Here is a 56315-nt window from a genome sequence, read left to right as displayed (position 1 = left end):
CGGCGCCCTCCGTTTTGGGCAGAGCAAGACCCCGGTGAGTCTTGAAGGCGTCACCACTTCGACCCAGACCACCTTCATCGAGCTGGCCTTGCCCTCGCAGGCGGTCTATGAGAATCGCCGCGTCGGCGCCGATTGGGCAATCCAGCATGCACACTGGCTGGCCAGCCTGGGCTATTACGGGAAAAGCCTTATCGGCAAGAATCGTGGACATACGCTTGCGGCGCGCGTTGCCTGGGTACCGATTCACGAGGCGACGACAGTGCTGCACCTGGGCGTCGCCGCTTCGGAGGAGCATCCCTACGGCCTGGTCAACGCCCTTGGCGTGCAACAACCTGCTACGGCCAGCTTCAAGGCGACTCCAGAGGCGGGGCTTACGGGAGTCAATTTGGTCAGCTCCGGCACGCTCGGCGGCGTCAGCCACATCAATCGCCTGGGGCTGGAAGAAGTGTGGATCGACGGCCCCTGGTCGGTACAGGGCGAATACCTGCGGGCTCAGACCAGCTTCGAGCTACCCAAGCCCCATTATGACCTGGACGGCTATTACCTCTTCGGTAGTTGGGTCCTTACGGGCGAATCACGTCAATACCACGATGGCAACGTCAGCAACGTGATTCCCGCGCGCGCATGGGGCGCGCTGGAGCTGGCCCTGCGCTACAGCGAACTGAACCTCAACGATGGACGGGTGCTGGGCGGCAGGGAGCATGACTGGACGGCGGGGGCGAATTGGTACATCGGCTCGCATCTGCGTTTGCAAGCCAACTACATCCGTGCTTTCAGCAACCGCAGGGGTCTGGTGGTCGATCCACGCATCTTCGAATTGCGTGCCGAGGTTTTCCTGTAGCCCTTCGGGTGAAAACACGGTTTTCGAGCGGGCATATGGATAGGACGACAAGTGCTTTCAGACGTCCAGCCTTCCAAACCTATAGTGCAGCATGGGCGAACCTGCCCGAAGGAGATTGGTAGCTATGAGACGTCTACTGCTGGCTCTGGCAGTGCTGCTGTCACTGAGCGCAGGGAATGTTCCTGCTCAGGACGTTAAATTGCTGAATGTCTCCTACGACCCCACCCGCGAGTATTTCCAGGACGCGGATACGGCCTTCAAGGCGTACTGGGCCCAGCAGTCGGGGCAGGACGTAACGGTCACCACCTCCAACGCGGGCTCTGGCAAGCAGGCGCGCGCCGTGCTCGACGGCTTGCAGGCGGACGTGGTCACCCTGGCCCTGGCCTACGACATAGACGTGCTGGCGGACAAGGGTCTATTGGCGAGGGACTGGCAGGCGCGATTGCCGAACAACAGCTCGCCCTACACTTCCACCGTCGTGTTCCTGGTACGCAAGGGCAATCCGAAGCAGATCCGTGATTGGCCGGATCTCATTCGTGCCGGCGTGCAGGTCATCACACCCAATCCCAAGACCTCCGGCGGCGCGCGCTGGAATTTCCTCGCCGCCTGGGGCTGGGCCTTGCGTCAGCCGGGCGGCAACTCGCACAAGGCGCGCGCCTTCGTTACGGCGCTGTACAAGAACGTGCCGGTGCTCGATACCGGCGCACGCGGCGCCACCAATACTTTCGTTCGGCGTGGCATAGGCGACGTGCTGATCGCGTGGGAGAGCGAGGCGTTGATGGCACTGCAGGAATCGGGCAAGGACAACTACGAGATCATAGTGCCGTCCTCGACGATTGTGGCGGAACCGCCGGTGGCGGTGGTGGACGCGATCGTGGCCAGGCATGGCACAGCGCGAGTTGCGCAGGCCTATCTACAATTTCTGTATAGCCCGCAAGGCCAGGAGATTGCCGCCAGGCATTTCTTCCGCCCCCGCCTGGCTTCCGTCGCCGGTAAGTACGCCGCGCAATTTCCCGCGGTGAAGACCTTCACCATCGGCGAGCAATTTGGCGATTGGCGCAACGTGCAGACGAGCTATTTCGCGGACGGTGGCCTGTTCGACAGCATCCTCGAAGAGGCGCAATGACGGCGATGGCACGGTCTGTATTGCCAGGTTTTCGCCTCAGCACCGGCTATACCCTGCTGGTCTTGGGCAGCTGTGTGCTCCTGCCGCTCGCCGCACTGCTGTGGACTGCATGTGAACTCGGGCCCGAGGGCTGGTGGGCACAGATCGGTACACGCCGTGTGCTGGCATCGTTGAGGTTGAGTTTTGGTGCAGCGCTGCTCGCGGCGACCATCGATGCGGTACTCGGCTTGCTGGTCGCATGGGTGCTGGTCCGCTATCGATTCGCGCTCAGGCGGCAGTTTGACGCGCTGGTCGATCTGCCGTTTGCCCTGCCGACGGCCGTAGCAGGTATTTCCTTGACTGCGCTGTACGCGCCCAACGGCTGGCTAGGCAGCCGCTTGTTGCCGCTCGGCATCGAAGTCGCCTATACGCGTGTGGGCGTGTTGCTGGCGATGGTGTTCGTCGGCTTGCCGTTCGTGGTGCGTACGTTGCAACCGGTATTGGAAAGCATGGAGAGCGACCTGGAGGAAGCCGCCTATACGCTCGGCGCTACTTCCTTCCAGCGATTCTTCCGCGTGCTGCTGCCGCTTTTGCTGCCCACGTTGCTGACGGGCTACGCCTTGGCGCTGGCGCGAGCGATCGGCGAATACGGCTCGGTGATCTTCATTGCAGGCAACCGCCTGTTCCGCACTGAAATCGCGCCGTACCTGATCGTGCAGAAGATCGACTCGCAGTACGACTATCGCGGTGCAGCAGCCCTGGGTGCAGTGATGCTGGCGTCGTCGCTGTTGCTGCTGGTAGCGATGGCGTGGCTGCAGCGCTGGACACGGCGCTGGGCGGTGGTGCGCTGATGGCTGCCGTTGCTGCCGTGGTGTCGATTGGGCAGCCAGCGCGGACGACACATGTTGCACGCGTTGTGCTGGTGCTTGGCGCGCTGGTGGTGCTGGGATGGTTGATGGTGTTGCCATTGTTGGCGATATTCGCGGAAGCCTTGCAGCACGGCTTGGCGTTTTACCTACATGCCATTCGCGAGCCGGATACGCTTGGCGCGGTGCGGCTGACGTTGACGGTGGCAGCGATAGCCGTTCCCTTGAACATGGTGTTCGGCCTGGCCGCGGCCTGGTCGATGGCGTACTTCGAGTTTCGCGGCAAGGCATGGCTCGGCGCGTTGATCGATCTGCCGTTTTCGATCTCGCCGGTGGTCTGCGGCATGATGCTGATCCTGGTCTATGGGAAGAATGGCTGGCTGGGGTCCTGGCTGGAAGCCCATGGCTTGCAGGTGATTTTCGCCTTGCCGGGCCTGGTGTTGGCGACAGTGTTGGTGACACTGCCGTATGTGGCGCGTGAGTTGATTCCCCTGATGCAGGCGCAGGGCTCGGACCAGGAAGAGGCAGCGCTTACGCTCGGCGCCAGTGGATGGCAGATCTTCTTTCGCGTCACCTTGCCACGCGTTCGCTGGGCTTTGCTGCAGGGCGTTCTGCTCTGCAACGCGCGGGCGATGGGCGAATTCGGCGCCGTCTATGTGGTCTCCGGACACCTGCGCGGAATCACCAATACGTTGCCGCTGCAAGTGGATCAGCTAAGCCAGGAGAATTTTTCCGCCGCCTTCGCGGTGGCTTCGCTGCTTGCGCTGCTTACTGTTTTCACGCTCGCCATCAAGCGGCTGGTGAAGTGGCGGCACGGCGGCGAATGGAACGCCAATGATTGAGGATTCCCGCAGCATGGGTATCGAAATTTCCCGCTTGCGTCGCCGGTTCGGCACCTTCCTCGCGCTGGACGATGTCAGCCTGAGCATCGGTGACGGCGAGTTCGTCGCTGTGCTCGGCCCCTCGGGCTCTGGCAAGAGCAGCCTGCTGCGCATCCTGGCGGGCCTGGACCAGCCGGACGCCGGCAGTGTGCTTCGCGACGGGCGCGATTTGCTGGCGCTGGATGCACGACGCCGTGGCGTCGGGCTGGTGTTCCAGCACTATGCGCTGTTTCCGCACATGACGGTGGCCCAGAACGTGGCCTTTGGGTTGCGCGTGCGCCCGTGGCGCGTGCGTCCCAAGGCGCAGGCGATCAAGGCAACGGTCGAGGACCTGTTGCGCCGCGTGGAGCTTGAGGGCTTCGTGGATCGCTATCCGTCGCAGCTGTCGGGCGGCCAGCGCCAGCGCGTGGCCTTGGCGCGCGCCCTGGCGATCGAGCCACGCCTGTTGTTGCTGGACGAACCGTTCGGCGCGCTCGATGCGCAAGTGCGGGTAAATCTGCGCGGGTGGCTGCGCGAATTCCACCGTTCACTCGGCATCACCACACTATTCGTCACCCACGATCAGGACGAAGCCCTGGAAATGGCCGATCGCGTGGTGGTGATGAACCGTGGTCGCATCGAGCAGATCGGCGCGCCGGAGCAGGTCTATCGCCAGCCGGCCACGCCTTTTGTTTCGCGCTTCATTGCGCGCGGCCAGCGCTTGCCGGGTGAGGTGCGCGGCCAGCATCTGCATCTGTTTGGCCATGCGTGGCGCATCGAGAATTTCGCTGCCGCGGATGCCCATGAGGTCGCGGTCCATGTGCGTCCCGAGGATATCGTGCCTGCACCGGTGCCAGGCGATGGCCTAACAGCGCAACTGCTCAATCTCCGTCATGTGGCCGGCAGCGTGCGCGCCAGCTTGCGTGTGGAGAGCTGGGACGAGCCGCTTGAAGCAGAATGGAGCGAGCGCGATTGGGCTCGGTGCGCAAGCGCAGCCGATGATCGGCTCCATGTCCATTTGCAGGCTGTGACCGTCTTCGCGATGGACCGGGACGGCCGCGTGCGATTGCGGTCCATCGTCTATCCTCCCTACGCGAACTCTTCGATAGCGGTAGGCCCCTGGCGCAGGATCGAGGCTTGAGCGCTTATTCCCGACAGAGGCGCCATCTCGTGGGGCAGCACCGAACGGTTCTGCCGCGCAAGGGATAAGGCCCATAATGGCGGCATGGCTGCCATCCCCGTACCCACCGAATCGCCCGCGCTGCGGGCCTTGATCGATGACCGTTATGCCCAGCTCGTGGCTCGTTGCCGCACCGCCGGCGTGCCCCTGCACGACGACGCGGGCGTGGCCGAGCGCATCCGCCGCACCTTGCTGGCCAGCGATTTCGCCTTCGAAACCTGGCGCAGCCAGCCGCAGTTGTTGGCGCCGCAGGGGCTGGAGCGGCTGCGAGCCAGTGCGGACGCATCGGCGCGCATAGATTCGCTGAAGCCGGATGCCGACGAAGCGGTCTGCATGTCCACGTTACGGCGCTTTCGGCACGCCGAGGCCTTGCGCCTGGTGTTCCGGGACGTCAACGGCCTGGACGACCTGCCGGAAACGCTTTCCGCCACCAGCGTTCTGTATGAAGCCTTGCTTGGCGCCGCACTCGACTGGTCGGAGCGTTCGCTGGCCGTGCGTTATGGCCACGCGCGCGGAGAAGATGGGAGCCTGCAGCGTCTGGTGGTGGTCGGCTTCGGCAAGCTGGGCGGGAGCGAGCTGAATTTCTCTTCCGATATCGACCTGGTGCTGGCCTATCCGCAGGGCGGCGAGAGTGACGGTGCACGTGTGCTGGACAACAGCGAGTACTTCGTGCGCCTGGGACGCCAGCTGGTTCGCCTGCTGCATGAGCCCACCAATGATGGCATCTGCGCACGCGTGGACCTGCGTCTGCGTCCGTTCGGCAATTCCGGCCGGCTGGCTTTGCCATTCAGCGCCATGGAGCAGTACTACCAGCGCGAAGGTCGCGACTGGGAGCGCTACGCATGGATCAAGGCACGCGCAGTAGCCGGTGACCGTAATGGGGGCAAGCAATTGCAGGAAATATTGCGGCCGTTTGTGTATCGCAAGTACCTGGATTACACCGCTTTCGCGGGTTTACGCGAGATGAAAGCGTTGATCGATGCCGAAGTGGCGCGCAAGGACCTGGCCGACAACCTCAAACTGGGCCCGGGCGGCATTCGCGAGATCGAATTCATCGTGCAACTGGTACAGCTGATTCGCGGCGGCCGCGAACCGGGTTTGCGGGTGCGTGGCCTGTTACCAGCGCTTACCGCGTGCGAGGCGCGAGGACATATTCCCGCGTCGCGTGCCAAGGCCTTGCGCGAGGCCTATGTGTTCTTACGGCGACTGGAGAATCGCGTACAGATGATGCGCGACGCACAGACGCACGATTTGCCTGAAGACGAGCTGACCCGCGAGCGGCTTGCATTGGGAATGGATTATCCGGCCTGGGAGCCGCTGGGCGAGGAGCTGGCGAGATACCGGGACATTGTCGCCAATGAATTCGAGGCCGTGCTGATGCCTGAAGGCGGCGCCAAAGCCAGCGTGCCGGCTGCGGATGCGATCCTGTGGCAAAGGGCGTGCGATGAGTTGCTGGGCGGCGGTGAGATGGAAGCTTCCGACTTCGCGCCGGGCGCCGAAGCGGCTGAGGCGCTATTGAAGTTGTCGCAGGCCTCGCAGCTGCGCGCCATGTCCGCGCGGGCACGCGAACAGCTGGATCACCTGATGCCGCAATTGCTGGCGGCAGCCCGCGAAACTGCGGCGCCGGTACCGTGCCTGCTGCGTCTGTGTCGCCTGGTGCAGACGGTGGCGCGCCGTCCTTCCTATCTTGCGTTGCTGGAAGAACAACCATCGGCACGCAAGCGCCTGGCACAGCTGTTTGCCGCAAGTGCCTTTCTCGCGGAGCGGGTGATCGCGCAACCCTTGCTGCTGGACGATGTGCTCGATCCGCGCATCGACCAATTGCCGCTCAAGCGCGCCGACATCAGCGCTGAGATCGCCCATGTGCTCACCACGCTGGACGAGCGCGAAGCAGAAGCGGAACTGGAACGCATCAACGAGTTCAAGTCGAGCATCGCGTTTCGCCTGGGATTGGCTTTCAATGATGGGCGCGCGGATGCGGTGGCGACGGCGCGCAGACTGGCTGCATTGGCAGAGTCCGTGGTCAATGCCGTGGCCGCTCTCGCCGAACGCGAAGTGATTGTCGCGCATGGTCGTTTGCCAGGCGTGGGCTCGGGCTTTTCGATCCTTGGCTATGGCAGCCTTGGCGGAGAAGAATTGGGTTTTGCGTCCGACCTCGACCTGGTGTTCGTGTTCGATGGCCAGCGCGCGCAGGCCATGAGCGATGGACCGCGCCCGCTGGAGGGGTCGCGCTGGTATCAGCGCCTCACCCAGCGCGTGATGAACTGGCTGACGGTGCTGACGCGTGCAGGACGCCTGTATGAAGTGGATACGCGCTTGCGACCGGATGGCTCCAAAGGCCTGCTGATCGGCAGCCTGGAAGCCTTTGTCGCCTATCAGGAAAGCCGCGCCTGGACATGGGAGCACCAGGCCTTGCTGCGCGCGCGTCCCGTTGTCGGCGACGCGGCCTTGAACGCGGGGCTGGCTGAAGTGCGGCGTCGCACGCTTGCCGTGGCGCGCGATCGTGCGGCCGTGCTGGCGGAAGTCAGCAACATGCGGCAACGCTGGCGGGCAGAGCGGGATCGTTCGGATGCCGGGCAGATCGACCTGAAACAGGGGCGTGGTGCCTTGCTCGATATCGATTTTGCCCTGCAAGGCCTGGTGCTGGCGCACGCTTCGCAATCACCCCAACTGCTGTCGACCACCGCCAATGCCGGACTGATCGAAGTCTGTCGCGATGCGGGCGTGCTGGATGTTGCGCAGGCGAACTGTTTCACCCGTGCGCACGCGGAGCTGTTGCGCAGGGCTTTGTTCTGTACGCTGGATCTACGCCCGCGCATTGCGCCAAGAGATGTTCAGCTGGACGAGCTATGCGGCGAAGTGAATGTCGTAACGCGTGCGCTCGGATTCGATTTCTAGGCATAACGCCCAAATGCCCGCATAGGCTGGGATGGTCATCCCAGCCCATGAGGCCATGCAACTATGTTTGGCGGGCAAGGATGCGCTTGCGTAACGCTTCGGCGATAAACGCCGTCTCGCGCAACGGTACCTGTCGTGCCGACGCATCCTCATCGATATCGTACAACAAGCCCGCCTGGCGCAAGCTGCCATGAAAGCGCGCCAGCTTCGGCGGCAAGGTTTCCGCAACGAAGGTATGCACGTCGCATCCTACCGCGCAGGCCTCGCTCAACATGTTCACCGAATCCGGCGTCACCACCAGGCGGTCGGCCCAGCCGAGTACGCCGGGATAGGGATTGCTGCCATCGTCGGGACCGGTCCACAGCAGGCCGGGAACGCCACGCAGCGCGTTGCGCAGCAGCTCGGCAACACCCATAGGCGTGCGGCGCGAAGCCAACACCAGCAGGCTGCCGCCCTCGCGCTGTCGACGTGCCAGCAGGTGTTCTACGAGGCGCTGCGCATATTCGACGTCGATGCGAATGCCTGCGCGTGGCCCACCCAGCAGCACGCCCACGCGCGGGCGCGGCAGATAATCCAGCGCCGGGCTGGCTTCGCGACCATCCGCAAGCCAGGCCTCGTCGACCGGATTGAGCGATCCCAGCGGGTTCAATACGGTGGGGCCGACAAGGCCGTCATGCTTGGGCGCTATGACGGTGTCCCAATGCATGAGGTCAATGCGCGGATCGAGAATCTGCGCGGTATGGCAGTAGCCCTCCGTCAGGCGTCGCAATAGCCGCGTCAGCAAAGCCGCGCTGCGTCCGCAGCCGATGGCGAGGGATGGCCATGGCGGAGCAAAGGCCATCCGCTGCGCGGCGGGTAGGGCCAGTCGGCCGCCGAGGGTCAGGCGTGGTGACAGCCATGACCATGGCGCGCGCGGCGAAAGAACAAGGTGCCGCACCGGCATGCCCATTTTTTCGGCCAGCGCCAGGGCCTGGCGCTGGTTGCCGGCGGCCTGGTCGGTAATTACCCAGCATTCCCCCGCTAAGGGGTGAAGCGGTTCGTGGTTGGGAGCGCCGATTGTCGCCGGATCGTGCACAGTACGTTCGCCTCGCTCGCCGCTGGTACGCCCGGGTTGCGCTTAGACTATGGACTTTGTTTTCTGAGCCAAAGGATACCCATGAGCGAGAAGCTTGCCGAGTCGGCACTGGATCAGCTGTTCCGTACCGCCCGTACCTACAATGCGTTCCTGCCCAAGGAAGTGGGCGACGAGCAGTTGCACGCGTTGTACGAGCTGGCGAAGTTCGGCCCGACCAGCGCCAATTCCTCGCCCATGCGCCTGGTGTTCGTCAAGTCCGCGGCGGCGAAGGAAAAGCTCAAGCCGTTTCTCTCCGATGGCAACCGCGCCAAGACCATGGCTGCGCCGGTCACCGCCATCGTGGCGACCGATCACGCCTTCTACGAAAACCTGCCCAAGCTGTTTCCGCACGCCGATGCCCGTAGCTGGTTCGTCGGCAATCAGCCGCTGATCGACACCACGGCCTTCCGCAATGCCACTTTGCAGGGTGCCTACGTGATCGTTGCGGCACGTGCGCTGGGCCTGGACTGCGGCCCGATGTCCGGTTTCGACAATGCCGGCGTGGACCAGGCGTTCTTCGCCGGCACCACCGTGAAGTCGAATTTCCTGATCAACATCGGCTACGGCGACAGTAGCCGTGACCTTTTCCCGCGCAGCCCGCGGCTTGCGTTCGATGAGGCATGCCTCATCGCGTAAGGATTTTTCCTACCGATGGTCGCTGGCTTGTGCTGCAGCGGCGATCGGCGTAGTTGAACGTGAGAGTGCCTTTTTCCACCCACTTTTGATCGATGCAGGAGACTTTTTTCATGCGCAATCTTCGCTATGTATTGCTGGCCGGACTGCTCGGCACGGCGCTCTCGGCCCAGGCCGCCCCGGTCAGCTACAAGCTGGACCCGGGTCATACCATGGTGCTGTTCAGCTGGAGCCACTTCGGCTTTTCCCATCCGGTGGCCGACATCGGCATTACCGACGGTACGCTGGTGTTCGATGACAAAGACCCGGCCAAGGCCTCGGTGGAAGTGACCATGCCGCTGAGCAATCTGGACACGCACGTGCCGGCCCTGGACAAGCACCTGAAGGAACCGGATTTCTTCGATGCCGACAAGTACCCCACCATCACCTTCAAGAGCACCGGCGTGCAGTCGCTGGGCAACAAGAAATACAAGGTGACCGGCGATCTCACCGTACATGGCGTGACCAAGCCGGTGGTGCTCAATGCCACGCTCAACAACGTCGGCACGCACCCGATGACCGGCCAGCCGTCGATCGGTTTCAACGCCACCGGTCTGGTCAAGCGCTCGGATTTCGGCCTGGGCGCGTATGCGCCGAAAGTGAGCGACGAGATCCAGATCAATATCACCACCGAGGGTTCGGTGCCGAAGGCCGGGCAGTAAGGTTCAAGGGCGCCCTTAGCAGGATGTTGAGACAGTGCTTTCCTGCACGTTCTCAACGCACTTAAGTTCGGCGGATGTTCGAACTCGGTGCCCACGAATCAAGCACTTGCTGTGCTTGATTCGTGCCAGGCCATCCGTGGCCTGCGCTAACAAGCTGTTTCTCAACAGCCTGTTAGCACACGGCGAGGGGCGAGTGAACAGAGGCGGCATCGCGCCCTCGCTACTCGCCCCTTGTCCCTTGCTAAGATAGGCGGCCTGATAGCCTCACCCCGGAGCAACCTCCCATGTCGGGTCAGCCCGCCGCAGCCCAGAAGCTCATCCCGGCGAATGCCGAAAATCGTTACGAAGTGACGCGTTCGGACCTGCCGTTGTCGTGCCCGATGCCCGGCATGGCCCTGTGGAACTCCCACCCTAAGGTGTATCTGCCGATCGTGGAGGATGGCGGGGAGTCCGTATGTCCTTACTGCGGCGCACATTACGTCCTGCGCGACTGAATCCAGGCCCCGCCACGAGCATAAATCGCGCCAAACGGCACGATTGCTGCTTGGGTCTTTACGGATGAGAGTCGCTAACGAGGGAACCATGTCTGTTGCCGCCACACCGGCCAGAACGCTGACCGTTGTGCAGCTTATCCCCGCGTTGCACTCTGGTGGCGCGGAGCGCTCTGTGCTGGAAGTGGGGCGTGCGCTGGTGCAGGCCGGGCATCGTTCGGTGGTGATCTCGGCGGGTGGCCGCATGGTGGCTCAGCTGGAGGCCGAAGGCAGCGAGCACCTCACCCTGGATGTGGGCCGCAAGTCGCTGCTTACCGTCGGGCGCCTGGGCCGCTTGCGACGCATCCTGCGCGAATTGAAGCCGGATATCGTCCACGCCCGTTCGCGGCTCCCGGCATGGATGGGCTGGTGGGCACTCAAGGGCCTCTCGCCCAGGCCGCATTTCATCACTACCGTGCACGGGCTCAATTCGCCTGGCCGCTACAGCGCCATCATGCTGCGCGGCGAACGCATCGTGGTGGTCTCGCAGACGGTGCGCGACTACATCATCAGTCATTACCTGAAGCTGGATACCGGCCGCATTCGCATCGTCCCTCGCGGCATCGATCCGGAGGCCTTTCCCTATGGGCACCGGCCGGACGAAGGATGGCAGAAGGCCTTCTTCAACGAATTTCCCCAGCTTGCTGGCGCGCCTCTGCTCACCTTGCCCGGCCGCGGCACGCGCCTGAAGGGGCATCATGACGCGATCGAGCTGGTGGCCGAGCTCAAGCAACGCGGCATCGACACGCGCCTGCTGCTGCTGGGCGTGATCGAGCCGGGTCGCGAAGCCTATGCGCGCGAACTGAACGAGCTGATCAGGGGCCGCGGCGTGGAAAACCAGGTGGTGCTGACGGCACCGCGCGACGACGTACGCGACGTCTTTGCCATGTCCGCCCTGGTGCTGCAGCTTTCCAACAAGCCCGAAGCATTCGGCCGCACCGTGGTCGAAGCTCTGGCCTTGTGCCGACCCGTGCTCGGCTACGCCCATGGTGGCGTGGGCGAGCTGCTGGCCGAACTCTATCCCGCCGGCCGGGTGCCGCCCGGCGATCGCGAGCGTCTGGTTGAGCGTGCGGCGGAGCTGCTGCGCGTTGCGCCGCCGATTTCGCCGTTGCAACGTTACCGCCTGATCGACATGCAGCACGCTGCCCTGGCGCTCTACGAAGAAGTAGCCGGCTGATTAGCTGGCGTAGACTGGGATGCCAATCGTAGGCTGGGTTGTGAAACCCAGCATTGCCATGTAGGCAGCACACGCGATGCCGGGACTGCCATCCCAGCCCACCATTGCGCAGTGACAGCAGCTGTTGGGCTCGTTTATTGTCCTGTGTCGATCTGCCTTTGCGTCGTTTCCCGTGACCGATCAGCGTCCCTCCAATTTCTTGACGAGCAAGGGTTTCACCGCCTGGTGGCCATTGTGGCTGTTCGCGCTGCTGCTGCCGTTTGGCCGCAGTGCAGAGCTGAGCACCTTGCTGTGCCTGGTAGGCGTGGTGCTGCTGCTCCGTAGCCGGCGTGCGGCATGGCGCGACGACCCAGGCGCGTGGTTGTTTCTGGCCTTGCTCGCCTGCTATGTCGGCGCTGCACTGCTGTCATCATTCGCCGCCGTGATGCCCGGCAAAAGTTGGGGCACCACGGCAGGGCTACTACGCTATCTGCCGCTTGGGCTGTACGCCGCTTATGCGCTGCGCGACCAGCGATTCTTGCATGGGTTCTATACCGCACTGGCTGCCGTGATCGGCTTCTGGGTCCTGGACGCCTGGATGCAAATGCTCACCGGTTGGAGCCTGCGCGGACAGGCGGAGCCCGAGCGCATCTCCGGCTTGTTCGGAGCGGATGATCCCAAGCTGGGGCCAACGCTGGCGGTGTTGTCCCCGTTCCTGTTGTGGACCGCACGCCAATATGCGGGAAGAGCGGGATTGGGCGTCGCGTTCCTGCTGCTGCTCGGGCCGGTGATGCTGAGCGGATCGCGTTCCGCATGGATTGGCTTCGGGCTGGTGACCTTGCTGTTCATAAGGCGCGAAGCAGGTTCGCTTGTGCGATTTGTTGCAGTTTGCGCGGCATGCAGCCTGGTGCTGCTGGCAGCGGGCGGCATCGCCTGGAAGGCCTCCACGCGTTTCGATGCACGCTTTGAGCGCACCTTGCTGGTCCTGGGTGGCGGCGAGCAGTCCGTCAACGAGGCAACGACCGGCAGGCTCGACATCTGGCACACCGGTCTGCGCATGATCGAAGCGCATCCGCTGCTTGGCGTGGGCGTGCGTGGATTCCGTTATGCCTATCCACACTACGCCCCGGCGAATGACCACTTCCTCGTGGAGGAGAATTGCGGTGATGGCGTCGGCGCCTGCCATCCGCACCAATGGCTCATGGAGGTGCTTGCCGAAACCGGAGCGGCGGGCATGCTGCTGTGGTTGATCGGTCTGGTGGTTGCGTGGCGTGCCTGGCGCCGGGCGGGTGAGGCCGGTCGCGCGGGAGCGTTCCCGGTGACGGTATCGCTGGCGGCGATGCTGTTTCCGCTCAATGCCCACCTGGCTTTTTATTCAGCTTGGTGGGGCCTGTTGTTCGCCTGGCTGTTGGCGTTATGGTGTGCAGCGCTATATGCGAAGGAGCAGGGCGATGGCGCGTGAACCGCTCTCGGTGGTGCTGATCACCTATAACAACGCCGATACGCTGGATGCCTGCCTGCGCGAAGTGGACTGGGTGGATGAAATCGTCGTGCTGGACTCCGGTTCCAGCGACAGCACGGTGGCGATCGCGCGCATGCACGGTGCGCGGGTGGAAGCGCATCCGTTCGACGACTACGGTCCGCAGAAGCAGCGTGCCTACGAGCTGGCACGCAACGACTGGATCTTGAATCTGGATGCGGACGAGATCCTCTCGCCCGGCACGCGCGCCATCATCGAGCGCGCGCTGGAAGATCCCATGCATGCGGGTTTTCGGCTTCCGCGCCGCGAGCGCATGTTCTGGACCGTGCAGCACCGCTGGAGCCATCGCAACGGTCATCTGCGCCTGTTCAATCGCAAGCATGGCGGCATGAATGACGTGGAAGTGCATGCCGCGGTCGAAGTGCGCGGGCCGGTGAAGACTTTGTGGGGAGCGGATTTCGTCAACAGCGGCGATGGCGATATCGCCACGCGCGTGGAGAAGATCAACCGCTACAGCAGCGGCATGGTGGCGCACAAGCTACGTCGCGGACAGCGCTTTACCGGTGTACGCATGGTGATCTATCCGCCGCTGTTCTTCTTGCGGCAGTTTGTGTTGAAACGTTACTTCCTCAACGGCTGGGCGGGGTTTATCGCCAGCGTGCTGGGGGCGTTCTACGTATTCCTGAAATACGCCAAGTTGCACGAGGCGCGGCGAGCTGCACGCTCTACTTCCTCTCCCCTTCGCAGAGAGGATTGAGGGGCAACCTCAACCGTCGCTCAAGATGCGTACGAATTCGTCCGCGATCACCCGCGTACTGAAATGCCGATCCACGAAATCACGCGCCGCCACACCCATCGGCTCGCGCATCTGCACTTCGCACATCTTGAGGATCGCGTTGCGCCACGCGGCTGCGTTGCCCGGCGGCAACAATAATCCAGTAACGTTGGGCGAGAGCGTTTCCGGCACGCCGCCGATGTTGCTGCCCAGCACCGGCGCGCCGGCCGCCTGCGCTTCCACCGAAACACGGCCAAAGGTTTCCGTAGCGATGGAAGGAAACGCCAGCATGGAGATCGCGCTGTAATACGGGTGCACGTCGTCGATCCAGCCAAGCATGTGATGGCGGTGCGCGAATGAGCCGGCGTCGATGCGCTCGCCCAGCTGCTGCACGTCCGGACCGTGGCCCAGCCAAATGCAATGCAGGCGCGGTTCCTGCGCCATGGCGCCATCGAGGGCCTCGAGCAAGGTGAGGATGCCCTTGCTGTGATGGATGCGGCCGAAGTAGCCGAGCACGATGGCATCCTGCGGAATGCCGAGCCGGTGCAGGATCGCGTTGCGGCGTTCCGTGTCGGGCCTGCACTCTTGCATGTTCACCGGGTTGTACAGCACACGCACCAGTTGCTGCGGCACGCCGCGTTCCACATAGGCTTGCCGCGCGTTCGCGGACACGGCAAAAAAACGCTGAGCCAGACGCGGTACCAGATAACCCGAGGCCCGTCCCATCGGCGGCGTGCGATGACGAAACAGGGCAACCGGCACGCCGAGCAGGCGGCTGACCAGGATCAGCGGCCAGTATTCCTTGCCGAAATTGCCTACCAGCCAGTCGGGTTTCAGTTCGCGCGCGGCTTTGAACGTCGCGCGATAGCCGCGCAGATCGAACACGTTGCGGAATTTCGCCGGATAAAGTCTTACGCCAGCCCTGGCGAGCGCGTTGGCGATCAGCCCGTCCGGGTACACCACCGCGCTGACCTGATGCCCGGCTTCCACCAGGGCCTGGCCCAGCGCTACGAAATGCGTGGCGGCACCGGTGTTTTCGGGGTTGGTGCCGACGAAAAGAAATTTCATGCGCGTTTGTTCTCGTAGTCGGTGAATGCGCGCATAGCGAATTGCGGCAACATGTGATGGCGCGCGACTTGCACGCGCGGCAGGCGCCACAGGTCAGTGCCGAGGATCGCGCGGCCACGCTGTGTGGTGGTGGCAGCGGCGTAACCCGCAGCGCGTGTCGTCTCGGCCACGCGATCGTCCATGTCGCCGTACGGATAGCAGAATTGCGTGACCGGCACCCCCAGCACGTCTTCCAGGTCGGCCTTGCTGCCGGCGATTTCGTCTTGCAGCTGCGCGGCGCTGCATTGGCTGAGGCGCGGATGGGAACGTGTGTGCGCACCGATTTCCATGCCGCCTTCCTGCCACGCGCGCAGTTGCGCAGGTGCCATCAATGGCTTCTGGATGCCGAGCTTTTCCGCATCCCAGTGGTTGTAGCGGCCGATGCTGCCGCTCACCACATAGCAGGTCGCGCTAAAGCCATAGCGCTTGAGCACCGGCAGCGCGGATTCGAGATTGTCGACGTAGCCGTCATCCAGCGTGATCACTGCGATGCGGCCGTGCTTTTCGCCGCGCAGGTACGGCATCGCGTCGGACATCGAAAGTCCTGTATAGCCGAACCACTTGAGCAGCCACATCTGCCGCCCGAACGCGCCCGGACTCACATACAGGCTGCGCCAGCGCTTGAGGCCACGCGGTGCCTGCGCAATGTTGTGGTACATGAAAATCGGGTAGGCGGACATGAGGCTCAATCAAGCTTCAGCTGTGCGTATTGTCGCATTGGATGGGCCACCCCCGACAGCCGCATGGGCCGGGATGGCAATCGTCAATAAATGGGCGGATACCCTTCCGGCCGTGTCTTGAAGCGTTTGTGCACCCACAGATACTGCTCCGGCGCCTCGCGCACCATGTCCTCGATGCAGAGATTGACGCGTGCGGTATCGGCCTCGGCCTCAGCGCCGGGCATGTTTGCCAGCGGCGCGCCCAGACGCAGCACATAACCAGCGCTGCCCGGCAGGCGGCGATGGAAGAACGGCACGACCACTGAATGGGACAGGCGGGCCAGATGATGAGTGCCGGTGATGGTCGCGGCGATCACGCCGAAGAAGGGCACGAAAGCGTTGTCCTTGCTGCGCATGTCCTGGTCGGGCGCGTACCAGAGCGTGCCGCCGCTGCGCAGATATTTCACCGTGCCGCGGATGTCGTCCTTGTCGAACATCGCACGCGCATAGCCCAGGCGTGCGCGCAGCACGGTCCACTCGAATACCGGGTTGTCCATGCGCCGATACATGCCGGCGATGCGGATGCGCTGCGAGACCAGCCGCGCGCACAGTTCCAGATGCGAGAAGTGTCCGCCGACCAACAGTACGCCGTGCCCTTGCGCACGCGCGCTTTCCAGGTGCTCCAATCCCTCGACGCGGACTGGGATCCTGCCGATGGCGCGATCCGAGCCCATCCAGCCGAGGGCGAACTCGATCAGCATCAGTCCAATGTCGCGCAGATGTGCGTCCACCAGCGCCGCCTGCGCCTTGGCATCCAGTTCCGGAAAGCACAGCGCCACATTGGTGGCGGCCACCTTGCGTCGTGGCGAGGGCAGGCGCTCGATCATCCAGCCCAAGGCACGCCCGATCCCCATCAGCAGCGGGAACGGCAGCATCGCGATCAGCTTCATGACGCCCACGCCGAGCCACGCCGGCCAGAGGCTTGGTGCGAGCAGGGAGCGGGTGAAGGGGGGGCGGGGTGTTCCGGGCATTCGGACCATTGTAGCGGCTCCCCTCTGCTTCTTCAGAGGGAGCCGGGCGCGTGGCCCCGTATACTTCCGCGCTCCGGACTTCGAACCGATGCGACGTTGCGCTATCTCTATACCCTCCTGATGTACCTGGCTACGCCGTTGATCGTGCTGCGGCTGCTGACGCGTGGGATGCGCTATGGCAACTACCACCAGCGCTGGCCGGAGCGCTTCGGCATTTTCAAGGCGCCGGATCTGCGCGGCAGTATCTGGGTGCATGCAGTGTCGGTGGGCGAAGTGAACGCGGCGGAGCCGCTGATCAAGGCGCTGCGCCAGGATTACCCCAATGCGCCGCTGGTAGTCACTACCGTCACGCCGACCGGTTCGGCGCGCGTGCAGCAGTTGTTCGGCAACAGCGTGTTTCACGTGTACCTGCCGTACGACCTACCGTTTTCCGTGCAACGCTTTCTCAGGCAGACCCGGCCGCGGCTGGCTCTGATCGTGGAGACGGAGATCTGGCCGAACCTGTATTTCGGCTGCTACCGGCGCGGTATTCCGCTGATGATCGTCAACGCACGCCTGTCCGGCCGCTCGCTCCGCGGCTACGCGCCGATGCGCGCGCTGCTGCGTTCGGCCTTGCGCTGCGTGCGCCAGATCGCGGCGCAATCGCGCACGGATGCGGCGCGCTATCGCTTGCTGGGCGCCGATCCGGCCCAGGTCACCGTCAGCGGCAACCTGAAGTTCGACATGCCGGTGCCGGAAGGCGCACCGGAAGCCGGCGAGGCGTTCCGTCAGCAGTGGGGCCGTCTGCGCCCGGTGTGGATCGCCGCGAGCACGCATGAAGGCGAGGAATTGGCTGTGCTGGAGGCGCACCTGGAAGTGCTCAAGCGGCTGCCGGATGCCTTGCTGCTGATCGCGCCGCGCCATCCTGAGCGCTTCCGGCTGGTCGAACACGCGGTGCGCAGCTTGGGCTTTAGCATGACCATGCGCAGTACCGACCGCATACCAGGCGAGTCGCACCAGGTATTCCTGATCGACACGATGGGCGAGCTGATGCCGTTCTTCGCGGCGGCCGACGTGGCCTTCGTAGGTGGCAGCCTGGTGCCCATCGGAGGACACAACGTGCTTGAGCCAGCAGCGCTATCCCGGCCCGTGCTGGTCGGACCGCATACTTTCAACTTCGAGGAAATCACCCTGGCCTTGATCCGCGGCGGCGGCGCCAAGCGGGTGTTGCTCAGTGAAGCACTGGGTGGCGCCGTGCTCGACCTGCTGCAGGATGGAACGCGCTGCAAGCATATGGGCAGGCAGGCGCGCATCGTGTTCGACAGCGAGCGCGGAGCGGTCGGGCGGGTGATGGGGTTGATCGACCGGATGCTGCAGGAATGAAAAAGGCCGGGATGTCCCGGCCTTTCTTGCAACCATCGATACCAATTACTGCAGCAGCGAATTGGCTGCCTGCAGATCTTCGTAGCTGAGGGTGCCCGCCTGTAGCTTCAGCGCCAGGCGATCGAGCTCCAGTTGGTGCCGGGAGGCCGCATAGCTGCTTTGCGCCTGGGTCAGGATCTGAATGGAATTGAGCACGTCCAGCATGATCTGCGTGCCCACCTGGAAGCCCGCCTTGGTGGCGTCCACCGATTTCTGTCCCGCTTCCACCGCAGCCTTGCCCGACTCTACTTTGCTGATGTCGGTGAGCACCGAGTTGTAGCCGTTGAGGGTGCCCTGGATGGTTTCACGCCGTACCAGCTCCAGGTCGTCCTGAGCTTCGTCGCGCCTGTAGATGTTCTGGCGCACCTGCGACTGGGTCAGTCCGCCGGAGAAGATCGGCACTGACAGGGTGACGCCGATGGTGTTGCCCCAGCGATCGTTGACGCCTGGGCGCAAGTCGTTGTAGCTGCCGTTTTCCAGCCACGAGGTGCTTTTGCCGCGGCTGAGGGTGGCGTTGATCGTCGGCAAGTGACCGGCACGGGCCGCGTTGACGTTGTGCTCGGCGGCATCGACCGACAGCTGTGCTGAGGCCAGGGTCGGGTTGTTCTTGATCGCGTTGTCCACCCAGGCTTGCGGATCGGCCGGTGAAGGAGCATCCATCGGCAGGTCGGGGCGCAGCTTCTTCAGGTCGCCTACGGGCTTGCCAGTGATCACGCCTAGCAGCTGACGGTCGTTGGCAAGCGTGTTTTGCGCGCTGACGGTGGTTGCCTTGGCCAGATCGTATTGCGACTTGGCCTGGTAGACGCTGGTGACGGCGGAAATGCCCACCTTGTATTGCTGCTCTGCCTGGTCGTAGGTGATGCGCAAGGCTTCTTCGTTGGACTGGGCAACGGCCAGCTGTTCCTGGTCGTTGAGCACGGTGAAGTAGGCCGAGGCTACGCGAAAGAACAAGTCCTGCGCGGCTGCCTCATAGGTTTTTTCCCCCGCATCCGCGGTCGAATGGGCGGCCTGCAGGCTCGCGATCTTGGACAGGTCGAGGATGACCTGGTCCACGCTGGCCGATATCGTGCGCGTACGGCTATGACTGGCGCTGGGGCCGTTGGCACCGGAATTGCCGCTGCCGGTTGCATTGCTGCCGCTGAGGCTATCTTGCTCCAAGGCAAATTTGCCGTTGATTTGCGGCAGCAACGCTGCACGCGCCTGCGGAACGGCTTCATGGATATCCAGACGGGTGGCGTCGGCCTTGGCCAGCACAGGGTCGTTCGCACGCGCCTGACGGTATGCATCCAGCAAATCCTCGCCGTGGCTGGGCAGTGAGACTGCAGCCAGGGACAGGGCAAGGGTCAGAAGCTTCAAGCGCATGGTTTCGCCTCGTGGGTTCGGGTCGATCGGGTCAGAAAACGAATTGGCGGGGAGGTTGGGCGTGCGCGAGATAGGGCAGATCAGTCTCGAACAGGCTTTCTTCGCGATAACGGCCATTGCCTTCATGCGTCAGCACCACTGCCTGCTGCACCGGCGACTCGCCGCGAACGACGAGCAAGCGGCCGCCAGGATTGAGCCAGCCAAGGAAACGGTCGGGAATACGGTAGACGGCGCCAGTGACAACCATGGCATCGAACGTTTCCTGCGGCTGCCAGCCGCTGACGGCTTCGGCGGTAATCAACTGCACGTTGCCGATGCCCGCGGCCTTCAGGCGCTCGGCGGCAGCGGCGGTGAGATCCGCGTGCATGTCCACGCTGGTCACGTGGGCGGCAAGGCTGGCCAGGCAGGCGCTGAGGAAGCCGGAGCCGGTGCCGATTTCCAGCACGTTATCCTCGGGCTTCAACTCCAGCGCCTGCAGCACGCGGCCCTCGATGATCGGCTTCATCATCACTTCGCCGTGGCCCAGCGGCAGGTTCATGTCGGCAAAGGCCAACTGGCGATGAGCGGGCGGGACAAAGTCTTCGCGCCGGACCTGACGCAGCACGTCAAGCACGCGACCATCCAGCACCTCCCAGGGGCGCACCTGGTTCTCAACCATGTTTTGACGCGCCTGATCGAAGTTCATCGCCATGGGAAACAAGCCTATGTGGATCGAAAAAAGGTCAAAAAGGATAAGCGTTTAGACCCTGTTTCGACAATGGTAAGGGTGCGGTGCGGCATGCCTTGTTCGAAGTGCCGGAAGTCATCGCGGCGATCTGACGTAAGTCATGCTTTTGTCCTGTGTCCGCGGACATTTACGCGCTTTTCCGAGGGCTCTGGACGGTACTCAGGCCCACCCCGGTGGGAAGCTGCGAGAGCGCCGCTTCGATGCCCGCGCCGAGGCCGGGATCCAGCCGCTCGATGCGGGCGAACAGCCGCTCGCCACGTGGTCCGGCCGTGACACACCACCAGGCCAGCCAGCGGCACAAACGATGCTTGTCGATGGTATCCAGCGTAGGCAGTACGGCGCGGATCGCGAATACCTGTCTGCGCGCTGTCCGGCCGTCCTCAAGCCACCCCGAGAGCAGGCGCTGGATCTTGCGGTACGGCGCGCTAAGCGCCATTTCAGGGGTAGTTGCGCACATCGGCTGGATATTTCGGTATCATTCGAAAAATAAGTAAACCGAACCGTATAATAAATTGGGTCTTTTGATTTGTGAAGGTGCATCCATGAACTCCATCCCGCTGACCAAGCCGCATGGGCCAGGGCGCCCTAAGGACATGGAAAAGCGCGCGGCGATCCTCGACGCCGCCAAGGCTCTGTTCATACGCAATGCCTTCGCCGGTACCAGCATGGATGCGATTGCCGCGGAGGCGGGCGTATCCAAGCTGACTGTCTACAGCCACTTCGGCGACAAGGACAACCTGTTTCGCGAGGTCATCCGCTCGCGCATCCAGGATCTGCTCCCTGAACAGACCTATCAGTTCGACCCGGACGCCGACATCGGCGACATCCTCAACCGCATCGCCCTCATTCACGCGCATCTGGACTGCGATCCGGAAAACGTCGGCACGTTCCGCGCCATCCTCAGTGACTGCCGCCAGGGCAATCCGCGCTTCGGCAAGCTGATGTGGGAAGAAGGTCCCATGCGCACGCGTGCGCTGATGGAGCGCCTGCTGCAGCAGGCGGTGGATGCCGGCAAGCTCGACATCGGCGACGTGCCGCGCGCCGGCGTCCAGTTCATCTCCCTGATCAAGGGCGACATGATGATGCGCCGCATGTTCGGTTGCGCCGACTGCGCGCAGGCTTACGCCAAGGAAGTGGAGGAGAACGCCCGCGCCGGCGTGGCCATGTTCCTGCGCGCCTACGCCCCCCGAGCCTGATCTCACTCGTTTCTCACCCCGCTTCGTGGTCAAATAGCGGGGTTGTTGTTAGGAAGCGGGGGTGCCGACCACCTGTCGGCTGAGAGAGTCCCTTCGAACCTGATCCGGTTAGCACCGGTGTAGGGAGCTTCGCCGTACGGTCACCATCGTGCGTTGGCGCCATCGCTTCAGTTGCTGGTACGCGAATCCGTTCGCAACACCCCGCACATCCATGTGCGGACTCCTCAATAAAGCGCGCCCTGTTGGGATGCCGCTTGAGCACTGGACGAATGCCGATGAATGCCTTGCCCTCCGATCTCGTGCGCGCCGCGCAAGAACTCTCCGAAGCCGTGACCCGCCCCATTCCGGGCTCGCGCAAGATCCACGTGCAGGGCAGTCGCCCTGACCTGAAGGTGCCGATGCGCGAGATCACGCAGGCGCAGACACCAACCCTGTTCGGTGGCGAGGCCAATCCGGCCATTACCGTGTACGACACGTCCGGTCCGTACACCGATTCGGACTACGCGGTTGACCTGGCCGCCGGCCTGCCTGCCGTGCGTGCGGCATGGATCATGGAACGCGGCGACGTGGAACAGCTGCCTGGGCTCACTTCCGCCTTCGGCCGGGAGCGTGCGGCGGACGCGAAGCTGGACCCCTTGCGTTTCGGCCATGCGCGTGCGCCGCTGCGCGCCAAGCCGGGCGCTAACGTTACGCAAATGCACTATGCGCGCCGCGGCATCATTACGCCGGAAATGGAATACATCGCCATTCGCGAAAACCAGCGCATCGAAGCGCTCAAGGACAGCGCCTTGCGCAGGCAGCATCCGGGTGAATCCTTTGGCGCAGCGCTGCCCAAGCTGATCACGCCGGAATTCGTGCGCGATGAAGTGGCGCGTGGTCGCGCCATCATTCCCGCCAACATCAATCACCCGGAATGCGAGCCGATGATCATCGGCCGCAACTTCCTCACCAAGATCAACGCCAACATCGGCAACTCCGCGCTGAGTTCGGGCATTGCCGAGGAGGTGGAGAAACTGGTTTGGGCGATCCGCTGGGGCGCCGACAACGTGATGGATCTTTCCACCGGCAAGAACATTCACGAGACGCGCGAATGGATCATCCGCAACGCGCCGGTACCGATCGGCACCGTACCGATCTACCAGGCGCTGGAGAAGGTCGGCGGCGTGGCCGAAGAGCTTACCTGGGAACTGTTCCGCGATACGCTGATCGAACAGGCCGAACAGGGCGTGGACTACTTCACCATTCACGCCGGGGTGCTGCTGCGCTTCGTACCGCTAACCGCCAAGCGCGTCACCGGTATCGTTTCGCGTGGCGGTTCGATCATGGCCAAATGGTGCCTGGCACATCACCAGGAGAATTTCCTCTATACGCACTTCGAGGAAATCTGCGAGATCATGAAGGCCTATGACGTGTCCTTCAGCCTTGGCGATGGTCTGCGCCCTGGTAGTGTGGCGGATGCGAACGACGCTGCGCAGTTCGGCGAACTCGACACGCTGGGTGAACTCACGAAGATCGCGTGGAAGCACGACGTGCAAACGATGATCGAAGGCCCTGGGCACGTACCCATGCAGTTGATCAAGGAAAATGTGGAACGGCAGCTGGAGAAGTGCCACGAAGCCCCGTTCTATACGCTGGGACCGCTGACCACCGACATTGCACCCGGCTACGACCACATCACCAGCGCCATAGGCGCGGCCATGATCGGCTGGTTCGGCACCGCCATGCTTTGCTATGTCACGCCGAGGGAGCATCTGGGTTTGCCGGACAAGCAGGATGTGCGCGACGGCATCATCGCCTACAAGATCGCCGCGCATGCCGCCGATCTGGCCAAGGGGCATCCCGGTGCACAGGTGCGCGACAATGCACTCAGCAAGGCGCGCTTCGAATTTCGCTGGAACGACCAGTTCAACCTTGGCCTCGATCCGGACAAGGCGCGCGAATTGCACGACGAAAGGCTGCCGCACGATGCGCACAAGTCCGCCCACTTCTGCTCGATGTGCGGTCCCAAGTTCTGCTCGATGAAAATCACCCAGGACGTGCGCGACTACGCCGCCGAACATGGCGTGGACGAAAGCGCTGCGCTGGACGAAGGCATGGCCGAGAAGGCTGCGGAATTCCGCGCGCAAGGCGCGGAGGTTTATCACAAGGCGTGATTTACGAAGCGTCGCCCCGGCGAGAGTCGGGGCGACGACGGCTTGGGATGCAAGTCAACGCCGCTTCGATCCCGGTACGCAGAAGAACAAGAACAGCGCTCCCACCGCCAGTGCCCGCCATAGGTCAATCGCTATGGGATGGACAGCGGTGGCAGGTGCATGCGCGAGCTGAAAAATGGCGACCAGGAAAAGCAGGGCTAGCGTGATCTGGTAGTAGCCCCGTCGCGTCCGGACTGCGCGCGCTGCACGAGTGGCTGGAATCTTCATGGACGGCATTCTCCGGCGCCCTGCATAAAGTTGCGGTATGGCAGGGGCAGGGCGCCGTATAAATCGCATAAAGAATCCGCAAAAAGCCCTAGGTTCGCGGAATCCGTTCCTGGTATTCCGCCTCCATTCGCGCATGCGTCGCCCAGAACGCAGGCGGCTCGCGCCCACTGAGACGATCGGCCAGGATGCCCAGGTGAGTATGCCAACCGCCGGCGACGCCGATCAGCGCATCGTAGGACGCAAGCCGCGTGTGGGTGAGCACCAGCAGAACCTGGTCGCCGCGCGGAGTGAGCTCGAAGCGCACCTCCGAGCCCGCGTCGCCGTCTGCTTCACTGCCAAATGTATAAGCCAGCAAGTGCGGCGGTTCGTAGGCCAGTACGTGGCCGTGCATGCGTATTTCACCCGCGTGCCGCGCATATTTTTCGGGCGGCGGATCGAAGTGCCCGGTAAGCCTGCTGTTGTTGAACACATGCTCGGTTTTACCGCCGACCACCGGTTCGATCCGTCCGGAAGAAAACCATTGTCCGCGTTTCTCCGAGTCGGTGAGATAGCTCCACACGCGCTCGATGGGGCCCGGAAGCAGACGTTCGAAACGGATCGAAGTGGGTTCGGTGACAACGCCGTAGTCGTTCATAAGGATCACCTGCTTGGGTCAATGAAGATGGCGCCGCGGCTTACTTGTCTCTGCGGCGCGGTTTTTGGCGGGCGGATTGGGTGTTAGCTGTGTCCTCGGCGTGCAGCAGCGCTGCGAGCGCATCCAGTCGTGATGTCCAGAACTGTTCGTAGTGGCGTATCCATTCCATGCCGGCGTGCATCGGCATGGCATTCAGATGGCATAGGTGCGTGCGCCCCTGCACGGTCCGCTCGATCAGACCGGCGCGTTCCAGCAATTTGATGTGCTTGGATGCTGCGGCTAGCGACATGTCGAAGGGCGCGGCCAGTTCACCCACGCTGAGCGCCTGTTTGGCCAGGTTGCCTAGCATGGCGCGCCGAGTGGGGTCGGCCAGCGCCTGGAAGACATAGTCGAGCTGGGCCGCCAAATGTTTAACCATAAGGTTGAATTTATGCCTGGTCGCGATGCTTGTCAACCTTTTGGTTGAATATGCCCCGTCGGGCCACCGTGCGGGCTCAGCCTGAGGGCTGAGCTTGCGCGCGCAAATACTCGGCGGGACGACGCCCGACGAGCTTGCGGAAATCGTGAATGAAATGCGCCTGATCGAAATAGCCGAGCTGCAGCGCGAGTTCCGCCCACACTACAGGCGTACCAGTCTGCAGTTGTGCAATGGCTTCGTGGAGCCGGTAGCGGTTGATCACCCACTTGGGGCCAACCCCCGCGTACTGATTGAAGAGGCGCTGCAACGCGCGCTTGGCGAGCCCGGTTCGTTGAACCAGCGCTACGACGGAGGTCAGACTACGGTCGGTGGCGATATCGGCGACCAGTTCGCTGACGAGTCCGATGTTCGGGTCCGCGGTGGGTAAGTGAGCAAGCAACAAGCGCTCGGCTACTTCCGCCATCGCATCGACGTTCGCGCCGGCAAGGATGTCTGATTCAAAGCCTGCTGCATCGGCACCGAAGACCTGCCTCGGATCGAGCGACCGATCCTGCAACCGCGACACGGGGGCTCCGTAAAAGGGATGAAAACCGCCGGCCTTGAACTTGATGCCGAACACCTGGCCCTGTCCTTTGAGCCGACGCATGAAGCGCCCGGTATGCAGGCCATAAAGGGCCGTGCATCCGTGCTCGACCACGAACTGCACGTTGGGGTGAGGCAGGGTTTCCTGCTGCTGCGCCGGAAGGCCGCGCAAATCCCACGCTACATGCCAGTAGTGCTCAACCAAGCCAGCAAGGGCGGATGACGGCGCCCGACGGGCGTGCTTGAACTCGCCTTGCCCCAGCCGTTGATGCAACACGCCGCGCGGTTTGCCCATGTCGATCTTCATCGTATCCGCGTCCAGTCCGAGTTGTCGCGTTTTTCCAATCGCCCCCGGCGCAGTTGTACTAACGTTGCGGCAGGCAATCGAATCGGAGCACATCATGCAGGCAAAAGGGCAATTCGCGGTGAAACTTGTGCCGCAGCCTTCCGCTCCCGGCATCGAGCCGGCCAGGCTGGGACGGATGACGATCGACAAGCAATTCCAGGGCGACCTGGATGCGGCCAGCCTTGGCGAAATGCTCTCGGCCATGGGGCAAGTGGAAGGCTCGGCGGGTTACGTGGCGATCGAGCGTGTGAGCGGCACACTGCAAGGCAGGAGCGGCAGCTTCGTGCTGCAGCATCACGGCATCATGAATCGCAGTACGCCGCAATTGTCGGTCATGGTGGTGCCGGATTCGGGAACGGACGAATTGACCGGCTTGAGCGGGTCGATGCAAATCCTGATCGATCAGGGCAGGCATTCCTACGTCTTCGACTACACGCTGCCGTAAATCGGCGCGTAGGCTGGGATGACAATCCCAGCATCGCGCGGGTTGCATGCATGGCAATGCTGGGTTTGGCAACCCAGCCTACGATAAACGGTCAGGCTCGAGGGCGGCGCCAGTCAGGCGAATTACCAACCTGCGACCACCAGCTTGCCGATCGTGCTGCCCGACTCCAGCCGCCGATGCGCCTCGCGCAGATTCCCAGCATTGATCGGGCTCAAGGTCTCGCGGTGAATGCCACGTAATTGGCCTTCATCGATAAGCGCTGCCACACGTGCCAGGATACGCCCTTGCTCGGCCATGTCCGAGGTTTTAAAGCGTGAGCGTGCGAACATCATTTCCCAATGGATGCCTATGCACTTGGCCTTGTAGGGATCGCCGATGTTCACCGGCGACTTCGGTTCCACGATCAGACCCACGTGGGCTTGTGGCGCAAGCAGTTCGCCCAGTTCGGCCCAGTAGTAGTCAGTGTCGGCAAAATTGAGGGCTGCGTCGATTTCGTTGAATCCAAGCGCCTTCAGCTGCATCGTCAGCGGTTGGCGATGATCGATCACGTGCTGCGCGCCCATTGCGCGGCACCATGCCTGCGTTTCGGGACGCGAAGCAGTAGCGATCACGGTGAAACCGGCGCGGCGCGCAAGCTGGATCGCGATCGAACCTACGCCCCCCGCACCTGCAATCACCAGTAACGACTTGCCATCGCCGCCTTGCTCGGGCGCGTAAGGCATGCGCTGGAACAGCAGTTCCCATGCGGTGATCGCGACGAGCGGCAAGGCCGCAGCGGCGGCTGCATCCAGCCGGCGTGGGCGATGCGCGGCCAACCGTGCATCCACGGCCTGGTATTGAGCGTTGCTGCCTGCTCGCGTGATATCGCCAGCGTAATACACCTGATCGCCCAGCTTGAAGCCGTTGACCGCGGCGCCGACTGCTTCAACCGTCCCGGCGGCATCGAAGCCGAGCACGCGCGGCTGCACTTCCACTTGCGGCTTGGGTGCACGCAGTTTCGTATCCACCGGATTGACGGATACGGCCTCAACGCGCACCAGCAGATCATGCGCGCCCGGTTCCGGCTTGGGCAGTTCAACGTCCACCAGCGCTTGCGGGTCGTCGATCGGCAAGTAACGGGTGAGGGCAACGGCTTTCATGCTGATTTCTCCTGGTGCTGGGGTTTGCTTGATGGGGTCAAGGGAAGCGCGATTACGCTTCATGGTCTGCGCAAAGACGCGCGCTCAGGCGTGGAAGCGCGATGTCGCGCTGCCGCGCCCATAGCGCCACCAGCAGCCCCACGATGGTGAGCAGGGCCGCTACCCAGGTCAACGCGGCCAAGCCAGGGCCGTGCGCTACCACAACGCCGCCTAGCCACGCGCCGAGCGCATTGCCGAGGTTGAACGCGCCGATGTTCAGGCTGGACGCCAGGCTCTTCGCGCCTTCGGCCTTGTGCAGCACCCACAATTGCAGGGGCGGCACGGTGGCGAACCCGGCAACGCCGAGCAATCCGACGAACAGCACCGCCAGCACTTTGCTGTGCAGCGCGAACGTCATCACGCCCAGCACCACGATCAGGGCCGTCAGCGTCAGCAGCAGGGCGCGAGTCAGATCACGATCGGCCAGCTTGCCACCCAGCAAATTACCTGCGATCAGGCCGCCACCGAACATCAGCAGGATGGGGGATACCGCGCCCTGCGCGAAACCGGTTACTTCGGTCAGGATCGGCTGGATGTAGGTGAACACGGTGAACACACCGGCAAATCCGAGCACGGTCATCAGCAAGCCGAGCAGCACCGAAAGATTGCCAAGGGCGCGCAACTCGGCGCGTACCGCGATGCGCTCGCCATGTTCGTGGCCGGTGGGCACCAGTCCGGCGATCACCAGCATCGCCCCCACCCCGAGCGCCGCAACCGCCCAGAACGTGGAACGCCAGCCGAAATGCAGCCCCAGCCAGGCTCCCGCAGGCACGCCCAGCAAGGTGGCGATGGTCAGGCCGGTAAACATGACCGAGATGGCCGAGGCGCGGCGATCGGCCGGCACCAGGCGGGTGGCCACGACCGAGCCCACACCGAAAAAGGTGCCGTGCGCGAGCGAAGTGATCACGCGCGCCAGCAGCAACACCGCGTAATTGGGTGCGATCGCGCAGCATAGGTTGCCCAGCGTAAAGATCGCCATCAACCCGAGAAGCACCGCCTTGCGCGGCAGGCGGCTGGTGGCGATGGTCAAGACCGGGGCGCCTACGAAGACCCCTAGTGCATAACCGGAAATCAGCAGGCCGGCGGCGGCGATGCCTACCTGCAGGTCGGCTGCTACCTGGATCAGCAGGCCCATGATCACGAATTCGGTGGTGCCGATGCCGAAGGCGCCGGCGGCCAGCGCGTACAGCGCTAGCGGCATGGAGCGGGAAGCCGGGTTGGCCATGCGATGGAGTCCGTCGAAAAACGATGCGGTGCAGCATAGGGGCTTGCATCTTCTGTAAAAATCACCATGATCACGAATCACTTTCAATAAATTATTGAAAATGGACCGAGTCAGTGACCTCATCCTGTTCATGCGCGTGTTGGACCAGGGTTCGATCAGCGCCGCCGCGCGCAGCCTGGATCTTTCCGTCGCCGTAGCCAGCCAGCGCCTGAAACGGCTGGAACAGGACCTGGGCGTGCGGCTATTGCATCGAACCACGCGGCGACTGCATCCCACCCCGGAGGGCCTGGCCCTGGCCGAACAGGGACGCACCCTGGTGGAGGATCTGGAGGCACTGACTTCAGGGCTGCGCCAGAGCGCCGCAGATGCAGGCGGCACCTTGCGGCTTACCGCATCGGCGTCGTTCGGGCGCCAATATGTCTCGCCGCTGCTGCCTGCCTTCATGGCGCGCTACCCGCGCGTGCGCCTGAGCGTGCACTTCAGCGACGAGCTGCAGGATCTGGTCAGCGCCGGCTTCGATCTGGCCATCCGCATCGGCGCCCTGCGCGACTCGCGCCTGGTGGCGCGCAAGCTGGCGGCGAATCGACGCGTGCTGTGTGCCTCGCCGGACTACCTGCGGCGCTTCGGCCTGCCGAAAACCGCGGAGGAGCTCGCCAAACATGAGTGCCTGATGCTGGTGGGCAGCGACGGGCGCCAGGACATCTGGCGCCTGCACGATGCGCAGGGCCGGCTACATGCGGTGAAGGTGAATGGCCGGCTGGAATCGACGCTGGGCGAACTGTTGCGCGATTCGGTGCTGGCGGGGCTGGGCATCGCACAGCATTCCACGTGGCACGTGGGTGACGACTTGCGTACCGGGCGCTTGAAGGTGGTGTTGCCGGAGTATTCGATCGCTGAAACCGGCATCTATGCGGTGATGCCACAGCGGCGACTGGTGCCGCTGCGGGTGCGAGCGTTCGTGGACTTTCTGGCGGAACAGTTTGGGGACGTGCCGCCGTGGGAGCGAGGTTTGGACGGCTCCCTCACCCCGCAAGGGAGAGGGAGCGCCTAGGACTTCAGCTCTTAGTCTTGCAGCGCTCGATGCCGGCGAGGATTTCAGCCTTGGCTTCGGCCGCGCCCACCCAGCCTTCCACCTTTACCCACTTGCCCTTCTCCAGATCCTTGTAGTGCTCGAAGAAGTGGCCGATGCGCTCCAGCCAGTGGCCCGACACGCCCTTGATGTCCTCGATGTGCGCGTAGCCCGGGAAGATCTTCTTCGACGGGATCACCACCAGCTTCTCGTCGGCACCGGCCTCGTCGGTCATCTTCAGCATGCCGACCGGATGGCAGCGGATCACCGAGCCCGGCACCAGCGGCAGCGGCAGGATCACCAGCGCATCCAGCGGATCGCCGTCACCGCCGAGGGTGCCCGGAACGTAGCCATAGTTGCAGGGATATCGCATGGGAGTGGAGAGGATGCGATCCACGAAGATCGCGCCGCTTTCCTTGTCCACCTCGTATTTGACCGGCTCCGCATCCTTCGGAATCTCGATGACGACGTTGATTTCGTTCGGCACGTCGCGGCCGGCGCTAACCATATCCAGGCCCATGGGGCACTCCTTACATCTTAAGCCAAGCGGAAACAGCCGCTCAGCATAAGGCAAAGCTTGTCGCGGTGCACCAAGGAGCGGAGGCTGCCGGGCTACCCGGCCTCCGTGGAAGGGCGGCTCAGGTGCGTTCCATATGATCCAGGCACTGCCCGAACAGGCGCATAGCCTCCCGCAACTCGTTTACCGAGAGACCGCAATAGCCCAGCAGCAGGCCCTGGCGATCCGGCGCATGCAAATACAGCGGGCTCATCGGATGAAGGCCCAGGCCGTGCTCATGGGCATAGTCGACCAGCGCCGCTCGGCGTGGCGCGTCATAGTCGCGCAACCACGCCACCATATGCATGCCGGCGGGCGTATCGTCGATCTCGACACGGTCACCCGCATGCTCCTTCAATCCGGCGATCAGCGCTTCGCGGCGCGCCTTCAGCTCCTTACGCGCCAGGCGCAGATGCCGCTCGAAGCCGCCGTTCTCCATGAATCGGGCCAAGGCGGCCTGTTCGATCACCGGACTGGCCATGTCGCCAAGGTATTTGGCATTGAGAAAGTCCGAACGCAGCGCGGCGGGCATCACCATGTAAGCGAGGCGCAACCCGCCGAACATCACCTTGGAGAAGGTGCCCACATAGATCACGCGGTCTTGTTCATCGAGCGAGCGTAGTGCCGCCAGCGGATGGGAGTCGTAGCGGAATTCGCCGTCGTAATCGTCTTCCAGGATCCAGCATTGGTGCTGCTCGGCGTAATGCAGCAGATCAAGCCGGCGTTGCATGGAAAGCACGGCGCCGGAAGGAAAATGATGCGAAGGCGTCACATAAACCAGGCGCGGCGCTTGCGAGGGAAGCTCTTCACAGACCAGGCCGTGCTCATCCGTGCGCACCGCAACTACATCGGCACCGTGCGCGACCAGCGCCTGATGGGCCAGGAAGTAGTGCGGCTCTTCCAGCACCACGCGATCGCCTTCGTTCAGCAGTACGCGCGCGGTCAGATTGATCGCCTGCTGGGTGCCGCTGACGATCAGCACGTCGTCAGGTTGCGCTTGCACACCACGGCGGCGCGCCAGGTAATCGCAGGTCTGCTTGCGCAACGCTCCCAATCCAGCGGCTTCGATGGCGTTGAGCTGAGTGTACACCGCCGCTCGCGCGAGCTCCCGCCCCCACGCATTGTTGAGCGTGGGGTTGATCATCGGGTAACCATACGCCAGGTTGTAGCGCAAGCCGCGGTGGAGCCGCGGGATGTCCCAATTGCACGCCGCGCGGGCGCGTTGCACGTAACGGGAGGGCGCTGGAATGCTGGTGTGGACGTGATGCGCCAGCGGCCTGGCTTGCAGCTGGCTGACGAAGCTGCCCGAGCCGACCCGGCCGTCGATGAAGCCTTCTGCGCGCAGTTGCTCGTAAGCGGCCAACACTGTGGTGCGTGAAATCTCCAGCTCGTGCGCCAGCTCGCGCGTGGGCGGCAATTGCGTGCCCGCCGTGATACGGCCGTCGAGGATGGAAGTTTTCAATGCGCGCGTCAGCTGATCGTAAAGCGGACCTTGGCCGTCAAGTTCTAAATACACACCGCGCCCTCCCAATGGCTCTACGAAAATAAGGCGAATTGGCTATGGAGGGAAGGTGCCGACCTGCCTAGTCTGAACACGTCGCAGGGCTTGCTAACGAAATCTTACCGGCCCTCCCCAGACCGGCGAACCCGATTGCGACGACGTCTCCCTCGCTTCCCACACCCGCGGGGCGGTTCGTCCCCAACGACCGTTCCGCGGGGTCTTTTCGGCTGGGGTTCCCTTAAGTTCTGATCGAGTGGTGGTTATGTCGGTATCTATGGATTCGAGTGCGCCCGGGAATCTGCGCGCGCAGCGCACGGTATTGTTCGCCGTATTCGTCACGCTGGTGCTGGCCACGGCGGACCTGATGTTTGCATGCACGTTCTGGCGCGAGCTGTATGGCGTGCCGCCGATGCGCATCCTGCAAGGCATCGCTGCGGGTTTGCTGGGCAAGCGCGCATTTCTCGGCGGCGGCAGCACGGCGGCACTTGGTGGCTTGCTGCATTACGTCATCATGGGCGGGATGGTGGCTGCGTACTACCTGGTCAGCCGGCGTGCTACCGCGTTGACCGAGCGGCCCTGGTCGTATGGGAGCTTGTACGGTCTGGCGCTTTTCGTCGTAATGAACCTGATCGTCGTGCCCCTGTCAGCAATGCCGAAGACACCACCGGTGCCGAGCTGGATCGCCAGCAGCATCGTGATACACGTGGTCATCGGCCTGACCATCGCCTTGAGCGCGCGACGGGCCGGTAGGCTGGGATGACAAGCCCAGCATTACGCGGGTTGCTTGCATGGTAATGCTGGGGTTTGCACCCCAGCCTGCGACTCAGCGCAAGGCCTTCTGGAACGGCCGCTCGCGCAACCACTTGGTGGCTATCCACTTTTCGCCTTGCTGCACCGGCAGTCCCGCGTGCAGTGACGCCTCGTCGCCCGTGTCATAGGCGAAATAGACGGCCGCGCCGCGCAGTGCCGTCACGGTTAGCCCTACTTGTGGAAACGCCGTGCCGCCGCCGGCCTCGGGCGTATTCAGGTACATCACCAGGCTGGCAATGCGCTGGCCGCCCCTGGCGGTGATCGCGGCGAACCCGGCCTGATCGGGATTGAACCAATCGTAATGCGGTTCGTACTGCTGGCCGGGGAGGTAGTGCAGCACCTGCAGGCCTTCGCCATGATCGACCGGGATGCTCAGCATGCCTGCGATGCGTTGTTCGATGCGCTGGATCAGCGGTGTTTCGTTGATCGCGAAAAACATGCCTTCGCTGGTGCGGCGCGCATCGAGCTGCTGCTTGCCCGAAGTGTCGACGGTCCTGGCGCGTTGCAGGCGTGGCCTGGCCTGTTCGATCAGCGCGTCGCACTCCTCGGCGGAAAGAAAATCGTTTAGCAAACGCAGCGCGGGTGAATCCATGCTGAGTCCGACATGGACGGTGTGGCCGTTGACTACCACCTGCGGCGCTTCCGGATGCCGTGTGCGACGGCCCTGGTTTTTCGGCGGGGAGGGCTGGGTGTGCGCATCGAGTGCCGAAATCGGCATGTTCAGCACGGAGGCGACGATGCCGCGGCTTTGCCGTGGGTCATAGCCGGTGTCCTGCATCATCTTCAGCACGGTGTCGACGCTGTGGCCGGCACGCGTTGTGGTGAGGATCCATTCGCGCAGTTCGGGTCGTATCGGGAGGTGCGATTTCATGCGGGCGATTTTAGCCCGGGCATGGGCAGAGTGTTTCAACCTTGTCGCAACCGTCTCCCTCCCCTACGTGTAGTAGGGGAGGGAGACGATGCAGCGTTACTTCAGCCTGTCCCACAGGAATTCATAGGCCAGCGCATGCATGTACGCCGACTGCTTGTTGTCGGCACCTGCTCCATGGCCGCCCTCGGTGTTCTCAAAGAACCACACGTTCCGGTGGCCCATGCCCTCCATCCTTGCCGCCATCTTGCGCGCCTGCACCGGGCCCACGCGATCGTCGCTGGTGGTGGTGTAGAACAGCACAGGGGGATAGCTAACGTCGGATTTGACGTTCTGATAAGGCGAGAACGTCTTGATGAAGTCCCATTGCTTCGGATCGTCCGGATTGCCGTATTCGGCGATCCATGAAGCACCGGCGGAAAGGTGCACGTAGCGCTTCATGTCCAGCAGCGGCACCTCGCAGGCGATTGCACCGAACAGCTGCGGATACAGGGTAAGCATATTGCCCATCAGCAGGCCGCCGTTGCTGCCGCCTTCGGCACCCAGATGTCCCGGTGAAGTCATGCCGCGCTTGATCAGGTCGTCCGCCACCGCGGAGAAATCTTCGTACGCGCGCAGGCGGTTCGCCTGCAGTGCAGCCTGATGCCAACGCGGACCGTACTCGCCGCCGCCACGGATATTGGCGATCACATACACGCCGCCGCGTTCCAGCCACGAGCGGCCGATACTGCCGCTGTAGAACGGCTGCAGCGATACCTCGAAGCCGCCATAGCCATACAGCAGGGTGGGATGGCTGCCGTCGAGCTTGATGTTCTTCGGTGCAATTTCGAAATACGGCACCTTAGTGCCATCCTTGGAGGCGACGAAGTGCTGGCTCACCTCGAACTTCGAAGCGTCGAAGAATGCCGGGCTTTGCTTGAGCACCTGCGCCCGGCTTTCGCCCAACACACCACGTTCCAGCGAGGTAGGGGTGAGGAAACCGGTGACGATCAGCCAGTATTCATCGCTATGGTCCGGATCGGTGTCGACCAGCACCGTGCTGAATTTCGGAGCGCCGGGCATCTCTTCGCGCGCCCAGTGGTCGTCGGCTTTCGGCGTAAGCACGTCGAGGCGGCTCTTCACGTCATCCATCATGTCGAGGATCAGGTGATGACGCGTCCAGGAGTAGCTCGACAGGGCCGTATGCTCGTCCGGCACGAACAGCGTGGTGAACTGGCGCTTGCCGGCCAGAAAATCATCGAACTTGGCGGCGATCAGCGCGCCGGACGGATAAGTGACGCCTTCGACCGTCCATGCCGTGCGCAATTGCACCAGCAGCCATTCACGATGCGCATCCACGTTGGCGGCATCCGTCGGCACCTCCAGATGGATCAGTTTGCCGTCCTTGAGCTGATACGTGTCGCTATGGAAGAAGTCGTGCGTGACGCTGACGAAATCGCGTTCGAAACCAGGCGTGCGATCGTGGTAGGCGCTCACCGATAGATCTTCCATCTTGCCTTCGTACACGGTGGTGGCGGCACTGAGCGGTGTGCCGCGTTTCCACACCTTCGCAATGCGTGGATAGCTGGAGGTGGTCATCGAGCCTGGACCGAAATCGGTGCCGACATAGATGTGGTCGTCATCGATCCAGCCAACCTGGGTCTTGGCCGCCGGCAGCCGGAAGCCATCTTTCACGAACGATTTGGTGGGGATATCGAACTCACGGACCTCCACCGCGTCGCCGCCGTCCGGCGACAGCTGCAGCAGACAACGCTGGTAGTCGGGCTTCAGGCAATCGCTGGCCTTGAACACCCAGCGCTTGCCTTCGACCTTGTTCAGCGCATCGATATCCAGGAGTACTTCCCACGTCGGTTCGCTCTTGCGGTATTCCTCCAGCGTGGTTCGGCGCCACAGGCCACGCGGGTGCGCCTTGTCCTGCCAGAAGTTGTAGAGGTATTCGCCGCGGCGTTCCACATAGGGAATACGCGCGTCGGAATCGAGCACTTCCAGAATGCGGTCGCGCGAGTGCATGAATTTGGAGTTGTCGGCGAACTGCTTCTGGGTGATGGTGTTCTGGGCCTTCACCCAGTCCATCGCTCGTGCGCCGTGGATGTCTTCCAGCCACAGATAAGGATCTTCCGTGCCGGCGGCGGCGCCGGGCGCCGGGGTGTCTTGGGCTTGGCTCATGCCGCCCATTATGACGGTGAGGGCCAGAGCCAGCCTTATCGATGCTTTCAGACTCATGTTTCCGCTCCTTGGTGGGGCACGAGGAGAGTCCTCGCGCGCAACGCTCAGGATGCATGTCCCGGCGGAAAACGCCAGTGGGGAAAGTAGGGAAGCCCCCTATGCGTCAAGTTCGAGCCGGCTGCGGATCATGTCCGATCATGCCAGGGGGCGCGGTGCGGGCCGGCTTGAGCGAACGGGGGCTCAGCTCCGCCAAGGCGCGGGCCATGCGTCGCACGGCTTCTTCGAGTTCACTCTCGTCGAGGTAGCTGAATCCAAGCCGTAAATAGGGCTGTTCGCGTTGATGGAAGTCGTAACGTCTGGCGCCGAAGAACTGCACGCCGGCGCGTTCGCCTTGCTCGCTCCAGCGATCGATGGGGATGGTTTCATCGACGTGCGCCCATAGCCCCATGCCGCCCTCGGGAACCCGGAAATGCAAGGCGCTGCCGAGGTGGCGCCGCAGGGCTGCAACCAGTGCGTCGCGCCGTGCGGCATAGGTTCGGCGCACGCGTCGCATATGGCGCAACAGCTCGCCGTCTTCAAACAGTTCGGCGATCGCGCACTCCATCGCTACATCGCTGCGTGGATCACTGGCTGCGCGCAGATGGGCAAGATGCTCGAATACGGCCGGCGGCGCATGAATGAAGCCGGTGCTGATGCCTGGCGCGAACAGGTTCGAAAGCGAGCCGATATAGATCACATTCGCACGGTCCTGTCCTGCGGCAATCGGCAGGACGGGTTTGCCGGCGTAATGGAATTCGTGGTCGTAGTCGTCTTCGATGATGGCGAATCGATGCGTCGTGGCCAATGCGGCGAGCCGTTCCCGGCGCGCCGGGGACATCACGCACGTGGTAGGGAACTGATGGTGCGGCGTGACGAAAACGGCGCGTATGCGTTGATGCTTCAGAGCGTCTTCCAGCGCCTCCACATTCAGCCCCTGATCGTCCACGGGCAAGGGCATCAGTTGCGCGCCGGCCAGGCGCAGCACGCTCCATGCAGGCGGATAACCGAAGGCTTCCACCGCCACGACGTCGCCGGGCTTGAGCAGCATCCGCGCCACCAGGTCGATGCCCTGTTCGAGGCTGCGCGTCACCATCAGGCCGTCGGTCGTGGCAGGCAGGGCGCGGGTGCTGCGCAACATGCTTGCCAGTTCTTCGCGCAAGTGGTGATGACCGCAAGGATCGGCATATCCGACCAGTGAACGGCCGCGTTGCAGGATTGCGCGCCGGAACGCGCGAGTCAGCGCTTCGGCTGGAAACAGACGTGTATCCGGCAGGCTGTGCGCGATCATCAAGCTGCCCGGTGGCGGCAGCTTGACGGTGGGTGTGGCGTGGATGGACCCGGCGAGGGCGTAGGTGGGGGCATCGGCCAACGTGTCTTTCGCAGGCGCGGCGGTGCGGGCAGCCGGTGGTAGAGGGGATGCAACGAAAGTGCCGCCGCCGACGCGCGTTTGCACCAGGCCTTCCGCGGCCAGTTCCTCGTAGCCGGCCACAATCGTATTGCGGTTCACCCTGAGCTGTTCGGCCAATTCGCGCGTGCCGGGCAGCGGCTCCCCGGCACGCAGGCGGCCCTCACGAATGGCGTCGGCAATCGCACGGGCGAGCTGCAAAAACATCGGCAGCTCGCGTTGGGGATCGAGTGCAATGGTCAATGCCCAGCGGCGCATGGCTTAGGTGGCCTCTGATTTCTCCAGGACTATAGCGCGGACCGGACTAGCCGGCATCGCAAAAGTGGCGCTTTTGGCCGCGTGTCCCAGCTACCACGCTTGGCCCGTACGTCCCCACAGCTGATTCCAGCCCCACAACGAGAATGAAGGAGCATCCCATGCGTCGCATTATGATGACGGTCGCTGTTTGCATGGCCGGTCTGGTAGCCGAGCTGCCCTCGGCAGCGGCGGCGGACCACTATCAGGTCCGCAGCTTCGGTTCGCTGGGCGGGTCGTCCAGTTCGGGCGCCAGCATCAACCGATTTGGACTGGTCAGCGGCGTTTCCAATTTGCCAGGTGACCAGCGTGTGCATGCCGCGATCTGGCTGAACGGTTCGGCGTTCGATCTGGGCACGTTGGGTGGCGCCAATAGCGCCATCAACTGGCCGGTAAAAAACGATTATGGCGTGCTCGTCGGGTTCTCCGAAACGGCGCAAATGGACCCATTGGGCGAGAGCTGGAGTTGCTCGTTCTTCTTCCCGGTCCCCACCGGCCACAGCTGCCGCGGCTTTGTATGGCGGTGGGGTCATATGCACGCCTTGCCTACGCTTGGCGGTAACAATGGTTTCGCCGCGGGCGCCAACAATTTCGGTCTGGCCGTAGGGTGGGCGGAAAACACGGTGCACGACCCAACCTGCGATCCTGCTTCCAGCCAGGTGCTGCAGTTCAAACCCGTGGTATGGGGGCCGGGAAATGACGACATCCGCGCCTTGCCGCTGATCGGCACCGATACCTCCGGCGCGGCGACAGCCATCAACGATCGGGGGCAGGTCGTGGGTATTTCGGGCTTGTGCGATCAGGCCATAGGCCGCTATTCGGCGATCCATGCGGTGCTATGGCAGAACGGCCAGGCGATCGACCTTGGAAATCTTGGCGTGCCGGCCTGGAACACGCCCATGGCGATCAATGAGCGCGGCGTCGTCGTAGGTTTTGCGAATATCGCCAACCCTGGAGGTGCGGCGAACTTCAATCCACACGCCTTCATTTGGACGCCCGCCGGCGGCATGCGCGATCTGGGTACGCTGCCGGGCGATGCCACTAGCCAGGCCTTGGGCATCAACGACCAGGGCACCGTCGTTGGCCAATCCTGCAATGCGAAGAATGTCTGCAACGCGGTCGTGTGGCGCAACGGCCGCATCGTCAATCTCAATTGGCCCGGCGTTACGAGCGGCAACAGCGATCCGTTGGTATCTGCCAACGATATCAATGATGCCGGCGTGATAACCGGGCAGTCTTGGAATGCCGCGGCACAAGCCGGCTCCGCCTTTGTCGCCGTGCCGGATGGTCTTTGACCCGCATCGCCCTCCCCTGCAAGCAGGGGAGGGCGCCATGCAGGGTGCTGGCTACAGCAAGGGAATCAACAGCAGCGCGACGATGTTGATGATCTTGATCAGCGGGTTGACCGCCGGGCCGGCGGTGTCCTTGTACGGATCGCCCACCGTATCGCCGGTGACCGCGGCTTTGTGCGCATCCGAGCCCTTGCCGCCGTGATTGCCGTCCTCGATGTACTTTTTGGCGTTGTCCCACGCACCGCCGCCGGTGGTCATCGAGATGGCCACGAACAGGCCGGTGACGATGGTGCCGATCAGCAGGCCGCCGAGCGCTACGGGGCCGAGCGCGAAACCGACGATGATCGGCACCAGCACCGGCAGCAGCGAGGGGATCAGCATTTCCTTGATCGCCGACTTGGTCAGCAGGTCCACCGCACGCGAATAATCCGGCTTGGTGGTGCCTTCCATGATGCCGGAGATTTCGCGGAACTGGCGGCGCACTTCTTCCACCACCGCGCCGGCAGCGCGGCCCACCGCCTCCATCGCCATGGCACCGAACAGGTACGGGATCAGTCCACCGATCAGAAGGCCCACGATCACACGATGATCGGAAAGGTCGAAAGAATAGACCGTGCCCGCATGATCCAGTGACAGCCGATGCGTGTAGTCAGCAAACAGCACCAGCGCGGCCAGGCCGGCCGAGCCGATCGCATAGCCCTTGGTGACGGCCTTGGTGGTATTGCCCACAGCGTCGAGCGGATCGGTCACACCACGCACCTCCGGCGGCAGTTCGGCCATTTCGGCAATGCCGCCGGCGTTGTCGGTGATCGGGCCATAGGCGTCCAGCGCCACTACCATGCCGGTCATCGACAGCATGGCGGTGGCGGCAACGGCAATGCCGTACAAGCCTGCCAAGGCATAGGCACCCCAGATCGCCGCACACACCGCCAGCACCGGCAGCGCGGTGGATTTCATCGATACACCGAGGCCCGCGATGATGTTGGTGGCATGCCCGGTGGTCGACGACTTAGCCACGTGGCGGACCGGCGCGTACTCGGTAGCTGTGTAGTACTCCGTGATCACCACGATCACGCCCGTGAGCACCAGGCCGATCAGCGCACTTCCGTACAGGCGTGTGACGCCCAGCGTGGCGTCGGCCATCAATTTCTTGGTGATGGGCCAGAACGCAATGGCCGCCAGCACCGCGGAAATCACCACGCCCATGTACAGCGCGTTCATGATCTTCGCGCCACGTGCGCGCACGAAGAAGGTGCCGATCACCGAGGCGATGATCGATGCGCCGCCGAGCAGCAACGGATACAGCACCGCGTTCGCCCCAGCTTGTTCGCCGACCACGCCGCCCAGCAGCATGCTGGCGATCAGTGTCACTGCGTAGGTTTCGAACAGGTCGGCAGCCATGCCGGCGCAGTCGCCGACGTTGTCTCCTACGTTGTCGGCGATCACCGCAGGATTGCGCGGGTCGTCTTCCGGAATGCCCGCTTCCACCTTGCCGACCAGGTCCGCGCCCACGTCCGCACCCTTGGTGAAGATGCCGCCGCCAAGGCGCGCAAAGATCGAGATCAGCGAGGAGCCGAACGCCAGGCCGATCATGGCGTGCAGGGCGCGGCCATCGTCGTAGCCCACGTGCTTGAGCACTGCGAAATAGCCGGCCACGCCAAGCAGGGCCAGCCCTACCACCAGCATGCCGGTGATCGCGCCGCCGCGGAAAGCCACGTTCAAGGCGGATGCCAGCCCGGCACGCGCCGCTTCGGCAGTACGCACATTGGCGCGTACCGAGACGTTCATGCCGATATAGCCGGTGGCGCCGGACAATACCGCGCCGATCAGAAAGCCGATGGCCGTGCCCCAGTCCAGGGCGAACCCGATGATCACCAGCAGCACCACGCCCACAAGCGCGATCGTGCGGTACTGGCGGTTGAGGTAGGCGCGCGCGCCTTCCTGGATAGCCGAGGCGATTTCCTGCATGCGTGCGTTGCCTGGCGATTTCGCCAGCACCCAGCGCACGGATAGAGCCCCGTACAAAATCGCCACGACCGCGCAAGCCAACGCGATCCACAAGCCATACTGCTGCAGCATCGGTGCCTCCCTCGTTTGTGTCGACCGTCCAAGATGGAGCGGTTCAGGTCGAGTATAGGCAGAGCTTGCGTGATGACTTGTTGTGCAATGCCGCAGCGAGTGGGGTTCTCCATTGCATGAGGCAATGCGATGGCGGCGTAGGCTGGGATGGCAATCCCAGCTCTCTGTCGGGTTCCTGAGGCTGGGATTGTCATCCCGGCCTACGCAGGCTAGCGGACGAACGCCAGCAGCTTCTTTGTCACCGCCACATTCTTCAGCTGCACATACTTGGGCAAACCTTCCCGCCCATACGGCGGCGGCGCTTCGCCCCGGATCAGCGGCGATAGATAGCGTCGTGCGGCAGCCGTGATGCCGAAGCCGTCACGGCTGATGAATTTGTCCGGCATCTTCTTTTCATGGTTGGCGATCTTGTCCAGCGGCGCTGCTTCCAGCTTCCAGCGATACGGTGCGTCGGAAGTACGCACGATCACCGGCATCACGGCGTTCATGCCGGCCAGCGCGTAATCCACCGCGGCCTTGCCCACGGCATAGGCCTGGTCGGCGTCGGTCTTCGAGGCCAGGTGCCGCGCGGAACGCTGCAGGTAATCGGGCAAGGCCCAGTGATATTTGTAGCCGAGCTTCTCCTTCACCAATGCGGCCAGCACCGGTGCCGCGCCGCCCAGTTGCGCGTGGCCGAACGCATCGGTAGAGCCGGCGGCGAGGAATTGTCCATCGGCGCTGCGTATGCCTTCGGAGGCCACCACTGTGCACCAGCCCACGCGCTCCACCGTGGCCTTTACCTTGGCCAGAAAGGCTGCCTCGTCGAATACGCGTTCGGGGAACAGGATGATGTGCGGAGCCGCGTCGGGTCCTTCGCCTGCAAGGCCGGCGGCGGCGGCGATCCAGCCGGCGTGCCGGCCCATCACCTCCACGATGAATACTTTGGTTGACGTGTCGGCCATGGAGGCGACGTCCAGGCTTGCTTCCAGCGTGGAAACGGCGGTGTATTTCGCCACCGAGCCGAAACCCGGACAGCAATCGGTGACCATCAGATCGTTGTCCACCGTCTTGGGCACGCCGATGCAGCGGATGTCATAGTCCATGGCCTGGCCGAGCTGCGAGATTTTCAACGCCGTGTCGGCCGAATCATTGCCGCCGTTGTAGAGAAACCAGCGGATTTCGTGCGCACGGAAAATCTCGATCAGGCGCTCGTACTCGGCACGGTTGGCATCCAGCGACTTCAGTTTGTAGCGGCAAGACCCGAACGCACCGCCCGGCGTGTGCCGGAGCGCGGCAATGGCGGCTGCCGTTTCCTTGGTAGTGTCGATCAGTTCTTCGCGGAGCGCGCCGAGGATACCGTTGTGCGCCGCATACACCGGAACGCGATGGGCGCGTGCCGTCTGGATGACGCCGGCGGCAGTTGCGTTGATCACGGCGGTGACGCCGCCGGATTGGGCGTACAGCAGGCGGCCGGTGGCGGAACGGGTTTTGGACTTCATAGGGCGCTCTCCGAGGGCATATGACATTTCGACGTCAATCGCGGATCGCATATATATCAGCGACTTGGCGTGAATTCGGGGCGTTCGCGGTTTGACGCCACCCCCCGCAGACGTTACCTTGATCGGCATTCATCTGAGGAATCCTGGGGAAACTGGCGCAGTGTGCGACAGGACACGGGATCTTGTGGAGACATATGCGACTTGTCCTTCTTGGCGCGCCCGGCTCGGGCAAGGGTACCCAGGCAGCACGGCTCAAGGCCGAGCTTGGCGTGCCGCACATCTCGACCGGTGACATGCTGCGCGCGGCGGTGAAAGCGGGGACCCCGCTTGGCATGAAGGCCAAGGCCGTGATGGATGCCGGCCAGCTGGTTTCCGACGACATCCTGCTCGGCATGCTGGAGGAGCGGCTGGCGGAGCCGGACACCCAGCCGGGCTTCATCCTCGACGGCTATCCGCGCAACCTCGCGCAGGCCGACGCGCTCGACCACCTGCTGACCAAGATCGGCCAGCCGCTCGATGCCGTGGTGAAGCTGGAAGTGCCCAACGAAGCGATCATCAGGCGTTGCGAAATCCGCTTTGCCGCGGAACACCGCAAGGACGACGACCCGGTGGTGGTGCGCGACCGCCTGAAAGTCTATGCCGAGCAGACCGCGCCGGTGGCCGATTTCTACGCGCGCCGCGGCAAACTGCAAGTAGTGGACGGCGTGGGCGAGCTGGATGAGGTCACGGCCCGAGTAAAGCGCGCGCTGGCGAACGAGGCGGCGGCGGCGAACGGTTGAGTCGCTGACCCTTCCCTCCGTTGGAGGGAGCCGGGCCAGAACAGCACACGGGCTATTCATGCGTCTGCACATCCTTGGTATCTGCGGCACCTTCATGGGCGGCGTCGCCGCCCTGGCGCGCGAACTCGGCGAAACGGTGGAAGGTTCCGACGCCAACGTCTATCCGCCGATGAGCACCCAGCTAGAAGCGCTTGGCATCGAGCTGATGCAGGGCTACCACGCCGAACATCTGCAGCCGGCGCCGGACCTCGTCGTGGTCGGCAACGCCATGGTGCGCGGCAATCCGGCAGTGGAATACATGCTCGACCAACGGTTGCGCTACGTGTCCGGTCCGCAGTGGCTGGGCGAGCGTTTGCTGGTCGAGCGCGAAGTGTTGGCAGTGGCCGGCACGCATGGCAAGACCACCACCACCAGCCTGCTCGCACATCTGCTCGATAGTGCGGGGCTCGCGCCCGGTTTCCTGATCGGCGGAGTGCCCGGCAACTTCGGCATTTCCGCTCGCCTGGGGCAGGGCAAGCCCTTCGTTATCGAGGCGGACGAATACGACAGCGCATTCTTCGACAAGCGCTCCAAGTTCGTGCACTACCGTCCGCGCATTGCCATCCTCAACAACCTCGAATACGACCACGCGGACATCTTTCCGGACGTCGCTTCGATCCAGCGCCAGTTCCATCACCTCGTACGCACGGTGCCCGGCAACGGCAGATTGATCGTCAATGCGCACGACAAGTACCTGGCCGAAGTGCTGGCGATGGGCTGCTGGACGCCGGTGGAAACCTTCGGTATCGGCAAGGGCGATTGGCAGGCGACGCTGGTCGTGGCCGATGGCTCCCGCTTTTTGGTGCAATACAAGGGCGAGCACATCGGTGAAGTGCGCTGGCCGTTGCTGGGCGAGCATAGCGTTATGAATGCGCTGGCGGCGCTTGCAGCTGCCGCGGCTGCCGGTGCCGAGCCACGGGCCTTGCTGCCGGCGTTCGGTACTTTCCAGAGCGTAAAGCGGCGCATGGAAGTGGTCGGCGAAGTCGATGGCGTGCACGTCTACGACGATTTCGCCCATCACCCCACGGCCATCGCCACCACCCTTGCCGGCCTGCGCGCGAAAGTGGGCAAGGCGCGCATCCTGGTGGCGCTGGAGCCGCGTTCGAATTCCATGCGGCTGGGCGCGCATGCCGAGGCCCTGGCCCCCTCGCTGGCCGATGCCGATGCCGTGGTGTTCCTGCATCGCCCGGAACTGCCGTGGGATGCAAGGCGCGTCACCGACGCCCTGCATGGCCGTGCCAGCACGGCACCCAGCGTCAATGACTTGCTTGCTGCGCTGAAATCACAAACGCGTGCAGGCGACCACGTGGTCTTCATGTCCAATGGCGGTTTTGAAAACGCACCCCGCCGCTTCGTCGAGGCGCTGCATTCGTAGGCTGGGATGACCATCCCAGCATCGGGAAGCGGCAAGAAAGCTGGGATTGGCATCCCAGCCTACCTTGCCCCTCTTTGCGTAGACATAACCGCACGCCGATGTCCCCCGGGTTGATCAAGATTTCCCCAGCACGAAATTCAAATTAGTTCTATTTCCTTTTTCCAAGCATTGAAGCAGGGTGCTGCGAAGCAGTAATGGTCGTTTGTGATCATCACTGCCGGCCGCACGGTGTTCCTGTGTGCGGTTTGAACTTCATCTCGATCGAAATGCATGTTTCCAGCCAATAGGGAGATAGTCATGAAGGCGTCGTGGATAAAAATTCCGCTACTAGTGTCCGTTTTGGTCGCATGGAGCTCTAATTTTTCCGCTTATGCGCGAAGCAATGCCAATGCTTCGATTGCGCAAGAAAAATTGTGTGCGGCAAATAAGGTCACGCAAACAAATGAAATTGCAGCAAGGCTGGCGCCTATTAAATCCATCAAGGACTTGAATGCGTATATCGCGCGGACTCCCGCTGCAGATTCGCCGCTTGACTACCTAAGTCCCGAGGCAAAAAACCGTTTTATATCCAGTCTTCAATTCAATGGGAAAGGGATAACATCGTTCAGCTATGCCGATCTCGAAGCGGAGTTGACGCCATCGCAGATATACAAACTGTTGAGCCTCTTTGGAATGCAACGGACAGTGCCCTTCATGAAAGGCGCGCGGGTGGTCGATGATACCGACAAGATGATCATGGCGGTGCCAATGGGCGATCCATGCGGTGGCGGTCGCGGGACCGGCCAGTCATCGAAAAGAAGCTGAGCTAAGGGCTGCTTTGCGCAAGGCGGGTTTGGATCCAGCAAAACAGGTGGGGTGCCAGCACGTGTCAGCGGCGGAATCAGCCAATCGGCGCATCGAAGCGTGGAGCACGTGATACGTATTCCCGTTGCGCCGCAAACCACACACCCAAGCCAAAACCCAGTGCAAGCAATGCGAGCAGTCCGCCACCCAGCGCATAGCCCAACGTACCCACCAGCCAATAGCCGCCCCAATACACGGCCATGGTGCCAAACACCACGACCAGATTGACGATGGTGCGGCCGGTCGTGCCCTCCGGGCCGATCAGGTGCAAGGCGAGTGCGGCCAGGCTGGCCGCCAGCGAAACGATCGCCGCCACGAACAGCATGTGCCATGGATCCGGAGCATGTACCAGCCAGGCGCCGAGCATGGTGTACACCAGCGCGGTGAGCAAGCTGATCGGCGCCAGGACGAGCAGTGCTTCCGAAATGGTTCGCTGGTATTCGGCGCGCGTTTCCGGCGCCAGCGTGAGATACAGGTCGGCCATGTTCGGCCGCATGCGCACCATGCCGACGTTCAATTGCGGGTAGCGCGAAATGCTGAGCATGATGGCGTAAGCGCCCACAACCACCGGATTGAAATGTTGGCGGTGCATGATCGCGATGAAATAGAAGCAGACAAGCATCGAGACCAGGACGATGCGCAATCCGATTGCTTCCGGGTTATCGTTCGGCAGCAGCAATCGCCTTACCAGGAGCATGCGTCGCTGAAAGCCGGGGCTGCGCTGGTAGGCAGCCAGTGCGCGCCGCATCGCCCGCTCCGCAAGCTGCTCATACAGCGCGTTGATGCGTTTGCCGAACGCACCCATGCGCCGCGGCTCGCCGGGTGCGCCGCGTGTTTGCATGCGACTCAGGCTGGTGCTTTCCAGGGGCGATGCGTCTGCTTGCCGGTCTTCGATCCGCAACAGCGGCGCAATGCTGAATCTCAACAGCAAAGCCACGATCGCCAGCAGCAACCACGGCGTGAGCGGTGAACGCAGGGCCTCCTTGAAAAAATCGGCCACGAACGACGGCATCCAGCCCAATACGACGAACACGGGCCAGATGAACGCGCCGCTGCGCGGGTTGCTGCCCATCATCACGCCGGTCGCGGCGATCAGCAGCAAGCCGCAGGCAAGCAGTGGAAGATGCGGCACTCCTCCCATGGCGGCCACGACCAACGGCAACAGCACCCACATCACGAGATCGATCACGCAATATTCCAGCAAGCGGCGGCGAAAATTCGGCAGCAGAAAGCTCTCCGCCGCGCATACGCCGCGCAGGTTGTAACCCTGGCCGGTATGCCACATCCACGTCGCCACACCGAACAAGGAGGCCGCAAGGACACCGAATTCGTCATCGCCGAGCAGCCATTGAACGGCGCAATACAGCGCCGCCGCACGTAGCAGATTGGCCAGCACCGCCAGTACAGGCATGCGCCGGAACAATTGCAGCCAGAGCTGCCACGCGACGTTCATGCCAGCTCCACGAACAGGTCTTCGAGTGTGGGCGTCTCGACGTGCATGGTGGCGTTCTCGTGCGTGGCGAGCGCGTGCAGGCTGTCCATGCAGGGATCTTCGACCAGCACAATCGCGTGATCGCCTTGCACATGCGACTTCAGGCTGCCTGCCACCATGGGCGCCTGCGTCCAGCCTTCCGGGCGTGCCAGCACTACGCGCTTGAAACGTTCGCGCAATTCGGCCAGCGGCCGGGTGAACTGGATGCGGCCGTCGCGCAGCAGCGCGATGTCCGCATCGGCGCGTTCGAGGTCGGCGGTGATGTGGGTGGAGAAGATCACCGTCTTGCCCGGCGCGCGCATCAGAGTAAGCAGTTCATTCATGAAGGCGCGGCGGGCTTGCGGATCGAGGCTCGCCACCGGCTCATCCAGCACCAGCAGATCCGGGTCGGGTGCGATCGCGCGCACGATCGCCAGCTTCTGGCGCTGGCCTTGCGAGAGTTCGCCGATTTTCTGCCTGACGTCCAGCTCCCAATTCGCCAGCAGGCGTTCCACCCTTTCGCGATTCCAGCGTGCGTAGAAGGCCGCGGTGAAGTCCAGATAGGCACGCACCTTCATCCATGGAAACAGGTCGAAGGTCTGGGGTACGAAGCCGATGCGGTGCATGCGCTCACCGCCCGGTTCCAGCATCGGCTCGCCGAACAGTTCGACCCCGCCGCCATCGATCGGAGACAGCCCCAGCAGGCAGCGCAACAGGGTGGTTTTGCCTGCGCCATTGCGGCCGAGCAGCCCGATCACGCGTCCGCTGGGCACGCTCCAGTCCAGCGACTTGAGCACCTGGCGCTGCTTGAAGGATTTCTCCAGGCCACGGACCTGCAGGACCGCCGGCATGGCGTGTGCGGCCGGCATGGGGGAAGGTACGGTAGTGGCGAGCGGGTTGGCGGACATCCTTGCACGGTTCCCTCAGGTTCGACCAAAGCACTGTGCCTTGCGCGATAGGGCGCGTCCAGTGGTTAAGATGGGCGCCATGGCTGCCCAGATTTCCAGCTTGGACGTCCCCCTGTTTCCACTCGGTACGGTGCTGTATCCGGGCGGGCAATTGCAGTTGCGCATCTTCGAGCCGCGTTACCTGGATCTGGTGCGTGAATGCACCACTAACGGAACGGAGTTCGGTGTCTGCCTGATCCTGGAAGGCGCCGAGGTTGGTGCACCAGCCCAGCCCGCCGCCATCGGCACGCTGGCGCGTATCGTCGATTTCAGCCACCGCGCGGACGGACTGCTCGGCATCTCCGCCGAAGGCGGCAACCGCTTTCGCGTATTGCGAACACGGGCGCGTCCGGATGGCCTGGTGCGCGGCGACGTCCAATTGTGGCCAGATGAGATGCCGCAACCGGTACCGGTGGAATTTGCCCTGTTGCAGATCATCCTTGAGCGTTTGATCGAAACCATGGGGCCGCATTGGCGACATGCGCCACGTACGGCTTACGAAGAAGCCGGCTGGCTCGGCTTTCGTCTGGCGGAGTTGTTGCCGCTGGCGCGCGAAGAGCAGCAGCAAATGTTGGAAATGACGGATTCATTGCAGCGCTTGGCTGCGTTGCGCGATATTCTGCCGCGTTTCCAGAAAGCCTGAGGACTTCATGGATGCTCCGATCAATTCTGCGCAGGCATCACCGGCCCTGTCTGTCCGCATACCTTCGGTCCGTCGTCTCGACAGACGGCCAGTCTGCCTTCGCCGACGCCCCTGTGGCCTGCGAACAGACAAAACCGGCGCCACCTACGCAGAATTGATCGGAGCATCCATATGACCAACCTGGCCGGGAAAACCCTGTTCATCACCGGCGCCTCGCGCGGCATCGGCCTTGCCATTGCGCTGCGCGCTGCGCGTGACGGCGCCAACATCGTGATTGCCGCCAAGAGCGGCGTGCCCAATCCCAAGCTGCCCGGCACCATTCATACCGCGGCCGCTGAAGTGGAAGCCGCCGGCGGCAGGGCGCTGGCGTTGAAAGTCGACATTCGCGAGGAAGACGAGGTGCATGCGGCGGTCGAGCAAGCGGTGGAGCGCTTTGGCGGCATCGATATCGTGGTCAACAATGCCAGCGCGATCTGGCTTGCCGGTACCGAAGGCACGCCGATGAAGCGCTTTGACCTCATGCATCAGGTGAACACGCGCGGCACTTTCATGGTGACCCAGGCATGTCTGCCGCACTTGAAGAAAGCGAGCAATCCGCACGTGCTGATGCTCTCGCCGCCGCCGAATCTCGATCCCAAATGGTTTGCGCCGCATACCGCCTACACCATCGCCAAGTACGGGATGAGCCTTTGCGTTCTCGGTATGAGCGCCGAACTGGCGCCTCTGGGCATCGCGGTGAATGCCTTGTGGCCGCGCACGGTCATTGCGACGGCAGCTATCGCCATGATCGACGGCGTGAAACCGGAACAATGCCGCCGCCCCGAGATCGTCGCCGATGCCGCCCATGTGCTGCTGACCCAGCCGGCCCGTCAATGCACGGGACGCTTCGCGATCGACGAGGAGGTGCTGCGCGAAGCGGGGATACGCGATTTCGACACTTACGCCTATAAACTGCACACGCCGCTCCTACCCGATTTGTTCCTGAACTGACACGTTCAAAAAGCAGGCTGTCATCAGGCGGCCGCTGTCTGGTGCTTAGATACGCACCTTAATGCCATTTCGGCTGAGGAATGGCACGGATTTTGTTTGCGTAATTAGCGATCCACCGAGAAATTCAGGTGTATATTCCGTGAACGACGCCGGGTTGTATCGGCGGATGCTGGCCACGGGCGCGGGGGCGAGAGCCTGTCAAGGGATGTGACAGGCACCGCGGTCAGCGGTTTTGGAGGGAGGCGTTGCGATGAATAACGATACGTCGATCCGCTGTCTGGTGTGGTTCGGGGAGCCGACAAGTATTGAAAGAGCGCGATTGGCACAGGCTGGTTGGCATACGCGTGTAGGAGACGTGAGCGCGCAAGGAGGCGGCGTTGGTATCCGGCGAGGGGATACTGTGGTAGCGATGGCGGACGTGCGCCAGGCCGGCATCGAGACCTTGCGCAGCATGGCCAAGCTGATGGCCGATCACCCACGCATACCGTGGCTTGCACTGTTATCGAACGACACGTCCGTGCAGGCGCCGGAGGTGGAGCGCGTGCTTCGCGCCAGCATCGATTTCTTCACCGCGCCGGTGGACATGCACCGCTTGGTCGAGACCCTCGGCAAGCTGGCGGGCGATGCTCCGCCACAGGTTTCGGCGTATGCCGATGTGCCGGGCATTACCGGCAACAGCCCGGCGATGATGGCGGTGGTGGCGAGCCTGCGTAAATACGCACCGGTGGATCTGCCGGTGCTGGTTACCGGTGAAACGGGTACGGGCAAGGAAGTGGCTGCGCGTGCGCTGCACAAATTGTCGCCTCGCCGTGATCGCCCGTTCGCCGCCATCAACTGCGGCGCATTGCCGGCCAATCTGGTGCAGTCGGAACTGTTTGGCCACGAGCGTGGCGCTTTTACCGGCGCCAACGCGCGCCGTGTCGGGCATTTTGAAGCAGCCGCCGGCGGCACGGTATTCCTGGACGAAGTGGGCGATCTGCCGCCGGATGCGCAAATCAGCCTGCTGCGCCTGTTGCAGGAAGGTACCCTGGAGCGCGTTGGTTCCACCCAATCGATCAAGCTCGACGTGCGTGTGCTCGCTGCGACACACGTGGATCTCGAAAAGGCGGTGGCGCAGGGCCGTTTCCGCGAAGACCTGTATTACCGCCTCAATGTGCTGCGCCTGCGCATGCCTGCACTGCGCGAACGCGCCGATGACGTGCTGCCACTGGCGCAGATCTTTCTCGACAACTTCCGCAAGCAGCACGATTGCCACGCCCGTACGTTCAGCGCGCTGGCGCGCAAGGCGTTACGCGACTTCTCGTGGCCGGGCAACGTGCGTGAACTGCTCAATCGTGTGCAGCGTGCGGCAGTGGTGGCGGAGGGCGCCCAGATCAGCGTGGCCGATCTTGATCTGGAAGACGTCGTCGCGCCGAAAGCTGGGCATTCCAGCCTGGGATTGATGCGCACTTCGGCAGAGCGCGATGCAGTGTTGGCATGCCTGCGCGAATCGCGATTCAACATCAGCGAATGCGCGCGACGTTTGAAAGTGTCGCGAGTGACGATCTACCGGTTGTGCAAGAAACATCAGCTGGTGCTTGAAGATACCCACTGAGCAGGCTGGGTTGTGAAACTCGGCATCGCCATGCATGAAACGCTCGCGATGCTGGGATTGGCATCCCGGCCTGCAACGGCCGAACGTCGGAACATGGATGGCTCCTTGACCGACAAGATGAGTCGGTGCGTCCGGCGGCATGCTCATGCCGCATCGGCTATGCAAGCCCCTTAAGGTCTTGGGAAGGGAAGGCCCCCGGCCCGCAGGGGACGAGCCGGGGGCTTCCACATGGTGCCCGGCGGCATGTCGCCGGGTTACCGCCCTCATTGCCGTCTTGCGACGGCGCACTCTTTTCGCCCCGCCATGACGAGTCGGAGACATCGATGGCGAAGCGGTAGCTCTGCATGTTGTCGGTGCCAGCCGCTCACCCTTAGCGCCGAGCCGGGTGCGGTGACCGGACGATTGGCGGGACACGTCGCCACGTTGCGGGTCACCACGATTTCACCAGGCGTGGCGCCCTGCCAAAGGCGAGCGACATCGACGAAGCCCGGACCGTGGAGCATGCCAAGCAACCCTGTACGCACCAGCGTCGCCGGGGTCTGGATGTGATGATGCACAAGCTGACGTGTGTCCATGGGCTGGTCCCCTTCCTCTGTCACTAGGTAGATGGCAAGTCCTATGCCAGCTGCAGAAAACCCTTGAAAATGAAGGTTTAGCGTGTGAATGGGCAGGATCGGACAAAGCTTGGAACATGCACGCCTGTTACAGTCGGCGTGCAAGCTGGATCGCGACGAATGGCGCCGCGTGGCGATTTGAAGATGGTGTAACGGCTCTGATACAGCTCGCGTTGCGGTAGACAACGCGAGCGTATGTTGGCGGCAAATGCTTGCTGCTAGGATGCCGTTTCCCCCGTTTTCTTGCCTTTCCATCCTCCTGGCGCGGCTACGGCCGAGCTAGGGGTCATGCATGTACTTAAAACATTAAGGAGTCTTCGGTGTCGTCCCTCGTCGATCTTGGCAAGCGCTATTGGTTACCCGTTTACAAGCCGCGCGAGCTGGTGCTCGATCGAGGCAAGGGGGCTCGTGTGTGGGATACCGAGCAGCGCGACTATGTCGATTTCGGCGCGGGTATCGCGGTGAATGCCTTGGGGCATCAGGACCCGGACCTGGTTGCCGCGCTGATGACTCAGGCGCAGAAGCTCTGGCACAGCAGCAACGTGTTCTACACCGAGCCGCCGCTGCATCTGGCGCAGGAATTGGTCGAAGCATCCGGTTTCGCCGAGCGCGTGTTTCTGTGCAACTCCGGGGCCGAGGCGAATGAAGCGGCCATCAAGCTGGTGCGCAAATGGGCGGCAGCACAGGGCAGGGGACCGGAGCAGCGGGTGATCATCACGTTCCGCGGCTCTTTCCACGGCCGTACGCTGGCGACGGTTACCGCCACCGCACAGCCGAAGTACCAGGAAGGCTACGAGCCGCTACCCGCCGGTTTCCGCTATCTGGACTTCAATGATGCCGCCGCGCTGGAAGCGGCCTTTGCCGCGGGCGACGTTGCTGCCGTCATGCTGGAGCCGGTGCAGGGCGAAGGCGGTGTACTGCCGGCGGCACCCGGGTTTCTCAAGCGTCTGCGAGAGCTATGCGATGCGCACGGCGCGTTGTTGGTGCTGGATGAAATCCAATGCGGCATGGGCCGCACCGGAACGCTGTTCGCACACGTGCAGGACGGCGTGACGCCGGACATCGTGACGCTCGCCAAGGCCCTGGGCTGCGGTTTCCCGATCGGCGCGATGCTTGCCGGGCCGAAGGTCTCGCAGGTAATGCAGTACGGAGCGCACGGCACGACTTTCGGCGGCAATCCCATGGCCGCCGCTGTCGCGCGCGTCGCATTGCGCAAGCTGTCTGCGCCGGAATTGCTGGCGAACGTGCAGCGACAGTCCGCCAGGCTGCAGGAAGCGTTGAGGTCGATCGGTGCCGAGCTCGGCGTATTTTCCGAAGTGCGCGGGCGCGGGTTGATGCTGGGAGCGGTGCTGGCGCAAGCCTATCGCGGCAAGGCGGGCGACGTACTCGATGTGGCGGCGGCGCATGGATTGCTAATGTTGCAGGCAGGTCCGGACGTACTGCGCTTCGTGCCACCGCTGAACATCAGCGATGAAGACTTGTCCGACGGCCTGTCGCGTTTGCGCAACGCCTTGCATGTGTTCGTAGCGCAATCCGTGGCCCATCAGTAGTCTCAGGGACTATCACCATGAAATACCTGCATAGCATGGTTCGAGTACGCGATCTGGATGCCTCGCTGCGTTTCTACTGCGAGGGCCTGGGGCTGAAGGAAGTGCGCCGCATGGACGTGCCGCAAGGCAGGTACACGCTGGTGTATCTGGGCGCGCCGGAAAATCCCGAAGCGGAAGTCGAACTGACCTACAACTGGGGTTCGCAAGAGGACTACGGCTCGGCGCGCAACTTCGGGCACCTCGCGTTCCAGGTCGAGGACATCTATGCGACCTGCGAGCATCTGCAGTCGATGGGCTACACCATCAGCCGCCCGCCGCGTGATGGCCACATGGCATTCGTGCGTTCACCGGATCTGGTCTCGATCGAACTGCTGCAAGACGGCCATCTGCCGCCGCGTGAACCTTGGGCATCGATGCCGAATGTCGGCCATTGGTAAACGCGTAGGCTGGGGCAATCGTAGGCTGGGTTGTGAAACCCAGCATTGCTATGTGGCGACTCGCGCGATGCTGGGATTGGCATCCCAGCGTACGCGCTAGGCTGGGGCGAGCCGATCGACCAAGGGCGGGCGTATCAGCCAGCCCGTGCCATCCGCATGGCGATGCGCGCCATATCCAGCGTGGCCGCGATGTCGTCTTCGCTATGCGCGGAAGAAAGAAAGCCGGCCTCGAAGGCACTGGGCGCAAGGAACACGCCGTGTTCAAGCATACCCTGGAAGAAGCGATTGAACATTGTCGTGTCGGCTGCGGTGGCCTGCGCGTAGCTGCTTACTTTCTCGTGCGTGAAGAACAGTCCGAACATGCCGCCCACGCGGTTGGTGCTGAATGGAACACCTTCGCTATCGGCCACTGCTTGCATGCCGTCGGTCAGTAAGCGTGTGCGCGCGGCCAGCGTGTCGTAGAAGCCTGGCTCCTGCACCAGTTCCAGCATGGCCAGGCCGGCTGCCATCGCAACGGGGTTGCCGCTCAAGGTGCCAGCCTGGTAGATCGGGCCGGCTGGCGCAATTTGTTCCATCAGCTCGCGACGCCCGCCGTAGGCGCCGACCGGCATGCCGCCGCCGATGACCTTGCCGAAGGTGGTGAGGTCGGGTTCGATGCTGTAAAGCGCTTGTGCACCGCCTAGTGCCACGCGGAACCCGGTCATCACTTCGTCGAAAATCAGCAATGCGCCGTGGCGCGTGCAAAGCTCGCGCAATGCTTGCAGATAACCGTCCTGGGGCGGAATGCAGTTCATGTTGCCGGCGACCGGCTCGATGATCAGGCCGGCTATTTCACGGCCATGCTCAGCAAACAGCGCATTGGCAGCCGGCAGGTCGTTGTAGGGCAGGGTCAGCGTGAGATCGGCATTGGCCGCGGGCACGCCCGGCGACGTGGGCACGCCGAAAGTCAGTGCGCCCGAGCCCGCCTTCACCAGAAAGCTGTCGCCATGGCCGTGATAGCAGCCTTCGAACTTCACGATCTTGCTGCGGCCGGTGGCTCCGCGCGCCAGGCGGATGGCTGACATGGTCGCTTCCGTGCCGGAGTTGACCATGCGCACCATCTCCACCGACGGCACCAGGCGCGTAATGGTTTGCGCCATTACGACCTCGGCCGGGCAGGGGGTTCCGAACGAGAGGCCGTCCCGCACCGCGCGCTCGACCGCCTCGCGCACCTTCGGATGGTTGTGACCCACGATCATCGGGCCCCAGGAGCCGACATAGTCGATATAGCGCCTGCCCTCCACGTCCCAAAGATAGGGGCCGTCCGCGCGCGCGGTGAAAAAAGGCTCTCCACCGACGGACTTGAAGGCGCGCACCGGGGAATTCACTCCGCCGGGCAGCAGCTTCAGGGCACGCTGGAACAATTCGTGGTTGGTCATGGCAAGGACTCGATTCAGGTGGGGGCTTCCGCGATACCGGGGTCGCGGCCGAAGTGCACCATTTTCCGGGCGATGTCCGCGGACCGCCAGCCTGGGGATGTTCCGACTCATTTCACGCACAAGGCTTGCAGGGAATGCCGCCGTGTCCGGAACCCGCGTTGCAGAGGCCGGTTCGACCGCTTTCGCATAACCGGAGGAGTTGCGAGAATGCGCTATTCACTCAGATCCTGCGAGTCTCCATGAACCAAATCTCTCCCGAAATCACCCTGCGCAAATGGATGTGCGTGGTTTGCGGCTTCATCTATGACGAGGCCGAGGGGCTGCCGGATGAGGGCATCGACCCCGGTACGCGCTGGGAAGACGTGCCCGATACTTGGACGTGCCCGGACTGCGGCGCGACCAAGAGCGACTTCGAAATGGTCGAGATCGACTGATTCCGCCGCGCGCTGCCCGCAAATCGCCCGATTTCGCCAGCGCCCTGGCTTTTCCCTCTGCTGCAATGTCCTCGTGCAAAACCCCACCCGAGGCACGGCCATGCAGCAATTCATTCCCTTCGAAGACGATTGGGATGCGCTGGAAAAGATGCATCCCGAAACATTGATCCCCTACCGCGTCGGCTTGGTGCCCATGCATGGAGCCGGCCCGGCGCAAGGGGATGTGACCGGCGAGATGCATGCCTGTTTGCCGGATGCAGCGAAGTAGCTGCCGCTGACGGTTCCCGTTGCATGGACAGCTTGGCCGGCCGGAGCCTTAGGGAGCTCGGCCTTGCCGTTCCGCTGGCGACATTCGCCCGGCTTTGCTTGCGTCTCGTCTGCCGCGCGCAAATTTTCTCACCGATCGTGCTCAGGCCCCTTCACAGGACTGTAAAGGGGCGCTATGATTTCACCCCCTTCGACGACACAGCCCGTCGCGAAGGTTCCCCTCAAAACTCCGAAAACATTTTTGAATTTGGGTGTTGACGGAAGCTTGAAGAGATGTAGAATGGGCGGCTCACCCGGGACGAAATGCTTCGGGGCGAACTTCAAAAGAAGCTCGCAAGTGATTGAGATCTTTGACAGTGTGCGCAGGTGACTTGTGTGGGCGTCTTGCGGCAGATGGATGATTGTCCATTAATTGCAAGCGTCTAACCTAAGAGTCAATTCAAAAGCTTGACGTTTTAAGGTTAGGACCAACGCTTCGGAAAGATAG

51 protein-coding genes and 1 riboswitch (1 of these 52 running past the window's edge) are annotated in these 56315 nt (G+C 63.0%); of the genes, 29 read left to right on the top strand and 22 right to left on the bottom strand.

Going from position 1 to position 56315, the window contains the following annotated elements:
- The 6 genes from EKH80_RS19700 to glnE form a co-directional block, all read left to right on the top strand.
- Window positions 1-841, top strand: the 3' portion of a protein-coding gene (locus EKH80_RS19700) for an OprO/OprP family phosphate-selective porin (RefSeq protein WP_126686508.1). 365 nt of this gene lie to the left of the window's left edge; 841 of the gene's 1206 nt are visible here — the last part of the coding sequence; the start codon falls outside the window, past its left edge; it ends in the stop codon at window positions 839-841.
- Window positions 842-965: 124 nt separating this feature from the next.
- Window positions 966-1967, top strand: a complete 1002-nt coding sequence (locus tag EKH80_RS19695) for a sulfate ABC transporter substrate-binding protein (RefSeq protein WP_126686507.1) — start codon at window positions 966-968, stop codon at window positions 1965-1967.
- A 5-nt stretch (window positions 1968-1972) separates the two neighbouring features.
- On the top strand, window positions 1973-2797 hold the full coding sequence (cysT, locus tag EKH80_RS19690) for a sulfate ABC transporter permease subunit CysT (RefSeq protein WP_126686506.1): 825 nt from the start codon (window positions 1973-1975) through the stop codon (window positions 2795-2797).
- On the top strand, window positions 2755-3654 hold the full coding sequence (gene cysW, locus EKH80_RS19685; RefSeq protein WP_425481167.1) for a sulfate ABC transporter permease subunit CysW: 900 nt from the start codon (window positions 2755-2757) through the stop codon (window positions 3652-3654). The genes cysT and cysW overlap by 43 nt, the downstream gene beginning before the upstream one ends.
- A 13-nt stretch (window positions 3655-3667) precedes the next feature.
- Complete coding sequence (locus EKH80_RS19680; protein ID WP_126686505.1) at window positions 3668-4813, top strand: sulfate/molybdate ABC transporter ATP-binding protein; 1146 nt, start codon at window positions 3668-3670, stop codon at window positions 4811-4813.
- 84 nt (window positions 4814-4897) lie between these two features.
- The gene (glnE, locus tag EKH80_RS19675; RefSeq protein ID WP_126686504.1) at window positions 4898-7750 is read left to right on the top strand and encodes a bifunctional [glutamate--ammonia ligase]-adenylyl-L-tyrosine phosphorylase/[glutamate--ammonia-ligase] adenylyltransferase; all 2853 of its coding nucleotides are present in this window, start codon (window positions 4898-4900) and stop codon (window positions 7748-7750) included.
- 61 nt (window positions 7751-7811) lie between these two features.
- Here the strand turns inward: glnE and EKH80_RS19670 are convergent, their stop codons facing one another.
- Window positions 7812-8825, bottom strand: coding sequence for a mitochondrial fission ELM1 family protein (locus tag EKH80_RS19670; RefSeq protein ID WP_230473836.1), 1014 nt, complete (start codon window positions 8823-8825; stop codon window positions 7812-7814).
- An 81-nt stretch (window positions 8826-8906) separates the two neighbouring features.
- Between EKH80_RS19670 and EKH80_RS19665 the strand changes: the two genes are divergently transcribed.
- The 6 genes from EKH80_RS19665 (at window position 8907) to EKH80_RS19640 (ending at window position 14121) form a co-directional block, all read left to right on the top strand.
- Entirely contained in the window at window positions 8907-9500 is a 594-nt protein-coding gene (locus EKH80_RS19665; RefSeq protein WP_126686503.1) for a malonic semialdehyde reductase, read from the top strand.
- A 110-nt stretch (window positions 9501-9610) separates the two neighbouring features.
- Complete coding sequence (locus EKH80_RS19660) at window positions 9611-10198, top strand: YceI family protein (RefSeq protein WP_126686502.1); 588 nt, start codon at window positions 9611-9613, stop codon at window positions 10196-10198.
- A gap of 284 nt (window positions 10199-10482) precedes the next feature.
- Window positions 10483-10692: a zinc-finger domain-containing protein gene (locus tag EKH80_RS19655; protein WP_126686501.1), complete on the top strand. Its 210-nt coding sequence runs from the start codon at window positions 10483-10485 to the stop codon at window positions 10690-10692.
- 88 nt (window positions 10693-10780) lie between these two features.
- Window positions 10781-11905 carry a glycosyltransferase gene (locus tag EKH80_RS19650; RefSeq protein WP_126686500.1) on the top strand — a complete coding sequence of 375 codons (1125 nt, stop codon included), beginning with the start codon at window positions 10781-10783 and terminating at the stop codon, window positions 11903-11905.
- Between the two features lie 172 nt (window positions 11906-12077).
- On the top strand, window positions 12078-13346 hold the full coding sequence (locus tag EKH80_RS19645; protein WP_329955493.1) for an O-antigen ligase family protein: 1269 nt from the start codon (window positions 12078-12080) through the stop codon (window positions 13344-13346).
- Entirely contained in the window at window positions 13336-14121 is a 786-nt protein-coding gene (locus tag EKH80_RS19640) for a glycosyltransferase family 2 protein (protein WP_126686499.1), read from the top strand. The genes EKH80_RS19645 and EKH80_RS19640 overlap by 11 nt, the downstream gene beginning before the upstream one ends.
- 9 nt (window positions 14122-14130) lie before the next feature.
- On the opposite strand, the gene EKH80_RS19635 is transcribed toward EKH80_RS19640, so the two are convergent.
- From EKH80_RS19635 to lpxL, 3 genes are all read right to left on the bottom strand, one after another.
- Window positions 14131-15207 carry a glycosyltransferase family 4 protein gene (locus tag EKH80_RS19635; protein WP_126686498.1) on the bottom strand — a complete coding sequence of 359 codons (1077 nt, stop codon included), beginning with the start codon at window positions 15205-15207 and terminating at the stop codon, window positions 14131-14133.
- Window positions 15204-15926: a polysaccharide deacetylase family protein gene (locus tag EKH80_RS19630; RefSeq protein WP_126686497.1), complete on the bottom strand. Its 723-nt coding sequence runs from the start codon at window positions 15924-15926 to the stop codon at window positions 15204-15206. The genes EKH80_RS19635 and EKH80_RS19630 overlap by 4 nt, the downstream gene beginning before the upstream one ends.
- An 83-nt stretch (window positions 15927-16009) precedes the next feature.
- Window positions 16010-16945 (bottom strand): LpxL/LpxP family Kdo(2)-lipid IV(A) lauroyl/palmitoleoyl acyltransferase, encoded by a 936-nt coding sequence (gene lpxL, locus EKH80_RS19625; RefSeq protein ID WP_126686496.1) that lies wholly within the window; start codon window positions 16943-16945, stop codon window positions 16010-16012.
- A gap of 87 nt (window positions 16946-17032) precedes the next feature.
- On the opposite strand from lpxL, the gene waaA reads away from it, so the two are divergent.
- Window positions 17033-18298, top strand: a complete 1266-nt coding sequence (waaA, locus tag EKH80_RS19620) for a lipid IV(A) 3-deoxy-D-manno-octulosonic acid transferase (RefSeq protein ID WP_126686495.1) — start codon at window positions 17033-17035, stop codon at window positions 18296-18298.
- A gap of 45 nt (window positions 18299-18343) precedes the next feature.
- Here the strand turns inward: waaA and EKH80_RS19615 are convergent, their stop codons facing one another.
- The 3 genes from EKH80_RS19615 to EKH80_RS19605 form a co-directional block, all read right to left on the bottom strand.
- The gene (locus EKH80_RS19615; protein ID WP_126686494.1) at window positions 18344-19699 is read right to left on the bottom strand and encodes a TolC family outer membrane protein; all 1356 of its coding nucleotides are present in this window, start codon (window positions 19697-19699) and stop codon (window positions 18344-18346) included.
- A 31-nt stretch (window positions 19700-19730) separates the two neighbouring features.
- On the bottom strand, window positions 19731-20390 hold the full coding sequence (locus tag EKH80_RS19610) for a protein-L-isoaspartate O-methyltransferase family protein (RefSeq protein ID WP_126686493.1): 660 nt from the start codon (window positions 20388-20390) through the stop codon (window positions 19731-19733).
- A 163-nt stretch (window positions 20391-20553) separates the two neighbouring features.
- Entirely contained in the window at window positions 20554-20883 is a 330-nt protein-coding gene (locus EKH80_RS19605; RefSeq protein ID WP_126686492.1) for a hypothetical protein, read from the bottom strand.
- A gap of 85 nt (window positions 20884-20968) precedes the next feature.
- Here EKH80_RS19605 and EKH80_RS19600 point away from each other — a divergent pair, with 85 nt between their 5' ends.
- Together EKH80_RS19600 and thiC are read left to right on the top strand one after the other, a co-directional pair.
- Window positions 20969-21622: a TetR/AcrR family transcriptional regulator gene (locus EKH80_RS19600; protein ID WP_126686491.1), complete on the top strand. Its 654-nt coding sequence runs from the start codon at window positions 20969-20971 to the stop codon at window positions 21620-21622.
- Between the two features lie 47 nt (window positions 21623-21669).
- Window positions 21670-21765: riboswitch (TPP riboswitch) on the top strand.
- A gap of 132 nt (window positions 21766-21897) precedes the next feature.
- Window positions 21898-23775, top strand: coding sequence for a phosphomethylpyrimidine synthase ThiC (gene thiC, locus EKH80_RS19595; protein ID WP_126686524.1), 1878 nt, complete (start codon window positions 21898-21900; stop codon window positions 23773-23775).
- Between the two features lie 355 nt (window positions 23776-24130).
- Here the strand turns inward: thiC and EKH80_RS19590 are convergent, their stop codons facing one another.
- From EKH80_RS19590 to EKH80_RS19580, 3 genes are all read right to left on the bottom strand, one after another.
- A complete protein-coding gene (locus tag EKH80_RS19590; protein WP_126686490.1) occupies window positions 24131-24676 on the bottom strand; it encodes an SRPBCC family protein in 546 nt (181 codons plus the stop codon).
- Between the two features lie 40 nt (window positions 24677-24716).
- Window positions 24717-25094 (bottom strand): ArsR/SmtB family transcription factor, encoded by a 378-nt coding sequence (locus tag EKH80_RS19585; protein WP_126686489.1) that lies wholly within the window; start codon window positions 25092-25094, stop codon window positions 24717-24719.
- Between the two features lie 76 nt (window positions 25095-25170).
- A complete protein-coding gene (locus tag EKH80_RS19580; protein ID WP_126686488.1) occupies window positions 25171-25983 on the bottom strand; it encodes a helix-turn-helix domain-containing protein in 813 nt (270 codons plus the stop codon).
- Window positions 25984-26077: 94 nt separating this feature from the next.
- Here EKH80_RS19580 and EKH80_RS19575 point away from each other — a divergent pair, with 94 nt between their 5' ends.
- Entirely contained in the window at window positions 26078-26467 is a 390-nt protein-coding gene (locus EKH80_RS19575) for a DUF3224 domain-containing protein (protein ID WP_126686487.1), read from the top strand.
- Between the two features lie 122 nt (window positions 26468-26589).
- Here the strand turns inward: EKH80_RS19575 and EKH80_RS19570 are convergent, their stop codons facing one another.
- Together EKH80_RS19570 and EKH80_RS19565 are read right to left on the bottom strand one after the other, a co-directional pair.
- Window positions 26590-27606: a zinc-binding alcohol dehydrogenase family protein gene (locus EKH80_RS19570; RefSeq protein WP_126686486.1), complete on the bottom strand. Its 1017-nt coding sequence runs from the start codon at window positions 27604-27606 to the stop codon at window positions 26590-26592.
- Window positions 27607-27658: 52 nt separating this feature from the next.
- The gene (locus tag EKH80_RS19565) at window positions 27659-28870 is read right to left on the bottom strand and encodes an MFS transporter (RefSeq protein ID WP_230473835.1); all 1212 of its coding nucleotides are present in this window, start codon (window positions 28868-28870) and stop codon (window positions 27659-27661) included.
- Window positions 28871-28970: 100 nt separating this feature from the next.
- On the opposite strand from EKH80_RS19565, the gene EKH80_RS19560 reads away from it, so the two are divergent.
- Window positions 28971-29921 (top strand): LysR family transcriptional regulator, encoded by a 951-nt coding sequence (locus EKH80_RS19560; protein ID WP_126686485.1) that lies wholly within the window; start codon window positions 28971-28973, stop codon window positions 29919-29921.
- Between the two features lie 4 nt (window positions 29922-29925).
- Here EKH80_RS19560 and ppa read toward each other — a convergent pair whose 3' ends face one another.
- Both ppa and pdxR (EKH80_RS19550) read right to left on the bottom strand, forming a co-directional pair.
- Window positions 29926-30459 (bottom strand): inorganic diphosphatase, encoded by a 534-nt coding sequence (ppa, locus tag EKH80_RS19555; RefSeq protein ID WP_126686484.1) that lies wholly within the window; start codon window positions 30457-30459, stop codon window positions 29926-29928.
- Between the two features lie 118 nt (window positions 30460-30577).
- Complete coding sequence (gene pdxR / locus EKH80_RS19550; RefSeq protein WP_126686483.1) at window positions 30578-32011, bottom strand: MocR-like pyridoxine biosynthesis transcription factor PdxR; 1434 nt, start codon at window positions 32009-32011, stop codon at window positions 30578-30580.
- Between the two features lie 247 nt (window positions 32012-32258).
- On the opposite strand from pdxR (EKH80_RS19550), the gene EKH80_RS19545 reads away from it, so the two are divergent.
- Window positions 32259-32756: a hypothetical protein gene (locus EKH80_RS19545; protein WP_126686482.1), complete on the top strand. Its 498-nt coding sequence runs from the start codon at window positions 32259-32261 to the stop codon at window positions 32754-32756.
- Window positions 32757-32819: 63 nt separating this feature from the next.
- Here the strand turns inward: EKH80_RS19545 and EKH80_RS19540 are convergent, their stop codons facing one another.
- From EKH80_RS19540 to pdxR (EKH80_RS19530), 3 genes are all read right to left on the bottom strand, one after another.
- Window positions 32820-33677 (bottom strand): 2OG-Fe(II) oxygenase, encoded by an 858-nt coding sequence (locus EKH80_RS19540; protein ID WP_126686481.1) that lies wholly within the window; start codon window positions 33675-33677, stop codon window positions 32820-32822.
- A gap of 96 nt (window positions 33678-33773) precedes the next feature.
- Window positions 33774-35897 carry a prolyl oligopeptidase family serine peptidase gene (locus EKH80_RS19535; protein ID WP_126686480.1) on the bottom strand — a complete coding sequence of 708 codons (2124 nt, stop codon included), beginning with the start codon at window positions 35895-35897 and terminating at the stop codon, window positions 33774-33776.
- A 106-nt stretch (window positions 35898-36003) separates the two neighbouring features.
- A complete protein-coding gene (gene pdxR, locus EKH80_RS19530; RefSeq protein WP_126686479.1) occupies window positions 36004-37542 on the bottom strand; it encodes a MocR-like pyridoxine biosynthesis transcription factor PdxR in 1539 nt (512 codons plus the stop codon).
- Window positions 37543-37700: 158 nt separating this feature from the next.
- On the opposite strand from pdxR (EKH80_RS19530), the gene EKH80_RS19525 reads away from it, so the two are divergent.
- Window positions 37701-38873: a hypothetical protein gene (locus tag EKH80_RS19525; RefSeq protein WP_158628896.1), complete on the top strand. Its 1173-nt coding sequence runs from the start codon at window positions 37701-37703 to the stop codon at window positions 38871-38873.
- A gap of 51 nt (window positions 38874-38924) precedes the next feature.
- Here EKH80_RS19525 and EKH80_RS19520 read toward each other — a convergent pair whose 3' ends face one another.
- Both EKH80_RS19520 and EKH80_RS19515 read right to left on the bottom strand, forming a co-directional pair.
- Entirely contained in the window at window positions 38925-40949 is a 2025-nt protein-coding gene (locus tag EKH80_RS19520; protein WP_126686477.1) for a sodium-translocating pyrophosphatase, read from the bottom strand.
- A gap of 209 nt (window positions 40950-41158) precedes the next feature.
- Complete coding sequence (locus EKH80_RS19515; RefSeq protein ID WP_126686476.1) at window positions 41159-42427, bottom strand: 6-phosphofructokinase; 1269 nt, start codon at window positions 42425-42427, stop codon at window positions 41159-41161.
- A gap of 194 nt (window positions 42428-42621) precedes the next feature.
- Between EKH80_RS19515 and EKH80_RS19510 the strand changes: the two genes are divergently transcribed.
- The 3 genes from EKH80_RS19510 to EKH80_RS19500 all read left to right on the top strand — a co-directional run bounded on the left by EKH80_RS19510 (window position 42622) and on the right by EKH80_RS19500 (window position 45424).
- Complete coding sequence (locus tag EKH80_RS19510; protein WP_126686475.1) at window positions 42622-43206, top strand: adenylate kinase; 585 nt, start codon at window positions 42622-42624, stop codon at window positions 43204-43206.
- A gap of 58 nt (window positions 43207-43264) precedes the next feature.
- On the top strand, window positions 43265-44620 hold the full coding sequence (gene mpl, locus EKH80_RS19505; protein ID WP_126686474.1) for a UDP-N-acetylmuramate:L-alanyl-gamma-D-glutamyl-meso-diaminopimelate ligase: 1356 nt from the start codon (window positions 43265-43267) through the stop codon (window positions 44618-44620).
- A 297-nt stretch (window positions 44621-44917) separates the two neighbouring features.
- A complete protein-coding gene (locus tag EKH80_RS19500; protein ID WP_126686473.1) occupies window positions 44918-45424 on the top strand; it encodes a hypothetical protein in 507 nt (168 codons plus the stop codon).
- Window positions 45425-45500: 76 nt separating this feature from the next.
- On the opposite strand, the gene EKH80_RS19495 is transcribed toward EKH80_RS19500, so the two are convergent.
- Together EKH80_RS19495 and EKH80_RS19490 are read right to left on the bottom strand one after the other, a co-directional pair.
- On the bottom strand, window positions 45501-46916 hold the full coding sequence (locus EKH80_RS19495; RefSeq protein WP_126686472.1) for a hypothetical protein: 1416 nt from the start codon (window positions 46914-46916) through the stop codon (window positions 45501-45503).
- Window positions 46913-47842 carry an ABC transporter ATP-binding protein gene (locus EKH80_RS19490; protein WP_126686471.1) on the bottom strand — a complete coding sequence of 310 codons (930 nt, stop codon included), beginning with the start codon at window positions 47840-47842 and terminating at the stop codon, window positions 46913-46915. The genes EKH80_RS19495 and EKH80_RS19490 overlap by 4 nt, the downstream gene beginning before the upstream one ends.
- Window positions 47843-47921: 79 nt before the next feature.
- Between EKH80_RS19490 and EKH80_RS19485 the strand changes: the two genes are divergently transcribed.
- From EKH80_RS19485 to EKH80_RS19465, 5 genes are all read left to right on the top strand, one after another.
- Window positions 47922-48524, top strand: a complete 603-nt coding sequence (locus EKH80_RS19485; protein ID WP_126686470.1) for an LON peptidase substrate-binding domain-containing protein — start codon at window positions 47922-47924, stop codon at window positions 48522-48524.
- A 171-nt stretch (window positions 48525-48695) separates the two neighbouring features.
- Window positions 48696-49514: an SDR family oxidoreductase gene (locus EKH80_RS19480; protein WP_126686469.1), complete on the top strand. Its 819-nt coding sequence runs from the start codon at window positions 48696-48698 to the stop codon at window positions 49512-49514.
- Window positions 49515-49764: 250 nt separating this feature from the next.
- Window positions 49765-51108: a sigma-54 dependent transcriptional regulator gene (locus EKH80_RS19475; protein ID WP_126686468.1), complete on the top strand. Its 1344-nt coding sequence runs from the start codon at window positions 49765-49767 to the stop codon at window positions 51106-51108.
- Window positions 51109-52042: 934 nt separating this feature from the next.
- Complete coding sequence (locus tag EKH80_RS19470) at window positions 52043-53272, top strand: acetylornithine/succinylornithine family transaminase (protein WP_425481166.1); 1230 nt, start codon at window positions 52043-52045, stop codon at window positions 53270-53272.
- A 17-nt stretch (window positions 53273-53289) separates the two neighbouring features.
- Window positions 53290-53709: a VOC family protein gene (locus EKH80_RS19465; protein ID WP_126686466.1), complete on the top strand. Its 420-nt coding sequence runs from the start codon at window positions 53290-53292 to the stop codon at window positions 53707-53709.
- Between the two features lie 134 nt (window positions 53710-53843).
- On the opposite strand, the gene hemL is transcribed toward EKH80_RS19465, so the two are convergent.
- Entirely contained in the window at window positions 53844-55127 is a 1284-nt protein-coding gene (gene hemL, locus EKH80_RS19460) for a glutamate-1-semialdehyde 2,1-aminomutase (protein ID WP_126686465.1), read from the bottom strand.
- Window positions 55128-55366: 239 nt separating this feature from the next.
- Between hemL and EKH80_RS19455 the strand changes: the two genes are divergently transcribed.
- Window positions 55367-55561, top strand: a complete 195-nt coding sequence (locus EKH80_RS19455; RefSeq protein ID WP_126686464.1) for a rubredoxin — start codon at window positions 55367-55369, stop codon at window positions 55559-55561.
- Window positions 55562-55634: 73 nt separating this feature from the next.
- Complete coding sequence (locus EKH80_RS19450; RefSeq protein WP_126686463.1) at window positions 55635-55829, top strand: hypothetical protein; 195 nt, start codon at window positions 55635-55637, stop codon at window positions 55827-55829.
- The last annotated feature ends 486 nt before the right edge of the window (window positions 55830-56315 follow it).

The sequence above is a fragment of the Dyella choica genome, from assembly GCF_003977665.1.
In the GTDB taxonomy this organism is placed as follows: domain Bacteria; phylum Pseudomonadota; class Gammaproteobacteria; order Xanthomonadales; family Rhodanobacteraceae; genus Dyella_B; species Dyella_B choica.
Note: the sequence above shows the minus strand (reverse complement) of the source record. Positions and strands in the feature narration are given on the sequence as shown.

Coding starts and splice junctions, on each gene's coding strand:
- EKH80_RS19695 (WP_126686507.1), top strand. CDS start 966: ATGAGACGTCTACTGCTGGCTCTGGCAGTGCTGCTGTCACTGAGCGCA.
- cysT (WP_126686506.1), top strand. CDS start 1,973: ATGGCACGGTCTGTATTGCCAGGTTTTCGCCTCAGCACCGGCTATACC.
- EKH80_RS19680 (WP_126686505.1), top strand. CDS start 3,668: ATGGGTATCGAAATTTCCCGCTTGCGTCGCCGGTTCGGCACCTTCCTC.
- glnE (WP_126686504.1), top strand. CDS start 4,898: ATGGCTGCCATCCCCGTACCCACCGAATCGCCCGCGCTGCGGGCCTTG.
- EKH80_RS19665 (WP_126686503.1), top strand. CDS start 8,907: ATGAGCGAGAAGCTTGCCGAGTCGGCACTGGATCAGCTGTTCCGTACC.
- EKH80_RS19660 (WP_126686502.1), top strand. CDS start 9,611: ATGCGCAATCTTCGCTATGTATTGCTGGCCGGACTGCTCGGCACGGCG.
- EKH80_RS19655 (WP_126686501.1), top strand. CDS start 10,483: ATGTCGGGTCAGCCCGCCGCAGCCCAGAAGCTCATCCCGGCGAATGCC.
- EKH80_RS19650 (WP_126686500.1), top strand. CDS start 10,781: ATGTCTGTTGCCGCCACACCGGCCAGAACGCTGACCGTTGTGCAGCTT.
- EKH80_RS19640 (WP_126686499.1), top strand. CDS start 13,336: ATGGCGCGTGAACCGCTCTCGGTGGTGCTGATCACCTATAACAACGCC.
- EKH80_RS19635 (WP_126686498.1), bottom strand. CDS start 15,207: ATGAAATTTCTTTTCGTCGGCACCAACCCCGAAAACACCGGTGCCGCC.
- EKH80_RS19630 (WP_126686497.1), bottom strand. CDS start 15,926: ATGTCCGCCTACCCGATTTTCATGTACCACAACATTGCGCAGGCACCG.
- lpxL (WP_126686496.1), bottom strand. CDS start 16,945: ATGGTCCGAATGCCCGGAACACCCCGCCCCCCCTTCACCCGCTCCCTG.
- EKH80_RS19615 (WP_126686494.1), bottom strand. CDS start 19,699: ATGCGCTTGAAGCTTCTGACCCTTGCCCTGTCCCTGGCTGCAGTCTCA.
- EKH80_RS19610 (WP_126686493.1), bottom strand. CDS start 20,390: ATGGCGATGAACTTCGATCAGGCGCGTCAAAACATGGTTGAGAACCAG.
- EKH80_RS19605 (WP_126686492.1), bottom strand. CDS start 20,883: ATGTGCGCAACTACCCCTGAAATGGCGCTTAGCGCGCCGTACCGCAAG.
- EKH80_RS19600 (WP_126686491.1), top strand. CDS start 20,969: ATGAACTCCATCCCGCTGACCAAGCCGCATGGGCCAGGGCGCCCTAAG.
- thiC (WP_126686524.1), top strand. CDS start 21,898: ATGAATGCCTTGCCCTCCGATCTCGTGCGCGCCGCGCAAGAACTCTCC.
- EKH80_RS19590 (WP_126686490.1), bottom strand. CDS start 24,676: ATGAACGACTACGGCGTTGTCACCGAACCCACTTCGATCCGTTTCGAA.
- EKH80_RS19585 (WP_126686489.1), bottom strand. CDS start 25,094: ATGGTTAAACATTTGGCGGCCCAGCTCGACTATGTCTTCCAGGCGCTG.
- EKH80_RS19580 (WP_126686488.1), bottom strand. CDS start 25,983: ATGAAGATCGACATGGGCAAACCGCGCGGCGTGTTGCATCAACGGCTG.
- EKH80_RS19575 (WP_126686487.1), top strand. CDS start 26,078: ATGCAGGCAAAAGGGCAATTCGCGGTGAAACTTGTGCCGCAGCCTTCC.
- EKH80_RS19570 (WP_126686486.1), bottom strand. CDS start 27,606: ATGAAAGCCGTTGCCCTCACCCGTTACTTGCCGATCGACGACCCGCAA.
- EKH80_RS19565 (WP_230473835.1), bottom strand. CDS start 28,870: ATGGCCAACCCGGCTTCCCGCTCCATGCCGCTAGCGCTGTACGCGCTG.
- EKH80_RS19560 (WP_126686485.1), top strand. CDS start 28,971: ATGGACCGAGTCAGTGACCTCATCCTGTTCATGCGCGTGTTGGACCAG.
- ppa (WP_126686484.1), bottom strand. CDS start 30,459: ATGGGCCTGGATATGGTTAGCGCCGGCCGCGACGTGCCGAACGAAATC.
- EKH80_RS19545 (WP_126686482.1), top strand. CDS start 32,259: ATGTCGGTATCTATGGATTCGAGTGCGCCCGGGAATCTGCGCGCGCAG.
- EKH80_RS19540 (WP_126686481.1), bottom strand. CDS start 33,677: ATGAAATCGCACCTCCCGATACGACCCGAACTGCGCGAATGGATCCTC.
- EKH80_RS19535 (WP_126686480.1), bottom strand. CDS start 35,897: ATGAGTCTGAAAGCATCGATAAGGCTGGCTCTGGCCCTCACCGTCATA.
- pdxR (WP_126686479.1), bottom strand. CDS start 37,542: ATGCGCCGCTGGGCATTGACCATTGCACTCGATCCCCAACGCGAGCTG.
- EKH80_RS19525 (WP_158628896.1), top strand. CDS start 37,701: ATGCGTCGCATTATGATGACGGTCGCTGTTTGCATGGCCGGTCTGGTA.
- EKH80_RS19520 (WP_126686477.1), bottom strand. CDS start 40,949: ATGCTGCAGCAGTATGGCTTGTGGATCGCGTTGGCTTGCGCGGTCGTG.
- EKH80_RS19515 (WP_126686476.1), bottom strand. CDS start 42,427: ATGAAGTCCAAAACCCGTTCCGCCACCGGCCGCCTGCTGTACGCCCAA.
- EKH80_RS19510 (WP_126686475.1), top strand. CDS start 42,622: ATGCGACTTGTCCTTCTTGGCGCGCCCGGCTCGGGCAAGGGTACCCAG.
- mpl (WP_126686474.1), top strand. CDS start 43,265: ATGCGTCTGCACATCCTTGGTATCTGCGGCACCTTCATGGGCGGCGTC.
- EKH80_RS19500 (WP_126686473.1), top strand. CDS start 44,918: ATGAAGGCGTCGTGGATAAAAATTCCGCTACTAGTGTCCGTTTTGGTC.
- EKH80_RS19495 (WP_126686472.1), bottom strand. CDS start 46,916: ATGAACGTCGCGTGGCAGCTCTGGCTGCAATTGTTCCGGCGCATGCCT.
- EKH80_RS19490 (WP_126686471.1), bottom strand. CDS start 47,842: ATGTCCGCCAACCCGCTCGCCACTACCGTACCTTCCCCCATGCCGGCC.
- EKH80_RS19485 (WP_126686470.1), top strand. CDS start 47,922: ATGGCTGCCCAGATTTCCAGCTTGGACGTCCCCCTGTTTCCACTCGGT.
- EKH80_RS19480 (WP_126686469.1), top strand. CDS start 48,696: ATGACCAACCTGGCCGGGAAAACCCTGTTCATCACCGGCGCCTCGCGC.
- EKH80_RS19475 (WP_126686468.1), top strand. CDS start 49,765: ATGAATAACGATACGTCGATCCGCTGTCTGGTGTGGTTCGGGGAGCCG.
- EKH80_RS19465 (WP_126686466.1), top strand. CDS start 53,290: ATGAAATACCTGCATAGCATGGTTCGAGTACGCGATCTGGATGCCTCG.
- hemL (WP_126686465.1), bottom strand. CDS start 55,127: ATGACCAACCACGAATTGTTCCAGCGTGCCCTGAAGCTGCTGCCCGGC.
- EKH80_RS19455 (WP_126686464.1), top strand. CDS start 55,367: ATGAACCAAATCTCTCCCGAAATCACCCTGCGCAAATGGATGTGCGTG.